The following is a 40,569-nucleotide window of genomic DNA, read 5'->3' on the forward strand; positions in this document are numbered from 1 at the left end:
ATCTATCCTGATCCTGATTATACAGAATTAAAGGCCAGTATTTCAAGTTACTGTAATTGTGATTCAGAAAATATTGTTTTAGGTAGTGGAGCTACAGAACTTATATCTTCTACAATTAAAATTATATCTCCAAAACATACTTTACTTTTATCACCTGCATATTCTGAATATGAAAATGAACTAATTAAAATTGGGTCAAAAATTACTAAATTTTTTTATGAAAAAGAAAATAACTTTCAAATCAATATAGACCACCTAATATCGTTTATTTCTTCTAATTGCTTTGATATGATTATTATCTGTAATCCAAATAACCCTACAGGAACATTGATATCTGTTGAAGACCTTGAAAAAATTTATTTAAATTTTAAAAAACCAATTATGATTGATGAAACATATATAGAGTTTACAGATTCATCTAAAACTTCCGCTATCAATTTAGTTAATAAGTATGATAAATTTATAGTTATCAGAGGAACATCTAAGTTCTTTTCCACTCCTGGAATTAGACTTGGATATTCTATTGTTTCAAAGGGAGATATTTTAGACTCTTTAAATATTACTCCTAATCTTTGGAATATAAATATTTTTGCTTCTTTAATGGGAGAAGCAATGTTTAAAGATCATGACTTTATCAATATGTGTCATAATAATTTCAATGAAAATTTCAATTTACTATTTAATGGATTAAAAAACTTTAAAGAGTTTAAAGTTTACAATTCAAATAGTAATTTTATTCTTTGTGAAATTTTAAGTTCTAGGTTTGATGCCAACACTCTTTATAATTATCTATCTGAAAAAGGGATTATTATTAGAAAGGCTCAATCTTTTGATAAATTAAATGAAAAGTTTTTTAGAGTTTGTGTACTCACTAAAGAAAATATTGATCTTCTATTAAAGGAGATTGAAGGGTTTATACGGGAATATTAACACGGAGGGATTATGTTATTAAAGAAAATTTTACTTTTAGGTTCAGTTGTACTTTCAACAGTAAGTTATGCTAAATATGAACCTTGGAATTTTACTGTTTTAGAAGGTAGCCTTATTAAAGGAAATGCTTTACCTAGTGGTCAAGGAGCTTCAGAAAAAGATGTTATTTTAGAGGTACAAGGGACAACTAGATATAATCTTTTAGATTTATATTGGTTTGTTGATAGATCCAATATCTTTAAAGATTCTAGCTTGAGTGATAAAAATGGGGTTGATAATAATTATATTTATGGTGAAATTTCACCAAGAATATCAATTGATGGTTTAACTGGAACTAATCTATCTATAGGGCCTATATCAGAGTGGTTTATTGCAACTCAATTTGATTTTGATAATATTCATGGTAAACCGAAATATGCAAATGGCCTTAGAAAATATTATGTTGGTGTTGGTAACTATATATCAATTCCAGAAATGAAGTATCTGAAATTTGATTATTTTAAAACAAATTTATATGCTAGATATGTGGAAAAGAATTATGGTCGAAATGAAGATCAATGGGATGGGTATCTATTTAATATTGCTTATGGTGGAACTATTTATAAATTTGAAAATGGTATGAAATTTGGATTTAGTGGATGGCTTGATTATGATTTTGGTGCAAAAAATAGCTCTGAATACAATATACAAACTCACGACTCTTTACAGTGGCAAAATCAAATTAGATTTTATTTAAACAATAATCTATCTGTAAGTTACACTTATCAAATAAATAACCATTTTTCTCAAGTTAATCAACATAGTTCAAATAAAAATAATGAATCTTTTGGTATTCATTATGCTATTATATTTTAATTTATAGGAGGATTACATGTTAAAAAACGAACTTTCTTTAATTGGAGAAAAAATAACTTTTGAAGAATTAAATAATTTTATGATTGAAAACAACTATTATAGTATATATAATGATTTAAGTGAGAGAGAAATCCAAGATTGCCTAAATGAAGGTGTTATTGCTTTTGAAAGTAAATCTCAAGATACCATTGAAGATATTTATACTTACATAGAATTTGAAGTTTTTGAAAACAATATTTTAAAAATAAATAATATATTTGAAATGTAAAAAAATATCCTCTGAAATTTCAGAGGGTATTTTTTTTATATTTTACAATAAAAAAAACTCCTTTTGGGGTAAAAGGAGTTTTTTATAACACGGGGGAGTGTTAAAATAAAAAGATTTAAATAAATTTTTGGGGGGTATTAAATTTATTTGATCATCGGTTTCAATTAATAATACTATATCCGTACTAAAATGTCAACTATGTTTTTAAATAGTTTTTATTTCTTTTTATCTTTTCTTTTTCCAAACAAACTTGTTCTTTTATAAAACTATTATCTATTACTGTTTAAAATTTCTTCTATCTCATTAAAGTATTTAGGCATTTTATCCCCTAACCTTCTATTTCCATTTTCCGTTATTAAAAAATCTCCCTCATATCTCATTCCACCAAAGTCTAGATATTTTTTTACCTCTTTATAATTAATATACTCTTCAAATTTCCCCTCTTTTTTCCATCTATCTATTAATTCAGGAATAAAATAAATACCTGGTTCAATTGTCAATACATACCCTGGCTTTAGTTCTTTTCCCATTCTTAAAGATTTTAGTCCAAATTGAGTTTCTCTTTTTGTAATCTCATCATAACCAACATTATTTTCACCAAAATTCTCCATATCATGTACATCTAAACCTATCATATGCCCTAATCCATGTGGGAAAAATAGTGCATGTGCTCCAGCATTAACTATTTCATCTATATTCCCCTTCATAATACCTCTTTTAACCATTCCTTGAGCTAAAACTTTACAAACCTCTAAATGAACAAACTTATTTGTTACTCCAGGCTTTGCACACTCTTCTGCTCTATCAAACATCTCAATTAACAATGAGTATATATCCTTTTGTCTAGAATCAAATTTTCCTGAAACTGGAAAAACTGTCGTCATATCGCCACAATAACCATTTTCTAATCTAGCACCACAATCCAACAGAACTACATCTCCATCTTCAAAAGTATTTCCATGAAAATGATTATGTAAAATTTGGCCATTCGTTGTGCAAATAGTATGGAAAGATGTTGTAGCGTTATATTTTTTTGCTACTGCTTCTAACAACGCTACCAATTCATAACCTTTCATTCCCGACTTTACATTTTTCATAGCTGTTAGATGCATTTCTCTTGTAACATTTGTAGCTTTTTCTAACTCTGTAATCTCATAATCTTTTTTCGAATTTCTCATCTCTATTATTCCAGCCACTAATTTTTTTGAAAACTTTTTATTTACATCATCCAAATCAAAATCTAATAATTTAGATATTTTCAAACTATTTTCAATACGGTACTGATTAGTAAAATGAATAATTTGTTTCTTTGACTTAGCCTTTTCTAATATCTCTTCCAATTTTTCTAATTCTACAAACTTTTCAATTCCTACTTCTGCAGCTCTTTCTTTAAAAGTTTTTTGTTGTCCCATCCAAATTATATCATCTATTGTAAACTCTTTTCCAAATATATATTCTTTATCATTTTCTATATCTATAACTCCAATTAAATCTGGTGAATTTAATCCAAAGTAATATAGAAATGTTGAATCTTGTATAAAATTATACGTATTATCTGCATAAGACATAGGTGATTCTGAATTTCCTATAATTAAAATTAATCCATCTCCCACCAATTCCTTTATTTTTTTTCTTCTTGAAATATAGATATCTTTATCAAACATAAAACCCCTCCTTTTATATTAGTATTTCAAAAATACTATAGCACATTTTTTTAATATTTTTTTATTTTTTTATTATTTAAAAAGTTCAAAAATAAAAATAACACAATATCTTGTGTTATTTTTTTAAACCAAACAATATATATTGTGTTTTTTTATTTTTTTCTATGAATTTTTTTTGCTCTATTTTTTTTAGTTTGATTATTTTTTTAACTTCATTTTGCTTTAGTAACTCTATATTTTTCTGTCAAATATTTTTTTTTAACCATTTTTTTTACCATTTTTACTTTTTTACACATTTGTAGAATTATATAAAAATGTGTATAATAATTAAAGAAAAAATAAAAATGGGGTGATTTCTTTGAAAGAAGTTATTAAAAGAGATGGATCAATTGTAAGCTTTGATAAAAGTAGAATTATCAGAGCTATTACTATGGCTTTTAATCAAAAAGAAAAATTAGTTAATACCGATCTTATTGAGAAAATAGCGTCTCAAATAGAAAATCTTGATACTCCTAAGATGCATGTTGAGGAGATCCAAGATATTGTTGTAAAAAAACTTATGGGGTCTTCTGAAAAAGATATTGCACTTTCTTATCAAGAATATCGTACTGTTAAAAATGAACTAAGAAAAAAAGAGCAAGTTATATATAAAAAAATTGGCGAATTAATCGATGCATCTAACGAAGATATGTTAAATGAAAATGCCAATAAAGATGGAAAAACAATCTCTGTACAAAGAGATTTGTTAGCTGGTATTTCATCGAAAGATTATTATTTAAATAGAATTCTACCAAAACATCTAAAAGAAGCTCATGAAAGTGGAAGAATACATATACATGATTTAGATTACCTTCTTTTTAGAGAAACAAACTGTGAGTTAGTTAATATCGAGCAAATGTTAAAAAGTGGATGCAATATTGGTAATGCTAAAATGTTAGAACCTAACTCTGTTGAAGTTGCAGTTGGACATATCGTACAAATTATTGCTTCTGTTTCTTCAAATACTTATGGAGGATGTTCTATCCCTTACCTTGACAGAGCATTAGTTCCATATATTGTTAAAACCTTTAAAAAACATTTTGCTAAAGGATTAAAATATATAGAGAGATTATCTCAAGATGAGATTGATTCAATTATATCTACAACTGATATCAATTACTCTAACGAATCTTTAAAAGAAAAATATCCAAGTGCCTTTGACTATACTGTAGACATGACAGAGGAGTCTGTAAAACAGTCTATGCAAGGTTTAGAATATGAAATTAATAGTTTATCTACAGTAAATGGTCAAACGCCTTTTACTACTATAGGAATAGGAACTGAAACATCTTGGGAAGGTAAATTAGTTCAAAGATTTGTATTCAAAACTAGAATGGAAGGATTTGGAGCTAAAAAAGAAACTGCTATATTCCCTAAAATTGTTTATGCTGTTTGTGATGGACTAAACTTTGATCCTAAAGATCCAAATTGGGATATATCTCAACTTGCTTTTGAGTGTATGACAAAATCTGTTTATCCTGATATTCTGTTTGTTACACCAGAACAAGTTAAAAATGGTACTGTTGTTTATCCTATGGGATGTAGAGCGTTCTTATCTCCTTGGTGGGATGAAAATGGAAATGAAAAATACTCAGGTAGATTCAACATTGGAGCTACTACAATTAATTTACCTAAAATTGCTATAAAAAATAGAGGTAATGAAGCTGCTTTCTATAAAGAGTTAGATGAGGTTTTAAATCTTTGTAAAGAAAATAATATATTTAGAGCTAAATACTTAGAAAATACTCCTGCAGAAATTGCTCCGATTCTTTGGATGGCTGGTGCTCTTTCTGAGAAGCAAGCCAAAGAAACTATCAAAGATTTAATCTGGGGTGGATATGCTACTGTATCTATTGGTTATATTGGTCTTAGCGAAGTTTCTGAACTTATATATGGTAAAAACTTTGCCTTAGATGAGGAATCATATGATAAAACATTTAAAATTTTAGAGTATATTTCTAAAAAGGTTAAAGAATTTAAAGATGAAACAAAATTAGGATTTGCTCTTTATTCTACACCTTCTGAATCTCTTTGTGATAGATTTGCTCAAATAGATTTAAAAGAGTTTGGTCCAATTGAGGGAATTACTGATAAAGAGTATTATGATAACTCTTTCCATGTTTCTTCCAAAATTAAAATAAATCCTTTTGAGAAATTGAGATTAGAGGCTCCTGGGCATACTTTAGCAGCTGGTGGACATATTAGTTATATTGAAACTGATTCTCTAAAGAAAAACCTTGAAGCCGTATATCAAGTTTTAAAATATGCTCAATCAATTGGAATTCACTATATGGGAATTAATCAACCAGTTGATAAATGTCATATTTGTAACTTCAACGGAGAATTTTTGGCAACAGAAAGAGGCTTTGAATGTCCACAATGTGGAAATCATGATTCAACTAAAATGAACGTTATAAGAAGAGTATGTGGATATTTAGCCCAACCTGATTCTAGACCTTTCAACAAAGGAAAACAAAAAGAGGTTATAAATAGAGTTAAACATATGTAAAATGATGGGAGATTGATTATGAATTATTCTGGTATTAAATATACAGACATGATTAACGGGGAAGGGATCAGAGTTAGTCTTTTTGTCAGTGGTTGTTCACACTATTGTAAAGATTGTTTTAATTCTGATACTTGGGATCCAAATTATGGTTCTCTATTTACTGAAGAAATTGAAAATGATATTTTAAACTATTTTAAAAAATATAACAAAAGTATAAAAGGGTTATCTTTATTAGGAGGAGACCCTACTTATATCAGCAATATAGATCCTCTTGTATCTTTTATAAAGAAATTTAAAAGTCTTTTTCCAGAAAAGGATATCTGGATTTGGTCAGGTTTTACCTGGGAAGCTATTATTGAAAACCCAAAGCTATTATCTCTTATAGAGTTATGTGATATTTTAGTCGATGGAAAGTTTAGAATAGAAGAAAAAGATTTAAATCTCAAATGGCGTGGTAGTAAAAATCAAAGAGTCATCAATATTAAAAAAAGTTTAGAGTTAAAAGAAGCCATCAAATATATAGATTAAAAAAATTCTAGAGGAATACTCCTCTAGAATTTTTTATTATATCTATTTTTTCTTTACATATTTTAATGTATCTAATGCAACTGCCATAACTATTATTAATCCTTTTATTATATATTGCCAATACGGATTTACTCCTATAAAAGTTAATCCATAGTTTATTACAGTAAAAATTATAACCCCTATTAATACTCCTGGAACTGTTCCTACTCCTCCTGAAAACGAAACTCCTCCTACAACACAAGCTGCTATAGCATCCATCTCATACATATTTCCAAGGTTGTTTGTAGCACTTCCTACTCTTCCAGCCTCTAACATTCCACCAAAAGCATAGAATATTCCAGACAATGTATAAACTAATACCAATGTCTTTTTTACATTTACACCAGATACCTTAGCTGCTTCAGGATTTCCTCCTACTGCAAACAAATTTTTTCCAAAAGTTGTCTTATTCCATAAAATCCATATAAACAATACTGCTAGTGCTGCATAAATAATCAGATAATTAAATCTAAATCCTGCTATTGTGAAGTAGCCTTGAGCAAAATTAGTAAAACTCTTTGAAAATCCTGCTATTGGTGAAGCTCCAACATAGTCATAATATAATGAGTTTGCACCATAGATTATAATCATTGAACCTAATGTTGCAACAAATGGAGTTACACTTAAGTATGCTACAACAAATCCATTTAAAAATCCAACAAATGCTCCAATAATTCCTATTATAACTATAACAGCTGGAATTGGTAATGTATCTAAATTAGGAAATACTTTATTTACATTAGTTATTGCCTGTAATAGTGTCGCCGAAATTACCGCTGATAATCCCACTTGTCTTCCTACAGATAAGTCTGTTCCCTGAGTAACTATTATTCCTGCTACCCCTAAAGCTAATATTGTTCTAACTGATGATTGAGTTAATATATTTCTCATATTTCTAAAACTTAGAAAAGATGGTTCTTTTATAATTATTCCTGCTATAAGTATCAACAATACTAAATATAATCCTCCATCCAATAGAAGTTTTTTTGTATCTTTACCTTTAAAAAATTCCATTTTGTCCTCCCGTAACTTATAAATATAATGATGCTAATTTTAAAATCTCTTCTTGACTTGTTTCACGAGTATTCACAATTCCAGCTACTCTTCCATTACTCATAACTAATATTCTATCTGTAACACCTAGGAGTTCTGGCATTTCAGAAGAGATCATAATTATTCCTTTTCCCTTATTTGCCAAGTCTAGCATTAACTGATAAATTTCATATTTAGCTCCTACATCTATACCCCTTGTTGGTTCATCTAACATAAGTATATCTGGACTAGTTAAAAGCCATCTTCCTATTATTACCTTCTGTTGATTTCCACCAGATAAATTACCTATCGGTGTTTTTTGAGTTGGTGTTTTTACTCTCATTGAATCAATAACCCATTTTGTATCTCCATACATTTTAGAAGAGTTTAAAATTTTATTTTTTCCTTCGTAATTAGTCATATTAGATATTAAAGAGTTAAATTCAATATTTAACTGAGGAAAAATCCCTGTAGCTCTTCTTTCTTCTGTTACAAGTGCAAATCCATTTTTTATAGCTTCTAAACTAGTTTTATTCTCTATCTCTTTGCCATTTATTATTACTTTTCCGCTTTCCCTTTCTCTAATTCCAAATATAGTTTCAACTATATCTGTTCTTTTAGATCCAACTAGTCCTGCTACTCCAAGGATTTCTCCTTTTTTCAATTCAAAATTCACATCTTTTATAGATGGTTGATTTTTTGCTGTTAAATTTTCTACTTGAAGCACTACTTCTTGTGGAACATTTGTTTTCTCAGGAAATCTTTGAGTTAAAGACCTTCCAACCATCATACTTATTATCTCATCAGTTGATAGCCCCTCTAAGCTAGTTGTAGTAACCCACTGACCATCTCTTAATATTGTTATATCATCACAAATTTCTTTTATCTCTTCCATTTTATGAGAGATATATACAACTCCACAACCTCTATCTGTAAGTTTTTTGATAATCTTAAAAAGATGTCCAACTTCCTTTTCTGTTAGAGAGGATGTAGGCTCATCCATTACTATTATTTTAGAATTATATGAAAAGGCCTTTGCTATCTCAACCATTTGCATCTGTGATACAGATAATGTTGAAACTTTCGCTTTTGGATCTACATCAATTTCCAACTCTTTAAATATTTTCTTTGTATCTTCATACATCTTTTTATGATCTACAAATATTCCTTTTAAAGGATATCTCCCTAACCAAACATTATCCATTACAGTTCTTTGCAAAACTTGATTTAACTCTTGATGAACCATTGATACTCCATTTTCTAAAGCGTCTTTGGCCGAAATAAAATCAATTTCTTTTCCATCTAAAAAAATTTTTCCCTCATCTCTTGAATAAATTCCAAACAAACATTTCATTAAAGTTGATTTTCCTGCTCCGTTTTCTCCCATTAAAGCATGAACTGTATGAGGTCTTATTTTTAAATTTACCTTATCTAGAGCTTTTACTCCGGGAAAAGACTTTGATACTTCTGTCATTTCTAGTAAAAATTTTTCCATACCCACTCCTTAAAATCTAAATATTTTATAAAGAAAGGGAGGCTCATACCTCCCCTACACACTACTTTTTAAAATCTTTTAAATTATCCTTGTCTACTCCTACGTAAGGTACTCTTAGTATTTTATCTTTTAATTCCCATTTTGTTCCTTCTGTTGGTTTCTTTCCTTCAGCTAAATTTTTTGCAATTTCATATGTTGCTTGCCCTTGATTAAGTCCATCATTAAGTACTGTTCCTGCAGCATCTCCATTTTCAACCATAACTAAAACTTCAGCTAAAGCGTCTACTCCAAATACAGGAGTTTTTGCTTTTCCATTAGCCTTTAATGCTTCAACAGCTCCCATTGCCATTCCATCATTATTTGCAATTACAACTTCTATTTTTTCACCATTTGGACCTGATAACCATGCTTCCATCTTATCTTTTGCCATAGCAGCATCCCACATTCCAGTATCCATATGTAGTTCTTGTGTTTTTATTCCTTTTTCATTTAAAGTTTTTGTTACATAAGTTGTTCTAGCTTCAGCATCTGGATGTCCAGGTTCTCCTTTTAAAAGAACATATTGTAATACCCCATCCTTATTTAAATCCCAAGCTGGATTTGCTGCCCAATGCTTAGCTATTACTTCACCTTGAATAACTCCTGATTCTTTTGAATCTGTTCCTACATAGTAAGCTTTATCATAGCTTTCCATATCTGCTTTTGATGGTTCTTTATTATAAAATACAACTGGAATATCTTCAGCTTTAGCTTTTTCAATAATTGTTGAAGCTGCTGCTGGGTCAACTAAGTTAATTGCTAATGCATTTACCCCTTTAGCAATTAAAACATCTACTTGGTCATTTTGTTTAGATTGGTCATTTTGTGAATCATTCATTAAAACTTCAACATTTTTATCCTTCTTTGCTACCTCTTCAATACTTTGTCTAACTGTTGACATAAAATTATCATCATAACGATAAACTGTCACTCCAATTTTTGTTGATGCTGCTGATGCCACTGTAGTAAGAGCTAATGCTCCTAACAAAACCGAAACTCTTTTCATAAAATCCCTCCGCAATTGTAATTATATGAAACATATTGTTGATTATACATTATAAATGAGCCCAATGTCAAGCATATGAAAAAACTAAAAAGGAAGTTTTTTTCCCAAGTAAAAAAACTCCCTTTTTATAACTATTTTTTATCTTGACTTTTATTTTTTTGTATGTTAAATTCAAAACATAAAGTGTATCTGTAGCTCAGTTGGATAGAGCAACTCCCTCCTAAGGAGTAGGTCATGAGTTCAACTCTCGTCAGGTACACCATTTTTATTCTGAAACTCCTCTAAAGTTCTTCTAAGCATTTTTATATGATTAAAATCTGTTCCACAACATCCACCAATAATGTCAACGACACCTATTTTTAACAGTTCATTGATATCTTTTATAAATTTTTCTATATCTCCATCAGAATTTGGGTGAAATGATACTTTTAAATTTGTTTCTTTTTTTAATTTTTTTAATGTCTCCATGACCTCTTTTGTTAATTCACTGCAATTAATTCCTATAGAGATAGTATATTCATTTAAAAACTTTGCATATATATCTATAAGTTTCTCTCCAGAATAAAGTTTCCCATCTTTATCAACTGCAAATGAAATCATCACAGGTTTTACTAACTTTTTATTTTCCATTTCTACTTTCAGTAATTTTAAACTTTCCAATCCTTTATCTAAGTTATAAATTGTTTCAATCATAACAATATCTATGTCACTATCCAAAATTCCATCTATTTGATCTTTATCTGGTAAACAAAAAGTTCCAATACTTTTTTTATTATATTTCTCAGCAACTTTTTTACAAATTCTCCCTCCTAATAGTGCGTATTCATAAGATTTTTCATCATTTTCTCCATAATTTCTTAAAGCTTCTTTAGAACAATTAAAGGTATTTGCCTTTAAGCAATCTGCTCCTGACACTATATATTTTTCATGTATTTCGCTTATTATTTCAGGTTTTGTATAATTTAATTTTTCCCTACACTTGTCCTCTATTTTATATATATTTGAAATTGTTGTTCCCATTGCTCCATCCAATAAAATCATATCCAAAATACCTCCTTCTGATTTATCTTTAAATTATATCTCAAGAAAACTCAAAAGTAAAAAGAGTATTTGGTTTAGAAGTTAAAATTTTAATTAAATTTATATCAGAATAAGAACTTATAAATGTAACTTTAGATATATTTTTCATATTAAATATGGTTTGATTTATTTTTATATTTCTAATATAAACTCTCTTTTTCTCTGAAAAAGCTACTTTTAAAGTTGTTATAGTTCCACCTTTTTTTCCCGTTTCTAAAATTAATAACTCTTCTGTTAAATAAGCTTGAATCCTATTTCTTTGAAGAAGATATATTCCTTTTACTTTCAAACTAGGAGGTATTTCAGATAGAATCGTTCCTCCTTTCCCTAAGATTTCATTTGCTAAACTTAAATGTTCTTTTGGATAAATTTCACTCCCCAATCCTTGACCTAATATAGCTATATTCTTTATATCATATTTTAAACTAATTTTATGTCCAATAAAGTCGCACCCAATAGCCAACCCACTTATATTATATTTCAAATCTCTCTTCATATTTTTTATAACCTCTTCTGTAAATTCCTCTATATTTTTATCTTCTGGTTTTCTTGTCCCCACTATACAAATAGAATTATTTAAATTACTTTCATCTATTTCCTTTCCCTTATAATACAACACAAAGGGTGGTATTTTACATCCTCTTAGCCTTTTAGGATAATTTGAACAAAAGTATGTAATAAACTTTATATCATTTTTATCCATTATTTTTTTCTCCTCTTCTATTTGTTTTCTTAAATTTTTTAATATCTTGAAATCACTAAAAAAAATTCTAATTTTCTCTTTCTCTGCTCCATCTTTTAATAGCTTTATAACTTCTAACGCTTCATTATAGTTTCCATTTAATATATTTATCCCTAGCTCACTAGATTTTTTAAAAATTTTAAATAGGTATTCAGGTGAAAAAGCCAAAATATCTATTTTCCCAATATTTATAACCATAGAACCTATCATTGACCATAAAATCATATCATCTTTCGAATACATAACCTCTTCGCCTCCCACACTATTTATAAAGATAACTACTTAAAATTCTATTTTAACCTTTTTATTTATTTTATTTTTTTCTTTACATTCTATTTTATTTAATGTATACTTAACTAACAATTTAAACAGAGGTTAGTTCACTTATATGTTTTGAGCCTAAGGCCGATGGCGATGACGACATGTTCCTGTGAATTAAGTATTACGAAGCTGCCATAGTAATACGCTTAATAACATAAGTTCTCAATTCAGGCATACTTTTATTTAAAGTATGTTTTTTTATTTGGCAGAAATTTTATAATTTCTGGAGGTTTTTTATAATGGCAATACTAAAATTTGGTATTTATTCTTTCATAGGGCTTTTAGCATTCTTAGCTCCTATTACAATTGGTGGTGAATCATCTATTATTATGGGTCACCTTAAAAACTTTGTTCTAAATAATTTTTCAAATTGGGTTAATTTTTTAATAATGTTTTGTTCTGTTATTACTATTACTGGAACAACTCTTGGATTTATCAAAAAGAATTTTAAAGAACAATACTTAAATGATTTATTCGTTACGGATAAATTAAGTGGAATTTTGAGAATTGGCGGTTCTTTTATGTTCATTTTAATCTCACTAGGATTTGCACCTGAATTTTTAAGTAACGAAAACACTGGTGGATTAATGGCTGGCGATATGATTCCCCCTCTTATGGTAACTTTTTTCATAGGAGTTATGCTTATGCCACTTCTTACATCTTTTGGATTAGTTGAATTTATTGGAACTCTAATTGCTCCAATTATGAGAAAAATATTTAAAGTTCCTGGTTATGCTGCTATAGATGCTCTTGCATCATTTCTTGGAGATGGAACTATTGGAATTGTAGTTACAGATCAACAATATCAAAAAGGGTATTATACTCAAAGAGAAGCTGCAATTATTGCAACATCATTTTCAATAGTAGGAATATCTTTTGCTGCCGTTGTTGCTGATTTATTAAAATTCTCTAAAATATTTTGGATATTTTATGGAACTATTGCTTTTTCAACTATAATTGCTGGATTTATAATCGCTAGATTACCTTTAAAGAAATTTAAAAATGAATATTACGAGGGTTATAAAGTTGATGACAGTGGAGCTAGAAGTTTTGCTGAGGCTCTTCATTTAGCAACTACCACAGCTGGAAAAGCTTCTGAAAAAGAGATTGTTGTAGATTCACTTTTTAAAGTTTTAATTATCTATGTAACTTTTATCCCTGTTATTATGTGTGTTGGATCTATTGGTTTAGTTATTGCAGAAAATACTAGTTTCTTCAATATTCTATCTATGCCTCTAATGCCTATTTTAAGAGGATTAGGATTTACACATGAAGTGGCATCACAAATGGCTCCTGCTATGATTGTTGGTTTCTCTGATATGTATCTACCTGCTCTGTTTATTGAAAATACAACAAGTGAAGTGGCTAGATTTATAGTTGGAACTCTTTCTTTTGCACAATTGATATTCCTAAGTGAAACTGGTATGATTCTTGTTAATTCAAAAATGGGATTTTCTATATTAGATGTCGCTAAATTCTTTATTTTGAGAACTGTTATTACATTCCCTGTTATCTACTCTATAGCTATGATACTTGTTAAATTTGGAATTTTAAGCTATTAATTTAAATAAAAATAAAAAAAAAACGGATTTAAAAATCCGTTTTTTTATTTCTACACAAAACCTTTAACCATCCACTTTTTAGTTCTCCAACGCCATAACATTGCAAAACCTCTTATCCATTCATCTGTTCCGTTAGCTATCCATACTCCAACTAGAGCCCACTCCATTCTTATTCCTAATAACCATGATAACGGTGCTGCTACTCCCAGCATAACAATACATCCCATTGCCATTGGAAATTTTATATCTCCTGCTGCATGAAGAGCATTTATAACTACAATATTGAATGTCCTTCCAGTTTCAATAAATATCAACCAAGGAAATACTTTTGCAGTTGCTTTTACTACTTCCATATCTTTAGTAAATAACTCCATTATTTGGAATCTTAAAAAATAAACTATAATTGAAACTAATGCCGCTGCTATAAAAGATAATGTTAAACTTTTCATACATTGATCATATGCCCTATCTTTATCTCCAGCTCCTACAAGTTGTCCTACCTGTATAGCAGTTCCATGTCCTAACGCAATTGAAAAAATCATAATAAAGGAAGATATAAGTGCTAAATACGTTCTTGCTGTTATCTCAACTGTCCCCATTGTATTTACCATAGCAAGAATTATAACCTGTGTTAAACTCCAAGTTAAATGTTCTCCTGCTGTAGGAATTCCAATAGATAAAATTTGTCTAACTTTTTCATAAGTGAACTTTTTAAAATCCTCTACAATTTTAAATTTACAATAATTTGTCATTACAAGTAGCGAAATTATTGCTCCTATGAATCTTGAAAAAACCGTAGATAATCCAACACCTGTTACACCTAAAATAGGTGCTCCTAACCATCCAAAAATAAACATTCCATTACCTAAAATATTCAATAAGTTGACACCCACATTAACAAATAACATAGGTTTTGTATTTCCATAGCTTTTTAAAATAGCTCCATTTGTAAGAGATATTGCTTGAAATATACAAAGTCCACCTACTAATTTAAAATAGTTCATACCAATCTCTCTAAGACTTAATGGTAATTTTATCTTTACTAAAATCCATTCCCACGCAACTAAATATATCAATCCTAAAACTGCACCAATAACTACATTCATTACTAAAGAGGCTGCTATCACTTCTTTTGTAGATTTATGATTTTTTGCACCTACATATTGTGACATAAGAATTGTTGTTCCTAAACATATAAAACTTAGGATTGTATTTTGAATAAGCAAAACTTGGCTCATCCCTCCCACTGCTCCAACAGCTTTATCACTGAATCTTCCTAACATTATAGTATCAATATTTCCAACTACAGTAACTAGCAACAACTCTAAAAATATTGGAATTGTTATTGAAAATAATGATTTTTTTTGCTCTAACATTTATTGCCCTCTCCTACCGTGATTTAATATTTTATATCTTTTTATTATACTATACCTTTAGCTTCGTGTAAATTTTTTATTGATTTTTAATATATCATAATGTATAATTTAATGTATATTAAAAATATTATATCGATAAAGGAGAAGTTATGTTAAAAAAATTAATTATTAGTATGCTCATTTTCTTCCTTTATTCATCTTTTTCATTCTCTATTGATAGGGATTTTCATATCCCGCACGAAATTAAATATAAAACTATCGAAGTAAAAACATTAAAAGATTTAGAGAATAAACCTACTGGCAATCATGTTTACTCTTTAGATGGATTAGATTTGAAAAAATTAAGCATACGTAGTAGAAAAGAAGTTTTTATTTCAATGCTCCTGCCTAGTATTGAAATTGTAAACAAAGAAATTGACAGAGATATATCTATAATAGAGGTACTATCCAAAAAAAACTCTCATACTTTTGAGGAAAAAAAAGAATTAGATAGAATTTTTAAATCTTATAAAGTTTCAGCATATAATTGGTCTGAGCTAAAAAAAAGAATGATAAAATACCCTACATCACTTATTCTTTCGCAAGCAGCTATTGAAAGTGGTTGGGGAACATCCAAAGTTTTTAAAGAGAAGAATAATCTTTTTGGTATGAACGCTTATAAACATACAAATCGTACTTATAAAGAGTATGACTCTATTAAAGACTCTGTTAAAGATTTTGTTCTAACTCTTTCTAGAGTTAATGCTTACAAATCACTTAGAACTAAGGTTCACGCTGGTGAACCACCAGAAAAAATTGCACATGGTCTAACTAGTTACTCAGAGTTAAAGGGTGCCTATATAAAAAAGGTGCAAACAATGTTAAAACATAATGATTTTGAAAAATATGATGATGCATAAAAAAAGTCTGCAATTAAGCAGACTTTTTTTAATTCAATAAGCAATCTAAATGAATAATAACACTTTTGACTAATGGGAAATCCTCTTTTATAGAATTTTCTAAGTCATCTGATATTTTATGAGCATTATAAACACTCATATCTTTTGGTACCCTTATATGTAACTCTAAAAATATTTTATCCCCTGATTTTCTCATCATAATATCATGAGCATTTTTTATATCTGTATTTTCATATATATATTTCTTTATCTCTTTGATAAATTCCATGTCTTGTTTATCTAAAATAGTATCTGTTGTTTCTAATATTACACTAACACCCTCTTTAAATATCAATACAGCTACTAATATACTTATCAACAAGTCAAATATTGGATTTATATAGATAGATAATATGATTCCTAAAACTACACCTAATGATGCAAATATATCATTTCTACTATCTTTAGCATCTGCTATTAAAGCTCTATTTTCTGTTTCTACTCCTACTCTTATTTTCTGTTTATACATAAAATATTTTACAACTGATGAAAATAATGCAAAATAAACCGTCAGTATCTGAGGAACCTCTCTTTTCCCTCCTGAAAAAAGAATCTCTACTCCACCTTTTCCTAATTCAAAAGCTGTCAGTATCATAAAAATTCCCATGATTACTCCAATTACACTTTCAATTTTTTCATGACCAAAAGGGTGCGATTCATCCTCTGGTATATTACTAAAATGAATTCCTAATAAAATACCACTTGAAGTTACAACATCTGAAAGTGAATTAAATCCATCTGCTAATAAAGCTCTTGATTTACCCGTATATCCAAACCCAATTTTTGTAACAGCTAAAATTATATTCCAAAAGATTGAGGAAATTACTGTTTTTTGACCTTCTTTTTTTCTAAAGTCTTTATTTTCTACATCTTCTATAATAAACTCGCCATTCTCTTTCTTTTTAAATCCTATTTTTACTAAAAAATCTGAAATTGAATTATTTTTATCTACAATTAAATTTCCTTTTTTTATCTTTTTATTAATAATAAAAAGTAATAACTTTGTTCCATATGATTTAAAACGCTCATCTTTTTTAACAAAAATTCTTTTCAATTCATAGTTGTTTAGATTCTTTTCTAATAAGGTATATGCTACTATTCCATTTTTATTTTCTATAGTATAGTATAGTCCCTCTTCATCTAAAATAAAACTTTTATCTAACTCTTGAAACTCCTCAAGTCTACTTTCTACATCCTCATAGATATAACTTTTATACATATCTCCTCCGCAAAATAATGATTAGAATATTATATAAAAAAAACTCTCTTTTTACAAGCCTAGAGAGTTTTTTTCTTTTTTATTTTTGCAGTTTTTTATCCTTTTTAAAAATCCCATTTAATATAAGTGCTAATGCCCCATCTCCAACAACATTACAAGCCGTTCCAAAACTATCTTGTAATGCAAATATTGTTAGCATAAGAGCTATTCCTGTATCATCAAAACCTAAGACTGATGATATTATTCCAAGTGACGCCATAACTGTTCCTCCAGGAACACCAGGAGCACCAATTGCGAATATTCCAAGTAAAACTACAAATAGTACCATTGTTCCTACAGAAGGAAGTGTTCCATATAACACTTGAGAAACTGTCATCACAAAGAAAACCTCTGTTAAAACTGATCCACATAGATGAACTGTAGCCCCTAATGGAATTGCAAAGTTAGCTATATCATCATCTAAACTTTTTGATTTTTTAGCACACGCTAATGCTACTGGTAAAGTTGCTGCTGAAGACATTGTTCCTACAGCTGTCAAATATGCTGGTCCATAAAACTTCAATAAATTTAATGGATTTTGCTTTGATACAGCTCCACCTATTGTATATAAAATAGACAACCATATAAAATGTCCCACTAAAACAATTACAACAACTTTTAAGAATATTGGTAATTGTTTTGTTATACTACCTTCATATGCAAGTGTTGCAAAAGTTGTTACTATAAAAAATGGCAGTATTGGAATTATAATCTTATAAACTATTGATAAAATAACATTATTAAACTCATCTAAAGCCGCCTCTAATTTTTTAGAATCCGTCCATACTATTGCTAATCCTAAAAACAAAGCTAAAACTAAAGCTGACATAACAGAAAGTACTGGTGGTATATTTAATTTAAATATCATTGGTGGTAGTGTTTTTAATCCATCAACTACTGTCGTTATATTTAACATTGGAATAATCATATACCCCGAAAACATTGAAAATATAGCCGCTCCCAATGACGATAGATAAGCTAGTAGCAACATAACCATCAACATTTTACTCGCATTAGCTTTCATCTTTGTTATAGCAGGTGCTATAAATCCTAAAATAATCAATGGAACTGTAAATGAAATAATTTGACCTAAGATAAATTTAATAGTTTGAATTACTCCAATTACTGATTCACTAGAAAATAATCCAATAACCAATCCTACGATAACTCCAACAATTAATTTTAATATCAGGTTATCTTTTTTTTCTTTTGACATTTGTTCTCCCCCTTAAATTAATTTATTAATCTTTCTCTACTTTCCAAGTTTATTACTCTTTTTTCCAATTGTCAAATATTTCTTCTGTAATTTTTAAAGGAAATTAAAAATGTTTTAGTAAGTTTAATAAGTGTTGAATAGAAAATATTTTTGGGAGGATACTTAAAATTATGATAAATTATAAAAAAATTTTCTCGAAACTATTAGAGAATATAAAAAATATTATGAATATCAGAAATATAAACACTTTAAAAAAAGAACAAATAAGAACTTTTTCTTTAATTCTTTCAATTTTATTTACAGCTTGGGAACTTTATACTTCAAATACAATAAACTCATCTAGAGAATTTATTATTAGTAGTTTCATAATGATAATATCTATATTTTTTATTATCTATCCTTTTATATACTTTTTTAGACCAAAATTTAAATTTTTTTTGAGTAATCACGCAATTTTTTCCATTTTTTTAATTTTGTATTTTATTTTATTGATTCCAATTTTAGGTGGAATTGATTATATTTTTTTAAACATATTTTTAGGTAGTTTTATTATTAAGTTTTTACACATTATCTCTATTTTAGTATCAATGTCTTTAATTATCATTATAGTATCTAAACAATTTATTATGCTTATAAACAAAAAAAGACAGATTAAAGGATTAGATATTCTTACAACCTTTTTAACATATATAACTTTAGGACTAGCTTTCGGCTCTTTTTATTATATTCTAAATCTAATGGCACAAAACAACCTTTTTATAGGTGTTGATAAACCATCTACATTTAATTTAGAAAACTTTCTTAATCACCTTTACATTAGCTTAGGAAGTCTTACAACTGTTGGTTCTGGAAGTATCTCTCCTTTAAATGCATATATACGATTACTTTGTGTTTTAGAAACTATTTTAGGAATCTTTTTAACAAGTTTTTCTCTTGGCTTTATTTTTTCAGCTCTTGGAGCTACTTCCCCACCTACTTTTCAAGAAGATAATACTTCAGAGATTCAAATCAACCCCAGCATTCCTACAAAAAAATTCCCTTTATTTTGGGACATAATAAACTTCCTGAAAAAAATAAAATCAGATTTAGATGCTGTTGAAAATACTATGAAAAATTAAATAAAATATTGCGGGCATAAGAACCTTAAAATTCTCTTATCCCCTTTTTGTATATTCATATAGTTTCGTTCATTATTTATGGTTATACACTCAGTTTTGGTTTTCTCTTACTTTTAAATACTCTTCTACTAACTCTTCAAAAAACAATATAGTATTTCCAAAAAAATCATTTTTTTCTAAATTTCTATCATCTAGTAAATTACTATTTTTTACTACAAAACTTAATTCAGCTAACTCTTCCATACTACTATTTTTCACTCCTGTTAAAGCTATTATAGAAACCTCTTTTGCTTTTGCTTTTTGACATAAATTTAAAATTGCTGCCGTTTCTCCTGATTTTGAAACTACTATTAATACAGGTCTTTCTTCATAATCTCTTTCTACATTCTCCATATATTCTGACATCATAGAAAAATAACCAATTACCATCAATTTATCAGATATATATCTTGCAATTGGATTTGAAAATCCCACTCCATGAACAAAAATTGGTTTATTTTTTTTTCTTTTTAAAAGATTTCTAAATTTCATTCCTTTTTGTAAAGAAAAATCTAAACAATAATTTTCTGTAACACCCTTTTTTTCTAAACTTGACTTCAAAGTTAATTCCAATCTATAAACCATATCTATAAATCCCTTGTATCCTAATTTTTTAGATAGATTCATAACTACTGAAGTGGATGCAAAGCATTCTCTTGCTACCCCTCTAACACCAATTTCTAAAGCTTTGTCTATATTGTTTACTATATAACTTAAGGCCAACTCTTCCGATTCTGTTAAGTTATATCTTTCCCCCAACTTATATATATCTATCTCCATCTTTATTCCCCCCAGTTTTTTATTCTATTATATCACAACTTTTAAATACTTTTTTTCCATATTTTATGTTATATTATTAAAAAGAAATTATTTAATTAAATTTATGTGAGGTGTTAGTAATATGGTGCAAATTAGCTTAGAGTGTGCCCTTGAAACTCTATTAAAAAAAATACAACCCTTAAACTCTATTGAAGAAAAATATATTTTAGATAGTTTAGGTTTTGTCTTAGCTGAGGATGTTTTATCTCCTATGAACAATCCGCCATTTAATCGTTCTCCCTTAGATGGTTTTACTTTTAATAGTGAGGATAGTATTGGGGCAACTAAGGATAGTCCAGTAGCTTTAAATGTTATATCTGAAATTTTTGCAGGAGATTTTTGCACTAAAAAAATCTCTTCTAAAGAAGCTTTTAGAATAATGACTGGAGCACCTATTCCTGATGGGTGCAATTGTGTTATTAAACAAGAGGACGTAATTTTTAATGAGGAAACTAAAACTTTACACTTAACTAAAGAACTAAAAGCATTTGAAAATTTTTGCTTCTTGGGAGAAGATTTAAAACTCAATGATCTTGTAGTGAAAAAAGGTGAGATTATTACATATAACCACGTTGGAGTATTTGCTTCTCTAGGAATTAATACTGTCAAAGTTTTAAAAAAACCTAAAGTTGGAGTTTTGAGTTTAGGAAGTGAACTAACTATGCCTGGAGAAACTTTAGAAAAAGGAAAGATTTTTAATAGCAACCTTTTTACTCTTATTAGTAAATTAAAGTATTTAGGAATCGAGGGAGTTATATATCCTCCAATGAGTGATGACTCAACATTAGTTTCATCCTTCATATCTAAAGAACTTAAAAATATAGATTTCTTAATAACTACAGGTGGGGTATCTGTTGGAAAAAAAGATATTATGCACGATGTAATAAAAGAACTTAATGCAAATAGACTCTTTTGGAAAATTAATATCCAGCCTGGAACTCCTGTTTTAGCATCTGAAAAGGATAAAAAATTAATACTCTCTCTTTCTGGAAACCCATTTGCATCTTTAGTTAATTTTGAGCTTTTAGGAAGACCAATTTTATCTAAACTTAGCTCTAATAGTATAAAAAATACATCTATTGTAGAAGGAATAGTTAAAGGTGGTTTTAATAAAAAATCTTCTAAAAGGCGTTTTATTAGAGGATACTTCAAAGATGGATATATCCATTTAAACGATCAAAAACATTCTTCAGGAACTATATCATCTCTTATTGGAAAAAATGCTATCGTTGAAATTTTACCAGGGACACCATGTTTAAACGAAGGAGACAAGGTTAGGGTGATTTTAATTGATTAAAATTAAAGATATCAACGTTTTAATTTTAGCAGGTGGAAAAGGTAGTCGAATGAACTATTGTGATAAAGCTTTGTTAAAATATAATAGCGAAACTTTTTTAGAACGATTAAAACTCCTTTTTTCTAATTTTAGCAAAATCTATCTCTCTTTAAATAGTGAACAGGATATTTCTGTAGATGATTTTATTAGAGTTGATGATGATTATAAAGAGATTGGTCCTATATCTGGTTTATATAAAGGGATTTTAGAAAGTGACTTAGATTATATTTTCACTGTACCATGTGATGTTCCAAATTTAACTAAAGATTTTATTGAATATATATCTAGTTTTGTTTCACCTTATCATGATGCCTTTATAGTTAGAGACAAGGAAGGATTTATCCATCCGTTACTTGGAATTTATACAAAAAAATCTCTTCCTATAATTAAAGACGCTATTGATAGCAACGATTTTAAAGTTTTAAATCTAATGGATAAACTTGATATTAAATTTATTGATTTAAAATATACTATTTTTGATGATAAAAATATCTTAAAAAATATTAACACTTTAGAAGATTATAACTCCTTAATTAAAAATAAAAAAACCAATTTTTTTGCAATTTCTGGGGTTAAAAATTCTGGAAAAACAACTTTGATTACAAAACTTTTAAAAAAATTTACAGAAAATGGTTTTAAAGTTGGAACCATAAAACATGATGGTCATGATTTTCAAATGGATAATCTTGATTCCGATACTGATAAACATATAAAATCTGGTGCTTTAGGAACACTTATTTTTTCAAAAAGTAAATATATGTTTTTAGAAAATTCTATTGAAAAAGATTTGAATTTCTACTTGGGCTTCTTTAAAAATTATGACTTTATAATTCTAGAAGGCTTCAAAAATAGTACTTATCCTAAGATAGAGGTTATTCGAAAAGAAGTATCTAATATTAGTCAGTCTAATAAAAATAATTTAAAATTTTTAGTGAGTGATTTAGATTTTGTTGAAAATGGAGAGGATTTAGATATTATTGATATTAATGATATTGATAATATTTTCGAAAAATTAATCGATATTATTAAAAAATAAAAATATATAAATTATACATATAATAGTAGCACACTATTTTCATTCTTTAATTCAAATTTATAAAAGGAGAGTAGAAGATTATCTTGTAGAATACTTTTAAATATAGAAGGAGAGTGAAGTGCTATGATAAAAATTTCTAATTTTAAAATATCCATAATTTTTTTTCTACTTACATTATTTTCATTTTCTAAATCGGCTATCATTGAAAAAGAACTTTTATATGATAAATATACTTTACCTGATACCTACATAATTAAAATAGGTGATAATTATACTCAACACAGAAGTTATGACTGGACAAAAATATCTAATATACTAGATAATATAGATAATTTTACTCATGATCAATATAACTTAGGATCTTTAAAAAATTATAAAAATGCAAATGGAAAACCTGGAGCAGCTATAAAAATGAAATCTCCTCCAGAATCTGATATATATGGTGTTCGAAGAAATCAAGGAATTCCCCTATATTCTGAAAATAATTTAAATCAGCCTGAAAGATATGCTTGGGATGGCAGTTTAGTAAAAATTTTATCACGAAATGGAACCTTTTCTAAAGTTCAACTGAAAGACATTGACGGTACCTGGTATATTCCAAATAGATATATAGAAACTCTTTCAACTAAAAGATTTGATAAAATAATTATCATAAATCGAAGTTTTCAAAATGTCGTTACTCTTGAAAGAGTGGGAGGTATTTGGAAAATAAGAAGTAAAAATCCTATCACTACTGGAAAAGATAAGTTACCCTATAGTTATGCTACTCCATTGGGATTTTTTGTAACTCAAAACAAATTAAAAAGAATGGATTATATGAAATTTGGAAATGAATCTGAACCTGGTGGCTATTCCCCTTATGCTACAAGATTCTCTGGTGGTGGCTATTTCCACGGATTTCCTGTAGACCTTCCAAGAACAAGTATCATTGAATACAGTAACTCTTTAGGATCTCTTCCTATCTCACATATGTGTGTTAGGTCTTCCGCTTCTCATGCTCAGTTTGTATATAATTGGGCTGATGTTGATAAATCTTTATTTATAGTTATTGATTAATATATATAAAAAGGGAGCTTAAAAAAGTTCCCTTTTTATACTAACGTTCCATAATAATCTATAAACGTATATTGTTCCCACTTTCCTTTTACAACATTTAAAACTCTACTGTTGTTATACTGAATTAAAATCTCTCTATTTTTTATTAATTTCTCTATATCCTCTTTAAATTTTTTATTTACTTCTTCTAAAGTTTTTATATTTAAAAATTTTATATATTCTTTAAGTCGATAGATAGTTTCATAATTTTGTGTTCCTCCATAATCTTTTAAAACCCAATAACTTTCTAACTCTTTATCTAAATTATAATCTAGTTTTATATTTTTACTTAAAGTAAAATCTCCAATTTTATATTCCTCTTTATTCACTATATTTTTTTCTATAAACTCTCTTAAATTATCTAACCCTCCATACCTCGTATAATAAAGATAACTCTGACTTATTTTTAAATATTGCTTATCTCTATTTTTTTCAACTTCATTCTCTTGAAACATAATAAAAATAGGAAGATATATATCTAAAATATAACTATAAATAAGCTCTTTTTTTGTTAATAATTTATCCTCTTTTTTTCTATAATATCTAGAATATCTTATACAATCTTCAACTATCTCTTCTAAATTCAATCCATCTAAATTTAAATTTAGTTGTTTAGACTTTAGTATAATCTCTTGCTTATAAAAATTATATACTTGTTCAAACCATCTTTGCATCCCAATAATAAACCCTGGAATATCATTAATTAGATTAAATAGAGCAATTTCTCCTATTATTAAGGTTTCTCTTCTAAACTGTTTTTTAGAATACTCTCTAATAGCTTTTATTTTTCCTTTTGTATCATCAGTATAAAATATAATTGTGTCAATATAATAAAGTTTTCTAAAATCATCTATTAAAAAACTATCTAAATTAATATCTGTTTTTAAATCTTTTAATAATAATATTTTATTTCTGTTTAAATAATCAATTAACGTGTTTGTATAACCTCTTTGATATTTATTTCCTAATTTATAAGTATTTTTATATTTTAAATATTCTACAAAAATATCTCCATTATTTTCATTTTCTAAGTTTTTAAAATTAGAAGTTAATATATTTACAATTGGAGTAAAAACTCTTTGATTCCACACAATCGCTTTTTCAAAATTTTCCTCCCCTAAAAAATAAAGATTTAAAAATTTCCTAACTTCCTCTCTCAGTTCTTTATAACTCTCTACTTTTGAACACTCTATATTGCTTAAGCCACTTTCTTTTTCAAAACTAAACCTTTCTCTTGAAAGTTTATCAATCTCTTCATTATTTTGAGAAAAAAATTCATAGACCTCTGCTTCTATTGAATGAAAATTTAAATTTTTAGCTACAGAAACTCTATGATTTCCATCATATACATAATATTCCTCTCTTACTTTATATAAAATAACTGGGGGTAAACTTCCACTTTCTAAGTATTTTATATAAACTGAGCTCCATCTTCCTTTAGACTCTTCTCTTAACGGATTAAAATCTTTATCAAAATCCTGAGCTTTTTCAACAGTTCCAACAATTTTTCCAATAGGAACTTCTTTTACACCTAAATAAATTCTATTAGAAAGTTGATTCTCTTTTTCTGCTATACTAAACTCCTTTATTTTTCTATTTTCTCTATCAAAAAAATTAAATCTAGTTTTTCTCAAAGCCTTTTTAAAGGCTGTTTCAGCTTCTTCTTTATCTATATCAAATTTCATTTTTCCTCCTAAGAGAAATCCAAATCTAAGACCTTATATCCAAATACATTTATTATTTTCGTATTTTCAAACTGGCCCTCTTGAATCTCATGATGATTTTTTAAATGAATATGTCCATGTAACCAATATTTTGGTTTTAAAAGATCAATTGCTTTTCTATAACTATTAAAACCTTTATGTATTGGATCATCACCTTCATTTATTCCCCCAATAGGTGAGTGACTAATAACTAAATCAACTGTTTTAAACATTGTCTTAACATAACTTTTCATAACCATAAAAAAAACATCTTTTTCACTATATTGGTGTGCTCCCATTGAATACCTTTGACTTCCATCAAATCCAACAATTTTTATTCCTTTTACAGTACAATTTTCCCCACCATCTATATTTTTACAAAAACTTATATTATGATCACCTGCATATATATGATTTCCATTGACATAAACCAGCTCTTTATTTAAAACAGTAAAAAGGTAATCTAAATATTTATTACTTACATCTCCACAAGATATTATCAATTCTACATCTTTGAACATCTCTTTTAAAGTTTCAGGAGAATATCTCTCCAATGTTGCTTCATCACTAACTGCAAGTATCTTCATTTTTCAACTCCTAATTTTTAATAGACAAAAACTACCATAAACATATGGTAGTTCTTATTTATATTAAATTTTTTGAGGGGCTATTTTCCAAATTTCTTTTGCATATTCATCTATTGTTCTATCTGATGAAAACTTACCACCATTTGAAATATTTATCCAAGCTTTCTTTCCCCATTTTTCTCTATCAGAAAACTCTCTATTTATTTTTTCTTGCGTTTTTCTAAATTCTTCAAAATCTTGTAATACAAAATATTGATCTGCTTTATGCCATGAAGCTCCTTTTAACAACGAATCATATAACTCCTTATAAAGTCCTGTTCCTTCATCATTTAAAGTTCCATCAATTAAAGCATCGACAACTTTTTTTAATCCTTCAATATTTTCATAAGGAATATATGGGTCATACCCTTCCTTTTTCATTCTTTCTATATCTTCAACTTTCAATCCGAAAATATAGCTATTTTCTTGTCCAGCCTCTTCTACAATCTCTACATTAGCACCATCTAAAGTTCCAAAAGTTAAGGCTCCATTTATCATAAACTTCATATTTCCAGTTCCTGAGGCTTCCTTTCCAGCTGTTGATATTTGCTCTGATATATCTGCCGCTGGGAATAAAAGTTGTGCAACGGAAACATTATAATTTTCTATAAATACAACTTTTATCATGTCTTTAATCTCTTTATCATTATTTATAAGATTTGCTACTTCATTAATTAACCTTATTGTTCCTTTAGCTCTCATATATCCTGGTGCAGATTTTGCTCCAAATATATATGTTACTGGATAAATTTCCATACTTGGATTTTCTTTTAATCTATAATATAAATCTAAAATATGAAATATATTTAAAAGTTGTCTTTTATATTCATGTAATCTTTTTATTTGAATATCAAAAATTGAATTAGGATTAATTTTTATACCTTGAGTCTTTTCTATATATTTTGCTAATTGTTTTTTCTTCTCTGATTTAATATTTAAAAAACTTTCAATGATAGATTTATCTGCTGAATACTTTTCTAAATTTTTCATTTGAGAAAAATCTGTAATCCATCTATCTCCAATTAATTCAGTTATTAAGTTAGACAGTTCTGGATTGCATTGAAGCAACCATCTTCTCTGAGTTATTCCATTTGTCTTATTTAAAAATCTTTCTGGAAATAGCTCATACCATTCTTTTAACTCTATATGTTTTAAAATATCTGTATGCAGTGCTGCGACTCCATTAGTTGCAAATGATCCATATATAGCAAGCCACGCCATATGTATTAGATCCCCTTGAATAATTGACATTCTTTCTCTTCTCGCTTTGTCATTGGGATATTTTTCTTCTAAAAAATTTAAAAATTGAAAGTGTATTCTTTCTGTTATCTGAAATATTCTTGGAACTACCTCTTCATAAAGTCCAATCCACCATTTTTCTAATGCCTCTGATAATATTGTATGATTAGTGTATGCAAATGTTTTTTCTACAATTTTCCAAGCATCCTTCCATAATAATCCCTCTACATCACATAGAATTCTCATAAGTTCTGGTATAGCAATTACTGGATGTGTATCATTTAATTGAATAGTTACAAATTCTGGCAACTTTTCAAAGTTCTTTCCATGTAATTTTTTAAATTTTCTTACTATATCTTGCAAAGAAGCAGATGTAAAGAAATATTGTTGTTTTAATCTAAGTTTTTTTCCTTCATTTGTTGAATCATTAGGATATAATATTCTTGATATATCTTCTGCCTCATTAACTTCTTTTAAAGCTTTATCATAATCTTGATCATTAAAAGCTTTTAAATTTAGTTCATTTATAGACTTAGCTTCCCAAAGTCTGAGAGTATTTACATTCTCAGTTCCATACCCTATTATCGGCATATCATAAGGAACAGCTCTAACTTTGCTATCTCCAAACTCTACTATGACCTCATCAAAGGGTCTACATATTGTCCAAACATCTCCATATCTCAGCCATGTTTCAGGTGTTTCAACTTGAAATCCATCAACTATTCTTTGTTTAAAAATTCCATTTTTATATTTGATTCCATAACCTTGTCCTGGTAAATCTAAAGTTACTAAAGAATCCATAAAACATGCAGCTAATCTTCCAAGACCACCATTTCCAAGACCAGCGTCCTCTTCTGCATCCTCAACAGCATTTAAGTCAAATCCTATCTCCTGTAATATATCTTTTACTTCTCCTTCAACACCTAAATTTATCAAATTATTTCCTAGAGCTCTTCCCATTAAAAACTCTGCTGAAAAGTAAAATGCTTGTTTTCCACCTTCATATTTTTTTCTAGTTTCCAACCAATTTTTAGAAATACTTTCAATTAAAGCTTTACTTAATCCTTGGTAAATTTCAAAAGAGTTTGCTTCGTCTACACTTTTATTAAATAAAATTTCTACCTGTTTTTCTATTCTACCTTTTAAAAGATTTTTTTCAATTAGCATATTCTATTCTCCTCACTTATTAATTTTCGTTTAATTTTTTCATAAGTTCTTGAATCTCTAACTCTTTTTTTTCCAATTCAGCTTTCAACCGAGCCTTTTCTTTTAATTGTTTAATTATTTCATCTTTATTACTTATTTCATCAGTTAATTTATTATTTTCAGCTTTTATATTTTTTAACTCTGATGTTTCTTGAGTATTAGATTTTACTATTTTTTTATTCACTTTAGTTTGCAACAATTGATATACTTCCTTAGAGCTATTTCCATTTCCAAAATAAATATTTGGTGTTATTATTGGTCCTTTTTTAGAATCAAGGTTTATAGGTATAATCATTTGTGCATAATCTTTCGTCAAATTCTCTCCTTCAAATAAAGATTTATTTATAAAAATATCTTGAGAATTTGCTGAACTTCCAAATAGAACTTTCAAATTATCAACAGGAACTAATTTTGCTGAGGTAGATTCTCCTGGTCTTAATCCAAAATCTAAAGCTTTTGTATAAAATCCTTTAGATTTTTCATTCATATCAAAAAATCTTTGCTCTTTTCCATTAAATCCAATATATTTTGCACCTGACCAATTTATGAAAACAACATCTTTAGATATATTTTTTATTGAAATATCTATACTGTCTTTATTAAATACAATATTCATAATAAACTTATCTGTGGATATTTCGTTATTTTTTAAAATTAGTGGATAATCCCTTGAAGTTGTGTCTTTTACACCATATATTTTTACACCTTGTTCTTTTACTATAGAGTTACTCTCTTTTGTTGGTGTTGTTGATGTACAACCTGTAATTGCAATTGTTGATAATAAAGCTCCTAAAAAAAATAGATTTTTCATCTAACTCCCCTCTCTTTTTTAAAAATCTAATGTTATTATTTTATTGACATCCTTCCCAAATCTATTTTCTAATTTCATTAAATGGATATCATTTTTTATATGTTCTGTTACAATATTAACTAAAAGCTTATTTTCTGAATATGTTCCACAAAACTCACCTTCATAGTTACTTGCTATTATTGCTGCAAATAGATCAACTGCTACCATTATTCTTTTTTCTGAATCAGTTACATTAAAGTTAAAACTATCTCTTATATATGTTTCAACACCAAGACTCATATAATCTATTTTATTAAAACTAAATAGTATAACCCTAACCCCTTTTTCTTTTAACCTTTTAAAATCTTTTTCAAATTCAAATAAATCTAAATTAGTATTTATATATACAATTTTTTCCGCTCTTTTTAATATGTTTCTAAATCTATCTTTCACATCCTCAAAAGAATTCAAATTATAAAATTGTTTTTGTTTTCCATTTACTTCTACTTTATTCAACTCATCCTTTAAAAACTTTGTTGCACTATTTACTTCCTTTTTATAATTTTCAAAAAGTTCATTTAAATCAATCGCTTCATACAAAGTTATTTCTTTATCTAAATATGAATTAATATATCCTTTTTTTTGTAAAATATCTAAGTTTTGGTAAACTGTTGTTCTTGGATATCCAAGAGCTTTTGCAATTTGAGAGCCATTGGCTCCTGGATTTTTAACTAACTCTAAAAAAACCTCCGCCTCTTTTCTTCCAAAACCAATTTTCTCTAAATTTTCTAAAATTTTTTCATTTTCTATCAAAATATCCTCCTATTCTTTAACCCCTCCAACAGTTAATCCTCCTACAAGATATCTTGATAGACTAATAAATAGTATAACAACTGGTACACTTGTTATTAGTGCTGCAGCTGAATACGTACCCCATTCTGCACTAAAAGAACCTTGAAGATTAACTAATCCCACTGGTAAAGTTAATTTTTCTGCTGATGTTAAAATTATTCTTGCTATTACAAACTCAGACCAAGCTGTCATAAATGAAAATAATGCTGTTATTGCAAGAGCTGGAGTTGTAACTGGTAACACTATTTTATACATAACTTGCCAAACTTTGCAACCATCAATATATGCACTTTCTTCTAATGATTTTGGAATTGTATCAAAATAACCTTTCAACATCCAGACTGAGAAAGGAACTGATACAGCCACATAAGGTATTAATAATCCTAAAAAACTATTCATTAATTTTAATTTTACTAATATTATAAACATTGGTAGCAATAACATTGGTGCTGGAAACATCTGTGTTACTAGAAATGTCATCATACCAACTTTTCTTCCCCAAAAAGAAAATCTTGAAAAGGCATATCCTGCTGTTATTGATATAAACACTCCTATTATGGCTGTCAATGTTGATATAATAAGAGAGTTTTTTAACCAAATTAAAAGATCCGTTTCAAATATGGCTTTTCTGAAGTTATCTAAGGTAGCATCCTCAGGTATTATTCTTAAACTTGTTGAAAATAATTGATCTCCTGGTCTTAAAGCCACAGATAAAACATTTAATAATGGATACAAAGTTATCAAACAAAAGATTATTAATATAATATAAATTCCAATTATTTTTTTCCAACTATCATTTTTCTCAAAATGAATGTTCTTTTCAATCATCTTGACTCCTCCTTAAAAATATTGCTCTTTCTCACGTATATCACAGAGAACACAAGTAAAAATAGGAATATTAATACTGAATACGCTGCTGCAAATCCATATCTATAGAAATTAAATGCCAATCTATAAACATCTGTTACTAATATCTGTGTTTCTTTGTTTCCATATCCACCAGCTAAAATGATTATGATATTTAACATGTTAAACGTCCAAATTGTTCCTAATATAATTGCAGGTGTCAAAGTTGGCTTTAATAGAGGTAATGTTATATCTTTAAATTTACTCCAAGGACTAGCACCATCTATATCGGCTGCTTCATACAATTCCGCTGGAATTGATTGTAATCCTCCCAGTGTTATCATCATCATAAATGGGAATCCTAACCAAATATTCGTTATTATTGCTGCATAAAAAGTTAGCTTTGGATCACTTAACCAAGGTAGATTTTGTATTCCGAACCAACCTAACATTAAATTTATAGCTCCAAAATTTTGATTAAACATACCTTTCCAAGTAAGAGCTGCTATATATTGAGGCATTGCCCAAGGGATTATAAGAAAAACTCTCAAAATAGATTTTCCTGGTAGTTTTCTATTCAGTAATATTGCTAAAAATAATCCAATAGTTACATGAAAAAATACGTTTACAAAAGTCCAAATTATAGTTCTCATAAAAGTTGCTAATACTTCTGGATCTTGAAATACTCTAATATAATTTTGTAATCCTACAAAACCAGGATTTTTAAATGTTCTTAAACTCATATTTGTTAAAGATAACCAAAATCCATAACCTAAAGGATAAAATACCATTATTGCCATCACTATAAAAGCTGGTGCTATAAATAAATATGGTGTATTTTTACCTACTAGTCTGCCTTTTCCACTCATAATCGTCTCCTTTTAATTTTAGAGGTTGGATTTTATCCAACCTCTCAGTTTAATTACTCACCTTTAATAATTTTAATTCCATCTACTGCATCTTTTTGCATCTTTTTAGCTGCATGCTCTGGAGTCATTTTTCCATTTAAAACAGCTTCTAAATTTGGTCTCATAGCATCCCATATTGCTCTCATTTCAGGTACAACTGGCATAGGAACCGTATATTTAATTGTTTCAATTGAATCTTGCATTAATTTATCATTTTTAACTTGTGATAGTTCTCTAGCTGCCTCTATTCCTGGAGCTTGCGATTGATTTAAAGAGATTTCTGCATTTATCTCTGGAGAAAAAATGTAATCGAAGAACTTATTTAAAGCTTCTGTTTTCTTATCTGATGTATTTTCTGATAAAGAATACCCTTTAGATGCGTTTGTAAATAATGCATAACCATTTTTTGAAGGAATTGGCATAGGAGCTACTCCTAAGTTTATTCCAGCATCCTCATATTCTTTCCAAGACCATGCTCCATTTAATATCATAGCAGCTTTCTTTTGTTTAAACAGTTGAGAGGCAATATCATAATCCATTCCTGCTTCTCCTAAGTCATACTTCACTCTAATATCTCTTACAAAAGTTAAAGCATCCACCATAGCTTGATTATCTAAAGCAGGATTATTTTTATTATCAAAAATTTCTCCTCCAAACCCGTTATAGAATCCTACAAACCAAAATGGTTCTTTTTCATTATATAGGAATCCATATTTAGAATTAGCTTTATCTTTTGCATCTACAGCCCTATTTGATTTTGCTATTTTTAAAAACTCTTCCCAATTTTTTGGTGCATTAGCTACCATATCTTTGTTATATAAAAGAGCTATTTGATTTCCTAAAAACTCTGGTAATAGATATAATTGATTATCATACATACCACTTTTTAAAGCTCCTTCATTAAATTTTTGAACCAAATCCTTAGGTACAACTTTATCAATTGGCTTAATTAAATCTGAAACCATAAAAATTCCTATATTATCATTTGGACCATAAACTATATCTGGACCTTGACCTGCTAAAGATGCATTTTGAAACTGAGTTCTTAAATCTTCATTGGAATAATGAACTACATTTACCTTAACATCTGGATTCTTCTTCATAAATTCATCAACTATTTTTATATAAGTAGGTCTTACTGCTGGCTCCATTTGTTCCCATAAAGTTATTTCAGTGGCTTTTCCTAAAGCAATTGTTGAAAATAATGTTCCTGCTACCAATACTAATAGCGGTTTTTTTAAAATGTTTCTCATTTTACCCCTCCTTAATTTTTGTTGTACTTTAAATACAACAATATTATTACCTCATTTTTTTGAATTAGTCAATAGTTTTTTAAAAAAATATGTACTTTTTTATATTTTTATGTTTTTTTTAAGAATTTTTAGTTTTATTATTGAACAAATTTAAAAAAATGTTATAAATATATTGGTGTGAATGTTGTATCACTTTTACAACAAATAAAAATAAAATACAGGGGGAGTCAAATTTATGAAAATTAACAAAGTTCTTACACTTTTATCTTGTATCATCCTTGCTGGAACAGTTGGAGAAAAAACTTTTGCCAAAGAGGTAGTTCAAACTCCTGAAGTTGTTACAAACTCTTATGATGTATCAGCTTTAGAGGATAGAATCGCTAAATTAGAGTACAATCAAGAGCATCCGAGTTTTGAATTTCATGGATATGGTAGATCTGGACTTCTTTTAAATGCAAATAATGATTTAAAAAAAGGAAAAGTATTTAATAAAAATGGAGTTGGAAGACTTGGAAATGAAAGCGACACTTATATCGAAGCTGAATTAGTTAAAAACTTTTATCTGGACAATGGTTCTTGGTCTAAATGGCATATCATGTTTGCTAAAGGAACTGATGATTATAACGATTGGAATGATGGAGTTGCTTTAAGACAAGCTTATGCTGAAATGGGAAATCTTCCAGTATTTTCAGGAGCTTTCAAGGAATCTGTAATCTGGGCTGGTAAAAGATTCTATAATAGAAGAGATATTCATATAACAGACTTCTATTTTACTGATTATTCAGGAACTGGAGCTGGAATAGACAATATAAAAATTGGGGAGGGAATGTTAGATTTAGGAGTTATCGCTAGAGATTATGATGATTATACTGAAAGTGGATTAGTTTCTTATAAACCTTATGCCTTCACATCTCCTGATGAAGAAAATGGATTAAATGTTGTAAATTTACTTGCTAGATATGACATTGGTTCTTGGGAGTTTGATTTAGGTGCCGCATTCTCTAGTGATAATAAAAATAGAACTACTACTTATGGTAAATTAACTGAATCTACTCCAATGGGTGATATAAATTCTGTTGTAGGATATGATACTTATGGAGCTGCTGATTATGGTTTACAACTTGGAGTATTCTATAATACACCTGGATATTACTGGAGTGGTAAAGGTTTCTCGAAAATTTTTGCACAAGTTGGTTATGGACTTAATGCAGGAGATGGTTTAGGAACAGCTGGTAGAGGGGCAGAGAAAAATTTAGATGATGCTCTATCTGCTAGACTTGGTACTTTTGGAGTTTTACCTATCAATGAAAAGTGGGATTTATTTACAACAGTTGTTGCTCAACACAATAAAAATAGTAAATTTAATTACAATGCAACTCTTTTAGATCCTCAAGGAGACTCTTATTCGGTTGATGTTGATGGTCTTAAATCAACTTGGGTTAGTGTTGTTGCTAGACCAGTTTATAAAATCAATGAAAACTTTGAACTTCAATTTGAAGCTGGTTACTACTATGTGACAGAGGAAAAGGATAACGGTAAAGATGTAGATGGAAATCTATATAAACTTACATTTGCACCAACATTTAAATTAAATTCAAATGACTTCTGGGCTAGACCTGAAATTAGAACATTTGTTACTTGGGCTGGATGGGATAACGACTACCAAAAAGCTTTCCAATCTGATTTAAACTCTTACAGTGGAAAAAATGGAGTAAATGTTGGAGTTCAAGCAGAAGTTTGGTTCTAATATAATATATTTTATATAACAGTTCCCTTTTGAGGCACCCTCCTCCCGTTGGTGCCTCATTTACAATAAATTAAAAGTGAGGTATTTTTATGAAAGATAGATCAAGTGGTATTCTTTTGCATATAACATCACTACCTGGCGACTACGGAATTGGTGATTTTGGAAAATGTGCCTATGAGTTTGTTGATTTTCTAGAAAAAAGTCATCAAAAATATTGGCAAATTCTTCCAATGGGAATAACTGGCTACGGTGATTCTCCTTATCAATCTTTCTCTGCTTTTGCAGGTAATCCATATTTTATAGATTTAAACTCTTTAATCGAGTTAGATATTTTAACTAAATATGATCTTAAATCCTTATCTGAATTAAATACTATATCAAATATACAGTATGATAGGTTATATATAGATCGATATAAAGTTTTAAAAAAAGCCTTCTTAAATTTTAAAAATAAAAATTTATTATATACTTTAAATAACTTTAAAAATAAAAATATTTGGTGGCTTGAGAATTATACCCTTTATATGGCTATTAAAAATAAATTCAACGGTAAATCTTGGCTAGAATGGCCTAGAGATTATAAATTTAGAGATAAAAAAACTTTAAAAAAAGCTAAACTTGAGCTTGAAGATCAAATCAACTTCCATATTTTTTTACAATATCTCTTTGATAAGCAATGGGGTGAATTAAAATTATATGCTAATAACAAGGGAGTAAAAATTATTGGAGATATTCCTATTTTTATAGCTACCGATAGTGCTGACACTTGGGAAAATCCTAAAATGTTTTGTTTTGATAAAAAGTTACAGCCTACAAAAGTTGCTGGATGTCCTCCTGATGCTTTTAGTACTGATGGTCAATTTTGGGGAAATGTATTATATAATTGGAAATATATTGAAGAAAATAATTTTAAATGGTGGATTAAAAGAATCAAAAGTTGCTTTAAACTTTATGATATAGTTAGAATAGACCACTTCCGAGGCTTTGAATCTTTTTGGTCAATTCCTGCTAAAGCAAAAACTGCTAGGTTTGGAAGATGGGAAAAAGGTCCTGGAATGAAATTATTTAATGCTATTAAAAATTCTTTAGGTAATTTAGATATTATAGCGGAAGATTTAGGCTTTTTAACTCCTAAAGTTCATAAACTTCTAAAAGATTCTGGTTTTCCTGGCATGAAGATATTGGAGTTTGCTTTTGATTCAAGAGAGGAAAGTGATTATCTGCCACATAAATATCCTAAAAAAAGTATAGCTTATACTGGTACCCATGACAACCAAACTGTTGTTGGATGGCATGAAACCGTAAATAAAAAAGATAAAGAGTTTTGTGATAATTATTTGGATAACTTTTTAAAAGACAGAAATATTCAGGATAGTTCTATTAATTGGAAGTTTATCGAGGCTCTTTGGAGTTCTAATTCACAACTTGTTATAGCTCCTATACAAGATTTTTTAGGTTTAGATGACTCTAGTAGAATGAATACACCTTCTACTCTAGGAAATAATTGGGTTTGGAGAGTTGACCGTTCCTCTTTAGATAATAATCTCTCTAAAAAAATATCTATTTTAACTGAAAAATATAATCGATAAAAAAAGTGAGGTTTTTAATCTCACTTTTTTAATATCACATTAATATAATCATCTTTATTACTCATTTCTAAAATATCAAAATCTGTAAATCCAACTAAATCTATTAACTCTTTTTCTGTAAAACAAGTATTCCATCTTCCCTCTTTAAAATAATCTTCTTCCCCAAATCTAAAAGAAAGATAAAGTAATCCTTTTTCAACTAAAACCTGATAAAATTTATTTAAAACATAATATAAGTCTAATCGATCCAAATATAAAAGAGTATCTAAAGCCCAAATACCTATAAATCGTTCTCTATCTTTTAATCCTCTCATAGTTTTAATAATACTTTCTTTTCCTATAGCTTCATAGATTTCATTATCACTTTGAGATTCTAATTTTAAGTGTTCAACATTGTGGCCTCTTTCTAAAAAAAAACTATTTATACTATCCTCTTTGGACTTTAATGTTAAAATTTTTCCATGTTTTAGTAATTTTTTTTCAAAGTTATTAACTTCTTCTAATTTAATACTCGTCCCGTCATATAAACAACCTCCTTATTTTTAAACTCTCCCTAGTTTTATATACAAATTTCTTATGGTTTTTCCTTGCTTTATATGTTAAAATCCCTATAAAGTTTTATGGAGGGAAATATGATTGACTTTAAAAATATAAATATTAAATTTAATAATAAAATTGTTTTAAATGATTTTAATTTAATTATCAATGAGGGTGAAAAAGTACTAATTTCTGGAGTTTCTGGAAAAGGAAAAACTACATTACTTAAACTTTTACTTGGTTTTAGCATTCCTAATTCTGGAGATATCCTTGTGGATAATTTAAAGTTAAATGAACAAAATATCAACATTATTCGAAATAAAATTGGCTATATGCCTCAATCGACCCCTTTTTTGAATGTAAAAATTGAAAAATTGATACATACTATTTTCAATTACAAAGAAAACTTAAAAACTAAATTAGATATGGATGTTCTTATAAAAACTTTAAAAGAATTTAATTTAGATGCTAGTATCTTATCTAAAAATATAAATCAACTTTCAGGTGGTGAAAAACAAAGATTTGCTTTTGTTATAATAATTTTATTAGATCGAAAAATCTGGGTTTTAGATGAAATAACCTCCTCTTTAGATCAAGATATGAAAGAAAAAGTTATTAACTACATCTTAAACACTAATAAAACCGTTATTTTAGTTTCTCACGATAAAATAGACGCTTTAGATAACTTCAGGACGGTGATTCTTTAATGGCACAAGATATTTTTTTACCTAATCTTCTTTATTTTGCTATTCTTTTAATCCCTATATTTTATATTATGAACTATCTTGAGATACATATGATTTTTAATGTTATAAAATCTATTCTTAGAATGTTCATACAACTTATGCTAGTTGGTGTTTATCTACATTATATTCTAACACTTAATAATCCATGGATTAATTTAGCATATTTAGCTCTTATGACCTTTGCATGCACTTTTACAATCGTAAGAGATGTTAAAATAAAAGATGGAAAATTTTTTATAATTGTCGCCATAGCTACCATAATACCTTTAGTTCTTAATATATTCATATTTTCGGAACTTCTACTACATCTAAAAAATCCTCTTGATGCACTATACTTAATCCCTATCTCAGGTATGGTTTTAGGAAATACATTAAATGGAATGATTGTAACTATAAATGATTTTTTAAATAATTTAAAACTCAATGAAGAAAGCTATCTATTATCTTTATCATTTGGAGCTACTAAATATGAAGCATTAAAGCCATTTATAGCAAATGCTGTGACTTTAGCTTTTAAACCTTCTGTTGCTACTATGGCAAATGTTGGATTAGTTTCTCTTCCTGGTATGATGACTGGTCAAATCTTAGGAGGTTCTATTCCTATTGTTGCTATAAAATATCAAATTGCTATAATGATAGCTCTTTTTATATGTAGGTTTTTATCATCTTTTATCTTACTTTATTTTTGTTCACTATATTTTTTTAATAAATACTCAATCTTTACATTGGACTAAACCTAGCTTTAAAGTTTTAAAAATATAAATCCTCTGCTAAATAGCAGAGGATATTTTTTCATTTTTTCTTATTATCTCTTCAGTTAAATTGGATATGTTATCTATTATATTAACTTTTAAACTTCCTGTTCCTATAAATTTTTTAGCTGCTAATTCTCCAGCTATTCCCATTGATAGAACTCCACTTAATGCACTTATTAAAGAGTTATTCTCTCCTCCTAAAAACGTTCCTATTAGAGAAGAGATCATGCATCCTGTTCCTGTTACCAAGCCCATTATTTTATGACCATTTATCACTTTAAAAACTGTATCCTGATTTCCAATATAATCAACTTCCCCTGTTATAGCTATAACTGAATTAAATCTTTTAGCTGCAAGTTTTACCAACTCTTCCCCGCTATCATTTTTTTCTAAAGAATCTACTCCTCTACTTAAAGAGTTTATATTTAAAAGTGCTTTTATTTCAGCTGTATTTCCCTTTATTACCGAAAACCTTACCTCTTTTAGTAATGAATCTACAAGGTCTTTTCTAACTTTTGTAGCCCCCACACCAACAGGGTCTAAAATAATTGGCTTTTTTAATCTATTCGCAATCTTTCCAACTTCTATAGCCATCTCTTTCATACTTTTATCCATAGTTCCTATATTTAAAACTACACTTGATGAAAATCCAATTATTTCTTCAATCTCTTCTAGACAAAATGACATTAACGGTGAACCCCCAATAGCTAATGTTATATTTGCACAATCATTTATAGTTACTGTATTCGTTAAATGATAAACTAATGGTGTTTTCTCCTTAATATTTTTTAAAGCTAATACAACCTCGTCAACTAACTCTTCTTTTGTAATATCCTTATTCAAAATCAACACCTGCCTTTCTATAAATATCTACAAAGTGACCTACTGGTCCTACACCCGCTCCTATAGAAAAAGAGTTTTTTATTGCATCTGTTATATATCTTTTTCCTATCTTTACTGACTCCTCTATAGAATAACCTTTTCCTATATAAGAAGCTATAGTTGAAGATAATGTACATCCTGTTCCATGAGTATTTTTTGTTTCAAATCTCTCTCCTGAAAATCTAATAACTTCATCTTTCTCTGTCAAAAGTATGTCTGTACAGTTATCCTCTCTATGTCCACCTTTTAACAAAACATTTTTAGCTCCTAACTTTTTAATTTTTTTAGCTGCCAAAATCATGTCCTCTTCAGATTCTATTTTCATCTCCGCTAAAATTTCAGCTTCTGGAATGTTTGGTGTTACAAGAGTTCCAATTTTTAAAAACTCTTTCAATGCTTCTATTGCTTCCTCTTTTAAAAGATAGTAGCCACTTTTAGAAACCATAACTGGATCTATAACTATATTTTTTACATTTGTATTTTTTAAAGTTTCATAAACAACTTTTATAATTTTACTACTAGATAACATACCTACTTTTACTGAACTTAT

36 protein-coding genes and 1 tRNA gene are annotated in these 40,569 nt (G+C 28.2%); 16 read left to right on the top strand and 21 right to left on the bottom strand.

What is annotated here, in order from left to right:
• The 3 genes from ACRC8M_RS05590 to ACRC8M_RS05600 form a co-directional block, all read left to right on the top strand.
• Positions 1-930 (top strand): pyridoxal phosphate-dependent aminotransferase (locus tag ACRC8M_RS05590; RefSeq protein ID WP_438528253.1); only part of this gene is annotated, 930 nt, incomplete at its 5' end.
• Positions 931-942: 12 nt separating this feature from the next.
• Positions 943-1,785, top strand: coding sequence for an outer membrane protein OmpK (locus tag ACRC8M_RS05595; protein WP_438528254.1), 843 nt, complete (start codon positions 943-945; stop codon positions 1,783-1,785).
• 16 nt (positions 1,786-1,801) lie between these two features.
• A complete protein-coding gene (locus tag ACRC8M_RS05600; RefSeq protein ID WP_438528255.1) occupies positions 1,802-2,053 on the top strand; it encodes a hypothetical protein in 252 nt (83 codons plus the stop codon).
• A gap of 269 nt (positions 2,054-2,322) precedes the next feature.
• On the opposite strand, the gene ACRC8M_RS05605 is transcribed toward ACRC8M_RS05600, so the two are convergent.
• Positions 2,323-3,717: an aminopeptidase P family protein gene (locus ACRC8M_RS05605; RefSeq protein WP_438528256.1), complete on the bottom strand. Its 1,395-nt coding sequence runs from the start codon at positions 3,715-3,717 to the stop codon at positions 2,323-2,325.
• A 358-nt stretch (positions 3,718-4,075) separates the two neighbouring features.
• On the opposite strand from ACRC8M_RS05605, the gene nrdD reads away from it, so the two are divergent.
• Entirely contained in the window at positions 4,076-6,265 is a 2,190-nt protein-coding gene (gene nrdD, locus ACRC8M_RS05610; protein ID WP_438528257.1) for an anaerobic ribonucleoside-triphosphate reductase, read from the top strand.
• A gap of 18 nt (positions 6,266-6,283) precedes the next feature.
• Positions 6,284-6,793, top strand: coding sequence for an anaerobic ribonucleoside-triphosphate reductase activating protein (gene nrdG / locus ACRC8M_RS05615; protein WP_438528258.1), 510 nt, complete (start codon positions 6,284-6,286; stop codon positions 6,791-6,793).
• A 42-nt stretch (positions 6,794-6,835) separates the two neighbouring features.
• Here the strand turns inward: nrdG and mglC are convergent, their stop codons facing one another.
• The 3 genes from mglC to mglB form a co-directional block, all read right to left on the bottom strand.
• Positions 6,836-7,846: a galactose/methyl galactoside ABC transporter permease MglC gene (mglC, locus tag ACRC8M_RS05620; RefSeq protein WP_438528259.1), complete on the bottom strand. Its 1,011-nt coding sequence runs from the start codon at positions 7,844-7,846 to the stop codon at positions 6,836-6,838.
• 16 nt (positions 7,847-7,862) lie between these two features.
• Entirely contained in the window at positions 7,863-9,359 is a 1,497-nt protein-coding gene (gene mglA, locus ACRC8M_RS05625; protein ID WP_438528260.1) for a galactose/methyl galactoside ABC transporter ATP-binding protein MglA, read from the bottom strand.
• Between the two features lie 61 nt (positions 9,360-9,420).
• The gene (mglB, locus tag ACRC8M_RS05630) at positions 9,421-10,404 is read right to left on the bottom strand and encodes a galactose/glucose ABC transporter substrate-binding protein MglB (protein ID WP_438528261.1); all 984 of its coding nucleotides are present in this window, start codon (positions 10,402-10,404) and stop codon (positions 9,421-9,423) included.
• Between the two features lie 185 nt (positions 10,405-10,589).
• Between mglB and ACRC8M_RS05635 the strand changes: the two genes are divergently transcribed.
• Positions 10,590-10,666, top strand: a tRNA-Arg gene (locus ACRC8M_RS05635).
• Here ACRC8M_RS05635 and ACRC8M_RS05640 read toward each other — a convergent pair.
• Together ACRC8M_RS05640 and ACRC8M_RS05645 are read right to left on the bottom strand one after the other, a co-directional pair.
• On the bottom strand, positions 10,645-11,445 hold the full coding sequence (locus ACRC8M_RS05640; protein ID WP_438528262.1) for a homocysteine S-methyltransferase family protein: 801 nt from the start codon (positions 11,443-11,445) through the stop codon (positions 10,645-10,647). The genes ACRC8M_RS05635 and ACRC8M_RS05640 overlap by 22 nt on opposite strands.
• Before the next feature lie 40 nt (positions 11,446-11,485).
• Positions 11,486-12,469: a DNA-processing protein DprA gene (locus tag ACRC8M_RS05645; RefSeq protein ID WP_438528263.1), complete on the bottom strand. Its 984-nt coding sequence runs from the start codon at positions 12,467-12,469 to the stop codon at positions 11,486-11,488.
• A gap of 317 nt (positions 12,470-12,786) precedes the next feature.
• Between ACRC8M_RS05645 and ACRC8M_RS05650 the strand changes: the two genes are divergently transcribed.
• A complete protein-coding gene (locus tag ACRC8M_RS05650; protein WP_438528264.1) occupies positions 12,787-14,109 on the top strand; it encodes a YjiH family protein in 1,323 nt (440 codons plus the stop codon).
• A gap of 50 nt (positions 14,110-14,159) precedes the next feature.
• On the opposite strand, the gene ACRC8M_RS05655 is transcribed toward ACRC8M_RS05650, so the two are convergent.
• On the bottom strand, positions 14,160-15,485 hold the full coding sequence (locus ACRC8M_RS05655) for an MATE family efflux transporter (protein ID WP_438528265.1): 1,326 nt from the start codon (positions 15,483-15,485) through the stop codon (positions 14,160-14,162).
• Positions 15,486-15,634: 149 nt separating this feature from the next.
• On the opposite strand from ACRC8M_RS05655, the gene ACRC8M_RS05660 reads away from it, so the two are divergent.
• Positions 15,635-16,384 carry a glucosaminidase domain-containing protein gene (locus ACRC8M_RS05660; protein WP_438528266.1) on the top strand — a complete coding sequence of 250 codons (750 nt, stop codon included), beginning with the start codon at positions 15,635-15,637 and terminating at the stop codon, positions 16,382-16,384.
• A gap of 28 nt (positions 16,385-16,412) precedes the next feature.
• On the opposite strand, the gene ACRC8M_RS05665 is transcribed toward ACRC8M_RS05660, so the two are convergent.
• Positions 16,413-17,642, bottom strand: coding sequence for a GNAT family N-acetyltransferase (locus ACRC8M_RS05665; RefSeq protein WP_438528267.1), 1,230 nt, complete (start codon positions 17,640-17,642; stop codon positions 16,413-16,415).
• A 79-nt stretch (positions 17,643-17,721) separates the two neighbouring features.
• Entirely contained in the window at positions 17,722-18,897 is a 1,176-nt protein-coding gene (locus ACRC8M_RS05670) for a dicarboxylate/amino acid:cation symporter (protein WP_438528268.1), read from the bottom strand.
• A gap of 170 nt (positions 18,898-19,067) precedes the next feature.
• Here ACRC8M_RS05670 and ACRC8M_RS05675 point away from each other — a divergent pair, with 170 nt between their 5' ends.
• On the top strand, positions 19,068-20,015 hold the full coding sequence (locus tag ACRC8M_RS05675; RefSeq protein WP_438528269.1) for an ion channel: 948 nt from the start codon (positions 19,068-19,070) through the stop codon (positions 20,013-20,015).
• Positions 20,016-20,105: 90 nt separating this feature from the next.
• Here the strand turns inward: ACRC8M_RS05675 and ACRC8M_RS05680 are convergent, their stop codons facing one another.
• Positions 20,106-20,834 (bottom strand): MurR/RpiR family transcriptional regulator, encoded by a 729-nt coding sequence (locus tag ACRC8M_RS05680; RefSeq protein WP_438528270.1) that lies wholly within the window; start codon positions 20,832-20,834, stop codon positions 20,106-20,108.
• A gap of 121 nt (positions 20,835-20,955) precedes the next feature.
• On the opposite strand from ACRC8M_RS05680, the gene ACRC8M_RS05685 reads away from it, so the two are divergent.
• The 3 genes from ACRC8M_RS05685 (at position 20,956) to ACRC8M_RS05695 (ending at position 24,301) form a co-directional block, all read left to right on the top strand.
• A complete protein-coding gene (locus ACRC8M_RS05685; RefSeq protein ID WP_438528271.1) occupies positions 20,956-22,170 on the top strand; it encodes a molybdopterin molybdotransferase MoeA in 1,215 nt (404 codons plus the stop codon).
• Positions 22,163-23,245, top strand: coding sequence for a molybdopterin-guanine dinucleotide biosynthesis protein B (gene mobB, locus ACRC8M_RS05690; RefSeq protein WP_438528272.1), 1,083 nt, complete (start codon positions 22,163-22,165; stop codon positions 23,243-23,245). The genes ACRC8M_RS05685 and mobB overlap by 8 nt, the downstream gene beginning before the upstream one ends.
• A 123-nt stretch (positions 23,246-23,368) precedes the next feature.
• Positions 23,369-24,301, top strand: a complete 933-nt coding sequence (locus ACRC8M_RS05695) for a L,D-transpeptidase (protein WP_438528273.1) — start codon at positions 23,369-23,371, stop codon at positions 24,299-24,301.
• Between the two features lie 35 nt (positions 24,302-24,336).
• On the opposite strand, the gene ACRC8M_RS05700 is transcribed toward ACRC8M_RS05695, so the two are convergent.
• The 8 genes from ACRC8M_RS05700 to ACRC8M_RS05735 form a co-directional block, all read right to left on the bottom strand.
• The gene (locus ACRC8M_RS05700) at positions 24,337-26,025 is read right to left on the bottom strand and encodes a hypothetical protein (RefSeq protein WP_438528274.1); all 1,689 of its coding nucleotides are present in this window, start codon (positions 26,023-26,025) and stop codon (positions 24,337-24,339) included.
• Positions 26,026-26,033: 8 nt separating this feature from the next.
• Positions 26,034-26,630, bottom strand: a complete 597-nt coding sequence (locus ACRC8M_RS05705) for a metallophosphoesterase family protein (protein ID WP_438528275.1) — start codon at positions 26,628-26,630, stop codon at positions 26,034-26,036.
• 63 nt (positions 26,631-26,693) lie between these two features.
• Positions 26,694-29,075: a glycogen/starch/alpha-glucan phosphorylase gene (locus tag ACRC8M_RS05710; RefSeq protein ID WP_438528276.1), complete on the bottom strand. Its 2,382-nt coding sequence runs from the start codon at positions 29,073-29,075 to the stop codon at positions 26,694-26,696.
• A 19-nt stretch (positions 29,076-29,094) separates the two neighbouring features.
• Positions 29,095-29,925 (bottom strand): hypothetical protein, encoded by an 831-nt coding sequence (locus ACRC8M_RS05715; protein ID WP_438528277.1) that lies wholly within the window; start codon positions 29,923-29,925, stop codon positions 29,095-29,097.
• A gap of 18 nt (positions 29,926-29,943) precedes the next feature.
• Positions 29,944-30,717, bottom strand: a complete 774-nt coding sequence (locus ACRC8M_RS05720; RefSeq protein ID WP_438528278.1) for a TrmB family transcriptional regulator — start codon at positions 30,715-30,717, stop codon at positions 29,944-29,946.
• A gap of 9 nt (positions 30,718-30,726) precedes the next feature.
• Positions 30,727-31,584, bottom strand: coding sequence for a sugar ABC transporter permease (locus ACRC8M_RS05725; RefSeq protein ID WP_438528279.1), 858 nt, complete (start codon positions 31,582-31,584; stop codon positions 30,727-30,729).
• Positions 31,581-32,471, bottom strand: coding sequence for a carbohydrate ABC transporter permease (locus ACRC8M_RS05730; RefSeq protein ID WP_438528280.1), 891 nt, complete (start codon positions 32,469-32,471; stop codon positions 31,581-31,583). The genes ACRC8M_RS05725 and ACRC8M_RS05730 overlap by 4 nt, the downstream gene beginning before the upstream one ends.
• Before the next feature lie 53 nt (positions 32,472-32,524).
• Positions 32,525-33,763 carry a sugar ABC transporter substrate-binding protein gene (locus tag ACRC8M_RS05735; protein ID WP_438528281.1) on the bottom strand — a complete coding sequence of 413 codons (1,239 nt, stop codon included), beginning with the start codon at positions 33,761-33,763 and terminating at the stop codon, positions 32,525-32,527.
• A gap of 235 nt (positions 33,764-33,998) precedes the next feature.
• Here ACRC8M_RS05735 and ACRC8M_RS05740 point away from each other — a divergent pair, with 235 nt between their 5' ends.
• Together ACRC8M_RS05740 and malQ are read left to right on the top strand one after the other, a co-directional pair.
• Entirely contained in the window at positions 33,999-35,510 is a 1,512-nt protein-coding gene (locus ACRC8M_RS05740; RefSeq protein WP_438528282.1) for a carbohydrate porin, read from the top strand.
• Positions 35,511-35,599: 89 nt separating this feature from the next.
• Entirely contained in the window at positions 35,600-37,099 is a 1,500-nt protein-coding gene (gene malQ / locus ACRC8M_RS05745; protein WP_438528283.1) for a 4-alpha-glucanotransferase, read from the top strand.
• A gap of 20 nt (positions 37,100-37,119) precedes the next feature.
• On the opposite strand, the gene ACRC8M_RS05750 is transcribed toward malQ, so the two are convergent.
• Entirely contained in the window at positions 37,120-37,413 is a 294-nt protein-coding gene (locus ACRC8M_RS05750) for a hypothetical protein (protein ID WP_438528284.1), read from the bottom strand.
• Positions 37,414-37,731: 318 nt separating this feature from the next.
• Here ACRC8M_RS05750 and ACRC8M_RS05755 point away from each other — a divergent pair, with 318 nt between their 5' ends.
• Together ACRC8M_RS05755 and ACRC8M_RS05760 are read left to right on the top strand one after the other, a co-directional pair.
• Positions 37,732-38,343, top strand: coding sequence for an ATP-binding cassette domain-containing protein (locus tag ACRC8M_RS05755; RefSeq protein WP_438528285.1), 612 nt, complete (start codon positions 37,732-37,734; stop codon positions 38,341-38,343).
• A complete protein-coding gene (locus ACRC8M_RS05760) occupies positions 38,343-39,116 on the top strand; it encodes an ABC transporter permease (protein WP_438528286.1) in 774 nt (257 codons plus the stop codon). Before ACRC8M_RS05755 ends, ACRC8M_RS05760 begins: the two co-directional genes overlap by 1 nt.
• A gap of 36 nt (positions 39,117-39,152) precedes the next feature.
• On the opposite strand, the gene thiM is transcribed toward ACRC8M_RS05760, so the two are convergent.
• Complete coding sequence (gene thiM / locus ACRC8M_RS05765; RefSeq protein ID WP_438528287.1) at positions 39,153-39,980, bottom strand: hydroxyethylthiazole kinase; 828 nt, start codon at positions 39,978-39,980, stop codon at positions 39,153-39,155.
• Positions 39,973-40,569 (bottom strand): bifunctional hydroxymethylpyrimidine kinase/phosphomethylpyrimidine kinase (gene thiD, locus ACRC8M_RS05770; protein ID WP_438528288.1); only part of this gene is annotated, 597 nt, incomplete at its 5' end. The genes thiD and thiM, both read right to left, overlap by 8 nt.

The sequence above is a fragment of the Cetobacterium sp. genome (assembly GCF_051653945.1).
Lineage (GTDB): Bacteria > Fusobacteriota > Fusobacteriia > Fusobacteriales > Fusobacteriaceae > Cetobacterium_A.

What these genes read in the sequence shown, in the direction of transcription:
- ACRC8M_RS05655 (WP_438528265.1), bottom strand. Translation starts at nt 15,485, where the DNA reads ATGTTAGAGCAAAAAAAATCATTATTTTCAATAACAATTCCAATATTT.
- ACRC8M_RS05750 (WP_438528284.1), bottom strand. Translation starts at nt 37,413, where the DNA reads ATGAGAGGATTAAAAGATAGAGAACGATTTATAGGTATTTGGGCTTTA.
- ACRC8M_RS05595 (WP_438528254.1), top strand. Translation starts at nt 943, where the DNA reads ATGTTATTAAAGAAAATTTTACTTTTAGGTTCAGTTGTACTTTCAACA.
- ACRC8M_RS05740 (WP_438528282.1), top strand. Translation starts at nt 33,999, where the DNA reads ATGAAAATTAACAAAGTTCTTACACTTTTATCTTGTATCATCCTTGCT.
- ACRC8M_RS05640 (WP_438528262.1), bottom strand. Translation starts at nt 11,445, where the DNA reads ATGATTTTATTGGATGGAGCAATGGGAACAACAATTTCAAATATATAT.
- ACRC8M_RS05725 (WP_438528279.1), bottom strand. Translation starts at nt 31,584, where the DNA reads ATGATTGAAAAGAACATTCATTTTGAGAAAAATGATAGTTGGAAAAAA.
- ACRC8M_RS05675 (WP_438528269.1), top strand. Translation starts at nt 19,068, where the DNA reads ATGATAAATTATAAAAAAATTTTCTCGAAACTATTAGAGAATATAAAA.
- ACRC8M_RS05670 (WP_438528268.1), bottom strand. Translation starts at nt 18,897, where the DNA reads ATGTCAAAAGAAAAAAAAGATAACCTGATATTAAAATTAATTGTTGGA.
- mglB (WP_438528261.1), bottom strand. Translation starts at nt 10,404, where the DNA reads ATGAAAAGAGTTTCGGTTTTGTTAGGAGCATTAGCTCTTACTACAGTG.
- ACRC8M_RS05660 (WP_438528266.1), top strand. Translation starts at nt 15,635, where the DNA reads ATGTTAAAAAAATTAATTATTAGTATGCTCATTTTCTTCCTTTATTCA.
- ACRC8M_RS05645 (WP_438528263.1), bottom strand. Translation starts at nt 12,469, where the DNA reads ATGTATTCGAAAGATGATATGATTTTATGGTCAATGATAGGTTCTATG.
- ACRC8M_RS05735 (WP_438528281.1), bottom strand. Translation starts at nt 33,763, where the DNA reads ATGAGAAACATTTTAAAAAAACCGCTATTAGTATTGGTAGCAGGAACA.
- ACRC8M_RS05705 (WP_438528275.1), bottom strand. Translation starts at nt 26,630, where the DNA reads ATGAAGATACTTGCAGTTAGTGATGAAGCAACATTGGAGAGATATTCT.
- ACRC8M_RS05755 (WP_438528285.1), top strand. Translation starts at nt 37,732, where the DNA reads ATGATTGACTTTAAAAATATAAATATTAAATTTAATAATAAAATTGTT.
- mglA (WP_438528260.1), bottom strand. Translation starts at nt 9,359, where the DNA reads ATGGAAAAATTTTTACTAGAAATGACAGAAGTATCAAAGTCTTTTCCC.
- ACRC8M_RS05710 (WP_438528276.1), bottom strand. Translation starts at nt 29,075, where the DNA reads ATGCTAATTGAAAAAAATCTTTTAAAAGGTAGAATAGAAAAACAGGTA.
- ACRC8M_RS05605 (WP_438528256.1), bottom strand. Translation starts at nt 3,717, where the DNA reads ATGTTTGATAAAGATATCTATATTTCAAGAAGAAAAAAAATAAAGGAA.
- ACRC8M_RS05680 (WP_438528270.1), bottom strand. Translation starts at nt 20,834, where the DNA reads ATGGAGATAGATATATATAAGTTGGGGGAAAGATATAACTTAACAGAA.
- nrdG (WP_438528258.1), top strand. Translation starts at nt 6,284, where the DNA reads ATGAATTATTCTGGTATTAAATATACAGACATGATTAACGGGGAAGGG.
- ACRC8M_RS05650 (WP_438528264.1), top strand. Translation starts at nt 12,787, where the DNA reads ATGGCAATACTAAAATTTGGTATTTATTCTTTCATAGGGCTTTTAGCA.
- ACRC8M_RS05715 (WP_438528277.1), bottom strand. Translation starts at nt 29,925, where the DNA reads ATGAAAAATCTATTTTTTTTAGGAGCTTTATTATCAACAATTGCAATT.
- ACRC8M_RS05665 (WP_438528267.1), bottom strand. Translation starts at nt 17,642, where the DNA reads ATGTATAAAAGTTATATCTATGAGGATGTAGAAAGTAGACTTGAGGAG.
- mglC (WP_438528259.1), bottom strand. Translation starts at nt 7,846, where the DNA reads ATGGAATTTTTTAAAGGTAAAGATACAAAAAAACTTCTATTGGATGGA.
- ACRC8M_RS05730 (WP_438528280.1), bottom strand. Translation starts at nt 32,471, where the DNA reads ATGAGTGGAAAAGGCAGACTAGTAGGTAAAAATACACCATATTTATTT.
- ACRC8M_RS05600 (WP_438528255.1), top strand. Translation starts at nt 1,802, where the DNA reads ATGTTAAAAAACGAACTTTCTTTAATTGGAGAAAAAATAACTTTTGAA.
- malQ (WP_438528283.1), top strand. Translation starts at nt 35,600, where the DNA reads ATGAAAGATAGATCAAGTGGTATTCTTTTGCATATAACATCACTACCT.
- ACRC8M_RS05695 (WP_438528273.1), top strand. Translation starts at nt 23,369, where the DNA reads ATGATAAAAATTTCTAATTTTAAAATATCCATAATTTTTTTTCTACTT.
- ACRC8M_RS05700 (WP_438528274.1), bottom strand. Translation starts at nt 26,025, where the DNA reads ATGAAATTTGATATAGATAAAGAAGAAGCTGAAACAGCCTTTAAAAAG.
- ACRC8M_RS05760 (WP_438528286.1), top strand. Translation starts at nt 38,343, where the DNA reads ATGGCACAAGATATTTTTTTACCTAATCTTCTTTATTTTGCTATTCTT.
- ACRC8M_RS05685 (WP_438528271.1), top strand. Translation starts at nt 20,956, where the DNA reads ATGGTGCAAATTAGCTTAGAGTGTGCCCTTGAAACTCTATTAAAAAAA.